A 54720-nucleotide genomic window follows, 5' to 3' on the forward strand; every position below is an offset into this window, starting at 1 on the left:
GACGCCACCGGACCCCTCCCCACCCCCGAGGACTTCCAGAACATCCCCGGACTCGGCGTCCAGGGCATCGTCGAGGGCCACGCCCTCCTCGTCGGACGGCCCCGCCTTCTCGCCGACGCGGCGATCCCCCTCCCGCCCGGGTTGTCGCAGGCCCTGGCGGATGCCGGGGAGCACGGCCGTACGGCGGTCGTCGTGGCCTGGGACGGGGAGGCGCGGGGCGTGTTCGGGGTGGCGGACGCGGTCAAGGACAGCAGTGCGGCCGCCGTGACCGAGCTGCGCGCCCTGGGGCTGAGGCCCGTCCTCCTCACCGGCGACAACCGGGCCGTGGCGGAGTCGGTCGCGGCCGAGGTGGGCATCGACGAGGTCCACGCCGAGGTGCTTCCCGAGGACAAGGTGAACGTCGTGAAGCGCCTTCAGGCCGAGGGCCGGGTCGTCGCCATGGTCGGCGACGGGGTCAACGACGCCGCCGCGCTGGCCACGGCAGACCTGGGGCTGGCGATGGGCACCGGGACGGATGCGGCGATCGAAGCGAGCGACCTCACACTGGTTCGTGGAGATCTCAAGGTGACAGCTGACGCAATCCGCCTCTCCAGGCGTACGCTGGCCACCATCAGGGGCAACCTCTTCTGGGCCTTCGGGTACAACGTCGCGGCCTTGCCCCTGGCTGCAAGTGGCCTGCTCAACCCAATGATCGCGGGAGCCGCCATGGCGTTTTCGTCCGTGTTCGTCGTCACGAACAGCCTACGGTTGCGTGCCTTCACGTAACTTCCACAAAGAGATTTAGATCACACCGATTTCAGGGTAACCATCCGGTGGGTTCGCGAGTCTTAGAGTGCGATGCCAAGGATGTCTCGGGGGACGTCCGACGGAGTGTCTTGGGGGACGCTCCCGTGGCAAGCGTTTGGCCGGGGCACGTGCACCGGGGAGCTTTGAGCGGCCCTCTCGTGCGTGCGTACCCCGGCGGATCGCAGCACAAGGGAACACAACAGAACACGGGAGCTCCGGCTCCCTGCAGACGCCCGGCCGGATCCCGTGGGGGGAATCCGCTCCGGGATATGGGAAGCGCCCTGACCGTCGACCCGTGGGGGGATCGGCGGCGGGGCGTTTCTCGCTTTCCAGCCCCCTGCCCCTCCCGCCCCCCGGAACGCCGAATCGCCCCGGACACCGCGCTCTGTGCGAAGCGCGGTACGCGGGGCGAAGGCAGTCGGCCGAAGAGGCCGGGCACTACGGGCGTTGCGGGATCCGGCGGTGCGGGACCCTGCGGTACGAGGTCCGGGTCAGCGGCCCTCGACCGGGACGAAGTCGCGCAGGACCTCGCCGGTGTAGATCTGGCGCGGGCGGCCGATGCGGGAACCCGGCTCCTTGATCATCTCGTGCCACTGGGCGATCCAGCCGGGAAGGCGGCCGAGCGCGAAGAGCACGGTGAACATCTCGGTCGGGAAGCCCATGGCCCGGTAGATCAGACCGGTGTAGAAGTCCACGTTGGGGTAGAGGTTGCGCGAGACGAAGTAGTCGTCGGAGAGCGCGTGCTCCTCCAGCTTGAGCGCGATATCGAGCAGCTCGTCGGACTTGCCGAGCGCGGACAGCACGTCGTGGGCGGCGGCCTTGATGATCTTGGCGCGAGGGTCGAAGGACTTGTACACCCGGTGGCCGAAGCCCATCAGGCGGACGCCGTCCTCCTTGTTCTTCACCTTGCGGATGAAGGAGTCGACGTCGCCGCCGTTGGCCTGGATGCCTTCCAGCATCTCCAGCACCGACTGGTTGGCGCCACCGTGCAGGGGGCCCCACAGCGCCGAGATGCCGGCGGAGATCGAGGCGAACATGTTCGCCTGCGAGGAGCCGACCAGACGCACGGTGGAGGTCGAGCAGTTCTGCTCGTGGTCCGCGTGCAGGATGAGCAGCTTGTCCAGCGCCGAGACGACGACCGGGTCCAGCTCGTACTCCTGGGCGGGGACCGAGAAGGTCATGCGCAGGAAGTTCTCGACGTACCCGAGGTCGTTGCGCGGGTAGACGAAGGGGTGACCGATCGACTTCTTGTAGGCGTACGCCGCGATCGTCGGCAGCTTCGCCAGCAGGCGGATCGTCGACAGGTGACGCTGCTGCTCGTCGAACGGGTTGTGGCTGTCCTGGTAGAACGTGGACAGCGCGCTGACGACCGAGGACAGCATGGCCATCGGGTGGGCGTCGCGGGGGAAGCCGTCGAAGAACCGCTTGACGTCCTCGTGCAGCAGCGTGTGTTGGGTGATCTCGTTCTTGAAGGTCGCCAGTTGGTCGACCTGCGGAAGGTCACCGTTGATCAGCGTGTACGCGACCTCGAGGAACGACGAGCGCTCGGCGAGCTGCTCGATCGGGTATCCGCGGTAGCGCAGAATGCCCTGCTCACCGTCGAGGTACGTGACGGCGGATTTATAGGCGGCTGTGTTGCCGTATCCGCTGTCCAGCGTCACCAGGCCGGTATTGGCCCGGAGCTTCCCGATGTCGAAGCCCTTGTCGCCGACGGTGCTGTCGATCACCGGGTAGGTGTACTCGTCATCGCCGTACCGCAGTACTACAGCGTTGTTGGTGTGCTCGCTCACGTCATCCCTCACCGACGTAGTGCCTCTTCTTCGAGGTGCCCTGACTGTCTTCCACCCTCCCCCATTCGGCTCAGGAGAGTGCACTCGGGGTCGTCCATTGGACCTACTGACGGCACTGAGTGCCGCCAACTTACTCATCCTGCCCCCTTGACTGCGGTTCCGGAAGACCTCCGTGATGTTTCCCACCGATTTGATCGATCATTTTTGTGCAGGGGTCACACGAAGTCTTCGCCCGAGCCGCCCCGGAGCCGGAAATCCAGTGCCGTACAGCGTCTGCCTGCGGAAACCGTGCGGACCGCCTGGCCGATCGCCTTACGGGACCCGACGAGGACGACGAGCTTCCTGGCCCTCGTCACGGCCGTGTAGAGCAGATTGCGCTGGAGCATCATCCAGGCGCTGGTGGTGACGGGGATGACGACGGCCGGATACTCGCTGCCCTGGGAACGGTGGATGGTCATGGCGTACGCGTGGGCCAGCTCGTCCAGCTCGTCGAAGTCGTAGCCGATCTCCTCGTCCTCGTCGGTGCGGACGGTGAGCTTCTGTTCGTCCACGTCCAGGCCGGTGACGACGCCGACCGTGCCGTTGAAGACGCCGTTCTCGCCCTTGTCGTAGTTGTTGCGGATCTGGGTGACCTTGTCGCCGACCCGGAAGACCCGGCCGCCGAACCGCTTCTCGGGGAGGTCGGGACGGCCCGGGGTGATGGCCTGCTGGAGCAGCCCGTTCAAATGTCCGGCTCCGGCAGGGCCCCGGTGCATCGGGGCGAGGACCTGTACGTCACGGCGCGGGTCGAGACCGAACTTGGCCGGAACGCGGCGGGCCGCGACATCGACGGCGAGCTTGCCCGCGTCCTCCGTCTCGTCCTCCACGAAGAGGAAGAAGTCGCTCAGCCCCTCGGTGAGCGGGGGCTGCCCGGCGTTGATCCGGTGCGCGTTGGTCACGACGCCGGACTGCTGGGCCTGGCGGAAGATCCGGGTGAGCCGGACGGCGGGAACCGGGCCGCCCTCGGCGAGCAGATCGCTCAGCACCTCCCCCGCGCCGACCGAGGGCAGTTGGTCGACGTCACCCACCAGGAGGAGGTGGGCACCGGGTGCCACCGCCTTCACGAGCTTGTTGGCGAGCAGCAGGTCGAGCATCGACGCCTCGTCCACGACGACCAGATCGGCGTCCAGCGGACGGTCCCGGTCGTAGGCCGCGTCCCCGCCCGGCCTCAGCTCCAGGAGCCGGTGCACGGTGGACGCCTCGGCCCCGGTCAGCTCGGCGAGCCGCTTGGCTGCCCGACCGGTGGGCGCGGCCAGCACGACCTTGGCCCGCTTGGCCCGGGCCAGCTCGACGATGGACCGGACGGTGAACGACTTCCCGCAGCCGGGCCCACCGGTCAGGACGGCCACCTTCCGGCTGAGCGCGAGCCGTACGGCCTCCTCCTGCTCGGGCGCGAGCGAGGCCCCCGTACGCGTGGCGAGCCAGGCCAGGGCCTTGTCCCAGTCCACGTCCTGGAAGGCCGGCATCCGGTCCTCCCCGGTCCGCAGCAGCCGCCGGACCTGCCCGGCGAGGGACAGCTCGGCCCGGTGGAAGGGGACCAGGTAGACAGCCGTGATCGGTTCGCCGCCCTCGGGCGACGGCACCTTCTCCCGTACGACGCCCTCCGGGTCGGCGGCCAGCTCGGCCAGGCACTCGATGACCAGCCCGGTGTCGACCTGGAGCAGCTTGACGCCGTCCGCGATGAGCCGCTCCTCGGGGAGGTAGCAGTGCCCCTGGTCGGAGGACTGGGACAGGGCGTGCTGAAGGCCGGCCTTGACCCGCTCGGGGCTGTCGTGCGGAATGCCCACGGCCTGGGCGATCCGGTCGGCGGTGAGGAAGCCGATGCCCCAGACGTCGGCGGCCAGCCGGTAGGGCTGGTTCTTCACGACGGAGATCGAGGCGTCCTCGTACTTCTTGTAGATGCGGACGGCGATGGAGGTGGAGACGCCGACGCCCTGGAGGAAGACCATGACCTCCTTGATCGCCTTCTGTTCCTCCCAGGCCGCCGCGATCATCTTCGTGCGCTTGGGGCCGAGGCCGGGGACCTCGACGAGCCGCTTCGGCTCCTGCTCGATGACGTCGAGGGTGTCGACGCCGAAGTGGGTGGTGATCCGGTCGGCCATCACCGGCCCGATGCCCTTGATCAGCCCGGATCCGAGATAGCGGCGGATGCCCTGGATGGTGGCGGGCAGGACGGTGGTGTAGTTCTCCACGGTGAACTGCTTGCCGTACTGGGAGTGCGAGCCCCAACGGCCCTCCATCCGCAGCGACTCGCCGACCTGCGCGCCGAGCAGCGCACCGACCACGGTGAGGAGGTCGCCCGCCCCGCGCCCGGTGTCGACGCGGGCGACCGTGTACCCGTTCTCCTCGTTGGCGTAGGTGATCCGCTCCAGGACCCCTTCGAGGACGGCCATGTTGGACATGACCCGACGCTACCGGGTGGCACTGACGGTCCGGTTCGCGGCCCGGGTCCCCGTCACGGGGTACGGGGGCGCGGCCCGCCGTCCCGGTAGTCGTTCGCCAGTAGCGCGTCCATGGTGGAGCGCAGTCTGCCGAGGAAGTCCTCGAACTGCTGGATCTCCTGCGGCGAGTACGCCGACATCGCCTCGGCCATCCGCTCGGTGTACGGACCGAAGAACGCCTCGGCGCGCGGCCGGATGCCGGGGCTGCTGCGCAGGGTCACGACCCGGCGGTCGGTGCTCTCGCAGGGGGACCTGCCGGAGGGCGGCGGGCTCGGCGGCGCCCTGGCGGCGGCCGGCTGCTTCCTTCTCGCGGCCGCCTTCTTCGCGATCTGGGTCTACGGACTGGTGGCGCTGCTCGGCTGAGACGGGCCGTCAGGGCCCGCCGGGCCCTGACGCGGTCGCCCCGGCGACGGGCTCCTCGCCGTGGGCGCGGCCGTACGGGGCGGGCGCGGATGCCACTTCGCTGGTCCTGGCGCACGGCCGGCCGGGCAGCGTCGCCGACTCACGGAAGGTCCTCGTCCGTACGCGGTTCTGGCCGGTCCGGCAGGAGCGCGTCGAGCCGTGAGCCGCGGCTCTCCGCGACGCGCACGATCTGTTGCAGCGACTCGGTCAGCCTGCCGGCGAGAAAGCGGACCTGTGGTCCGGTGGACCCGTCGTCGGCCAACAGGTCGGCGGCGTGGCCGAGCAGTTCGTCCGCCATGTCGAGTTGGATGCTCTCCACGTCGTCGGCCATCCGCGAGACGTAGCCGGTGCCGTCTCCGACGACGTAACAGGGCTTTCCACCTGTGCCCGTCCACGGCAGCAGCCGCATCGCGGAGGCTTCGGCGCGGTCGGTGTGTTCGCTGCTCATCCTCATGCCGCGCCCCCGCTCACCCGGCCGAGGTGAACGCCGTGGGCGGCGATCAGCAGCGCCCCGTACCGGATCCGCCTCCGCCTCGCTTCGGTCGCCCGTTCCTCGGCCACACGCCGCTCGTGCGCCACGACGTACGGGCGCACCAACGGGCTGTCCTCGTCACGCGGAGGGCGCTCCCCGGTGCGGTAGACGGTCGGCCCGCCGACGTAGGCGCAGGAGTACGGGTGGACGTAGGCGTACGGCTCCAAGGGATGCCGTTGACGCCGTACGGGGATCAGCAATCGCCGTACCGACTTCAGAAGTCGGGCGATAACGTGCTTCATGTCAGCCTGCTTTCCGGGGATGGCCATGCCCCCGGACCGGTTACGTCGGTCGCGGGGGTCTCTTCGCACAAGTGCGGCCGCTTCTTTCCGTAGCGAACCCATCACAGAGTGGGGTCGCCCGTCGCTACGCTGCCAGGGGGTCGGGGATGACAGCGCGTCCGTCAAGACGAGGAGTTGGAGTGCATGGGAACGAAGCAGGGGCCGCGCACGCCGAGGCAGAAGTACGGCGAGGAGCTGCGGCTGCGACGTATCGCGACGGGGCTGACGCAGGAGGCCCTGAGCGAGATGGTCGTCTGCTCGCCCACCCTCATCAGCCATTACGAAGCGGGACGGCGGCTGCCTAGCCCGGAGGACGCGCGGCGGATCGACCAGGCGCTGCGTACGGATGGGTTCTTCGAGCGGTGGCTGCAAGACTTGGAGACGAAGTACGACGAAAACTTCGCTGCCGTGGCGGAGTTGGAGCAACAAGCGGTGCTCATCCAGCAGTTCGCGCTGACGCTCGTGCCCGGTCTGTTGCAGACGGACGACTACGCACGGGCCCTGTTCGAGGCATACCGCCCCAACCACCGCAAGGAGGATATTGACAAGGAGGTCGTCATTCGAACGGAGCGTGCCCGCGTACTCGACAGCCCGCTGAATCCGGTGGTGTGGACGCTGCTGGACGAGGCCGTGCTGCGGCGGCGGGTCGGCGGCCCACAGGTGATGGCCAGACAGTTGCGGAAGGTCGCCGACATGGCCGAGGCAGGGCGGCTGCGGCTGCACGTGCTGCCGTTCGAGGCCGGGGCTCACTCACTCCAACAGAGCCTGCTGACGCTGATGAGCTTTGCGGACTCCGCGCCGGTGGCCTACGTCGAAGCCTTCCAGACGGGCAACCTGATGGATGATCCACGCTTGGTGGCCTTTAGCCGCACGGCATACGATCTCGCTCTGGGCGACGCGTTGTCGCACCAGGAGTCAGTGGCCCGCGTGCGGGCCGCAGCGGAGGAGCACGTACATGGTCACCGGTAGGCGAAGCCTTACGGACGCGTCCACCCTCACGGGCTGGTTCAAGTCCACCTACAGCGGCGGGAACCAGGGCGAGTGCCTTGAGGTCGCCCGCGGTTACGCCACCGTCCCCGTCCGCGACAGCAAGGCCGCCGACGGCCCGGCAGTCGTCTTCTCCGCAGACGGCTGGTCTTCCTTCGTCACCGCGCTCAAAAGTGGCGACTTCTCCGCCTGATCGACCCTCTCTTGGAGCGGCCCCGCCGGCACCACGCGGCTGGGCCGCCGGGCGGTGTCAGGCGCGGGACAGGAACGCCGCGCGCAGGGCCCGGTCCCGCAGCAGCGCCAGAGTCTCTTCCTCGCCGACGAACAGCAGGTCCGCGACGCGATGGTCGGCCTGGTGGAACATCGCCGCCAGTACGTCCGCGAGCGGACGGTTCCAAGCCACCCTGACGATCTTCGCCGCCTTGTCGTGCTGCCCCCGATCCGTGGCGATGCGCCACAGCTCCACCGACTCCTTGGCGGTCTCGTAAGCAGTTCTGCGCCCGTCGACGAGGACACCACGCGCATTGAGCCCGAACACGGCCAAGCACGCCTCTCCACGGGGCGTCAGTCCCTTGTACTCACCCACCGGCAGGACCAGCCGCAGGTGGTCCAACGGTTCCTGGAGCGTGGGATCGAGAAGGAGCGGGCTGCCGTCCTCCTCGGATCGGGGGAATAGGTTCCGCTTCTGGTTGCTGTTGCAGTACGCGCAGGCCAGCAAGTGGTTGAGCCACTCGAAGGTACGCGCCGGGGCAAGGCTCTTCGGCTCGAAGTGGTCGATGTCCGTGCCCTGGCTGTCCCCGCAGTACATGCAGCGCTGGTGACCGGGCGCCATGCCCGCGAGGGCCGCCAGCAGACCGTCGCGTACGCGTCGGCGGACGGTGGTGTGAGCCCACAGCTCGGCCGCCCTGGCCTTGCGGTCCGACTCGACGGTCCGCTCGATCTGCTCGGTGTACGTCCTGAGATGAGCCACCGTGTCCGGGGGCAGCGGAGCCCGCTCCAGGCGAATCACTCCGCCTCGCCACCCTCTCCGTCCCCGATCTCCTCGGCGATGCGGTGGAGTTGGGCGGACATCTCGTGGACCCGTGCCGCCGGCGAGCTGGTGAGCAGGTCCTTGAGGCTCTTGTAGCGCGCGACGGTGCCCGGCGAGGTGTCACCCTCGTACACCTGGGACTCCAGGGCGACGAACTCGGCGCGGACGTGCTCGGCCCGTTCCGAGTACGGGGTGTCGAGACCGAAGAGGTCGGAGAGGACCGCGTCGTCGCCGCTGCCGTAGACCACTCGCTCGTACAGGTCCTTTGACACGACCTCGGGCGCCGCGTCCTCCCTCACCCCCGGCAGACGGATCAGACCGCCGGGGTCAGCCGCCTGGCAGATGTACGGGCTGTGGGTCGTCACGATGAACTGGACGTTGGGGAAGTGCGTGGTCAGCCAGGGGCCGATGCGGCGCTGCCAGGAGACGTGGAGGTGGGCGTCGATCTCATCGATGATCACGATGCCCGGGATCTTGTTGACGACGGTCTCGTCATCGATGGTCTCCACGGTGAGGTCACCGAAGACGTCATCGTCGATGCCTCCCAGGGCCAGGGCGTCGAAGGCGTCGTAGATCTGCTTGAGGATGTCGACCACCAGGGCGGCTACCGTCCGGAACCCGTCGCTCATCTCACGGAGCGGGAACCGATGGCCGTCGCGTCGGACCCACAACCCCTCGGAGTCGACGTCGTCCACCTCGTAGCCGTCCGGAAGCAGGCCGTCCTTGAGAATGGCCAGCGCGGCGGCCTTGAGGGCGGCGGCTCCCGGCCGTCCCTCCAGGGCCCTCAGGTGCTGCTCGATCAACCAGGTGACTCCCTCGGCGAGCGAGGCGTCCTCGTGGAAGAGGCTCGCCTGCCGGGCGACGGGGCCGGAGGCAAGCATGAGGCGCTGCACGTCTCCTGAACCTCCCGCCATCCGACGGAACGGCCCGTAGCCGGCACAGAACCAGCCGACCGGGTTGTCGGCCCACGGGCCCCGCCGTGCGGCACTGCTCTGCGCATCCGTATAGCGGATCTCCTCCAGCGACGGCTGGCTTCCCCTCCTGCTGTGGTGGGAGAAGCGGGTGTCCGCGGCCCCGTCCTGCGGTGCCCGCCACCGCAGACCGGCCGTGAACCCGGCATTCGGTGGCCGCCCGTAGGTGAACCGGTCGACGTCCGGGTCCCTGGCGATCTCCACCTCGGCCCGTCCCGCCGAGGTGCCCCGCGTCACCCAGTTGTCGAAGTCCGGCACGAGGCTGCGCGCCGCGGCCGGACCGCTCAGGGCCAGAGCCACGGCCCGGAGCAGAGTGGTCTTTCCCGCGCCGTTCCGTCCCGCGAGGACCGTCCAGCCGGCGTGGGAGCCGTCCGGGCGGGTCAGGGTCAGATCGACGACGCGCGGTCCGTGGAACGACTTGATGTTCTCGACGCGCACGCGGGAGACGTACATGGGTGACGGTTCCGTCCGGTGTGGGAGGTGCGGGGCAGACTGTTCCGGTTCCGCGTCGGCAGCCACTCGTCCATGCTGTTCCCACCCCGTTGCTGCCGCCGCGCAGATCGCTCAGGCGGTTGAGTCTACGAGACGTGAACCAGACAGCGCTTTCGGAAAGGGCCGGCCCGTGAGATGAACGGGACCTGCCCTACGGCGAACCCGCCCGAGAAGGGCGCATGGGGCAGGGGCCGGCAAGGAGAGCCCTGCACCGGCCGGAGGGCGGAAGCGCCTGCACCCGGCCTGCCGCCCGTGAACGGCAGGCCCTTCGGGAGCACTTTCGGCGCGTGGCCGATGAAGTGGTCGTCCTGCTGCCGGCCACCGCGCTGTCGCAGATGCGGAGCGAACTCGCCGGGGGCGTGGGGGATCGGATGCGACGTGGTCCGTCGCTCAGCCCATGCTCGCCGCGACCTCGCTGCGCAGTTGCGGCAGCTTGTCGTGCAGCACTCCCGGGCAGAGGGTGTCGCCGAAGTCCTTGTGCCCGTAGATGCGGCTCGGCGCGATGCCGTACTGGCCGCAGGTGTACGCACACAGCGTCACCAGTACCTCCCACTGTGCCCGGGGCGGCTGCGCTCCGTCGTGGTAGGCGCCCTCGTTGGCGATGCCGATGCCCTCCCCGTTACGGCCGGCGGTGTGTGCTCCCAGCACGAAGTCGCTGCCGCTCCGCAGCGTACTGAGGCTGCGGTGGCGGCCCTCGGTGATCCAGCCGCCCCGGCTGACGAGGAAGTGGTAGCCGGTGTCGGTCCATCCGTTCTTGTCCATGTGCAGGTCCTGGACCCAGTGGGCGTGCCGGTGGGCCTGGGCGCGGGAGACGTCGGAGGTGTTGGCGCTGACCGTGTGGTGCACGACGATCATGGACGGCCGCTTCCCCACCAGGCTCACCGAGCCTTGCGGTGGACGGGCTTTCCACTGGGCGGTGCTGTCGATGTCCGGTTCGACGACGCCGGAGGCGTGGGCCGTGCCCGGTAAGGCGGCGGCGGCGAGTCCGCCGGCGCCGGCGAGGAGGACGTGGCGACGGGACGGCTGCGGAAGGTTCACGGCGAGCTCCTGGCGTGGGGGCGGCGTACGCGCGGCGGTGATGGCGGTGGCCGGTGGGGGCGGTCGCGGTGCGGCCGGGTGAGTCGCCGACGGATTCACCCGGCCGCCGCGAGGGGCGGAGTTGCTAGGCCGAGTTGTTGGCGAGGGCCTGGAGCCGGGCGAAGCTGCCGTTGAACTTGTTGCGGTCCACGTCGCCGGAGACTCCGCCGACCCGACCGGTCGCCGTGTACTGCCAGATCGTCCACGTGGGGAAGCCGCTGGGGATGTTCGGGCTGCTGGTGCCCCAGTGCGCCACCCAGAGAGGCGACTTGGTGGCCATTCCGGTCCAGTTCCCGGTGCAGGTGTTCCACCAGCCGGCCGTCGTGTAGATGACGACGTCGCGGGTCGTACGGGCCTTGTACGTGTTGTAGAAGTCGTTGATCCACGTGCGCATCTGGGTCGTGGAGAGGCCGTAGCACATGGCGCCGTACGGGTTGTGCTCGATGTCCAGCACACCAGGGAGGGTCTTGCCGTCCCTGGACCACCCTCCGCCGCTGCTCGCGAAGTAGTTGGCCTGGGTCGCCCCGTTGGAGACGTTGGGGCGGGCGAAGTGGTAAGCGCCCCGGATCAGACCGGCGTTGTAGGAGCCGGTGTAGTTCGCGCTGAAGCGGCTGTCCTTGAAGGTCGTGCCCTCGGTGGCCTTCATGTAGGCGAAGTCGATGCCCGCGGCCTTGACCGAACCCCAGTTGATCGCCCCCTGCCAGTGGGAGACGTCGATGCCCTGGACGCCGCTGGTGTCCATCGGCGTGATCCCGCCCGCCACCGAGGACGCGGGGCCCTGCTCGATGCGGGTGCCCGCCCCCATCCAGGCCTGTCCGGACCGTATCGGCTTGTCGGGGCCGGGCGGCGCGGCGACGGCCGTGCCCGTGCCGGTCAGGATCAGCGCCACGGCACTGCCGAGAGCTCCTGCCAGCAGCGCTCCTCTGGATCTCTTGAGTCGGCGGGACGGAGAACGGTACGCGGGCATAGCCACCTCCGGGCACGTTGACGGGAAGAGATCCATGGCATCCGATTACCGGACGCCATGGACATGTCACGAGTAACGCACGAGCGGGGAAAGGCGTAAAGAGGCTGTTCGGTCTAGACCTGTGTCGCCGGGCCTCACCTGCGGAAACACGCCAGAACGGCGAGAAATTTTCACTCCTGAAGGTCTCCGGCGCCCGATCCCGTCCATGGACGCACACCCATGGACGCACGAAGACACACAGGAGCGGCGGCCGGCCGGCCGAGCGCACCTTGTCCCGAGTATTCAAATTTGACTATGCTGGACCAAAGAAAGGGAAGCTGCCGCCGACACGCAGGCCGGGCTCGCGGACCTGCGGAGCTGATCAGCCGAAGGGGGCGCCGGCCGTCCACGCCCCCTGACCCCCGCCTCGGTTCACCCCGGCGGGTCCTCGCCCGTCAGTCCGTCGACCGACTCCCGGATGAGGTCGGCGTGGCCGACATGGCGGGCGTACTCCTCGATGAGGTCCAGGAGGATGCGGCGAAGGTTCGGGCGTTCGCCGCTACGGGTGACGTGAGCGCCGAGCTGGTCCAGGCCGCCGCCCGCGCGGAGCGCCGCGTCGACCGTGGCCCGGGAGCGGGCCGCCGATTCCTCCCAGAGGGTGCGCAGTTGCCCGGGGGTGTCCTGGGCGGCGGTGCGGTAGGCCCAGTCGGGGTCGCTGTCCCAGTCGACCGTGTTCCAGGGCGCGCCGACCGGAACGCCGAGCCACAGGCGGGCGAAGTGGCTGTCCTCGACGTGCGCCAGGTGCTTGAGCAGGCCGCCCAGTGTGACGGCGGACGCGCCGACGGTGGCTTGCAGTCCGGCGGTGTCCAGACCGGAGCACTTCCAGGCCAGCGTGGCCCGCTGGCGCTCCAGGGCGCCGAGGACGGCTGCCGCCTCGGAACCGGCGAGGGGAGGTTCGGGCCAGGCTTCCACTGCGCTCTCCGTCATGGCGCAGAGGGTAGCGGAGCCGGAACAGCGGAATGGGGCCCGGCCTCGCGGCCGGACCCCCCTCGCTTTCCCCTCCCGTCGGGCCTTCCCGTTCCCCCCGGACCCCTCCCCGGAAGTCCCGACGCCATGTGTGACACGGGAGGGTACGCAAAGGTTGCAGCCCTTTGCGATCTCTTTACCCTCGACGGAGTGCGGGGCTCTCAGCAGGCATGTTGCACATAGCGGTCCGCCACTTCCGCCAACGCCTCCGACCCGTCGCGGGCCCACAGCGACTCGTTGAAGATCTCCACCTCGATCGGGCCGTCGAACCCGGCGGCCTCCACCTGGCGGCGGAACGCGCGGAAGTCCACACTTCCGTCGCCCAGTTGCCCCCGGCCGAGCAGGACGCCCGCCGGGAGCGGCGTGATCCAGTCGGCCAGCTGGAAGGAGTGGATGCGCCCGCCCGCACCCGCGCGGGCGATCTGGGCGGGCGCCCGGTCGTCCCACCAGAGGTGGTAGGTGTCGACGACCACCCCGACCTGCTCGGCCGGGAAGCGCTCCGCGAGGTCCAGGGCCTGGCCGAGCGTGGAGACCACGCAGCGGTCGGACGCGTACATCGGGTGCAGTGGTTCGATCGCCAGGCGTACGCCGCGTCCGGCCGCGTACGGAGCCAGTTCCGCCAGCGCCTCACCCACCCGCTCACGGGCCCCGTGCAGGTCGCGGCTGCCGGGCGGGAGGCCGCCGGAGACCAGGACCAGGGTGTCGGTGGACAGGGCCGCCGCCTCGTCGATCGCCGCCCGGTTGTCGGCCAGCGCGCGGGCGCGCTCGGCGGGGTCCAGGGCCGTGAAGAAGCCGCCCCGGCAGAGGCTGGTGACGGTGAGGCCGGCGTCGGACATGAGCCGTGCCGTGCGCTCGAGGCCGTACGCCTGCACCGGGGCCCGCCACAGGCCCACCTTGCCGATGCCGGCCTTGACGCAGCCCTCGGCGAGCTCCGGCAGCGACCACTGCTTGATGGTCTCCTGGTTGATCGAAAGGCGGGCGAGTGAATCGTTCGTCATCGCGCGCCTCCGTGGACCGCCAGCAGCGATCGCATGCGGTGCTCGGCCAGCTCCGGGTCGGGGAACAGGCCCAGGCCGTCCGCCAGTTCGTACGCCTTCGCCAGGTGCGGCAGCGAGCGCGCCGACTGGAGGCCGCCCACCATCGTGAAGTGGTCCTGGTGGCCGGCCAGCCAGGCCAGGAACACCACGCCCGTCTTGTAGAAGCGGGTCGGCGGCCGGAAGAGGTGACGGGAGAGTCCGACCGTGGGGTCCAGGAGGGCCCGGAAGCCGTCCACGTCGCCCGTGTCCAGCACCCGTACCGCGTGCGCCGCCAGCGGGCCCAGCGGATCGAAGATGCCCAACAGGGCGTGGCTGAAACCGCGTTCGTCGCCCGCGATGAGTTCCGGGTAGTTGAAGTCGTCGCCGGTGTAGCAGCGCACCCCGGCCGGGAGGCGGCGGCGGACGTCGATCTCGCGGGCCGCGTCCAGGAGGGAGATCTTGATGCCGTCGACCCTGTCCGGGTGTTCGGCGATGACCTTGAGGAAGGTGTCCGTGGCCTCGTCGAGGTCGGCGCTCCCCCAGTAGCCCTCCAGGGCCGGGTCGAACATCGGGCCCAGCCAGTGCAGGATCACCGGTTCGGATGCCTGGCGCAGGAGGTGGGCGTAGGTGGCGAGGTAGTCCTCCGGGCCGTTCGCCGCGCGGGCCAGGGCTCGCGATGCCATGAGGATCGGCTGGGCGCCGTGCTCCTCGGCCAGGGCCAGTTGCTGCTCGTACGCCGCCCTGACCTCGGCCAGGGTGGGCGTGCCGCCGTCGGGCAGCTGGTCGGTGCCCACGCCGCAGGCGATCCGGCCGCCCACCGCCTTCGCCTCGGCGGCCGAGCGGCGGATCAGCTCGGCCGCACCCGTCCAGTCCAGGCCCATGCCGCGCTGCGCGGTGTCCATGGCCTCCGCGACGCCCAGGCCGTGCGCCCACAGGTGGCGGCGGAAGGCGAGCGTGGACTCCCAGTCGACGGCCGCCGGGTCGTCCGGGCTGATGTCCGCGTACGGGTCCGCGACCACGTGCGCCGCCGAGAAGACCGTACGGGAGGTGGGGGCCACCGCTCCCGGAGCGAGGTCGAGCGGTGTGGCGCGGGGCGTGTAGGGGCCCTGCGGGAGGTGGATCGTCATGTCAGCGGCCCCCGGTGGTGCCGCGAACCGGTCGCGCGGGTCACAGGGTCAGCTCCGGGATGTCGAAGCGGCGGCCCTCGGCGGACGACTTCAGGCCCAGTTCGGCCAGTTGGACGCCCCGGGCGCCGGCCAGCAGGTCCCAGGCGTAGGGCTCGTCCAGGGCCACGTGGCGCAGGAACAGCTCCCACTGAGCCTTGAAGCCGTTGTCGAACTCCTGGTTGTCCGGCATCTCCTGCCACTGGTCACGGAACGACTCGGTGACCGGGAGGTCCGGGTTCCACACCGGCTTGGGGGTCGCCGAGCGATGCTGGACACGGCAGTTGCGCAGGCCCGCGACGGCGGATCCGTGCGTGCCGTCGACCTGGAACTCCACCAGCTCGTCGCGGTTGACCCGTACCGTCCAGGAGGAGTTGATCTGCGCGACCGCCCCGCCCGCCAGCTGGAAGATCCCGTACGCCGCGTCGTCGGCGGTCGCCTCGTACGGCTTGCCGTGCTCGTCCCAGCGCTGCGGAACGTGCGTCCGGACGTGGGCCGTCACGGAGGTGACCTGGCCGAACAGCTCGTGGAGCACGTACTCCCAGTGCGGGAACATGTCGACGACGATGCCGCCGCCGTCCTCCGCGCGGTAGTTCCAGGAGGGGCGCTGGGCCTCCTGCCAGTCCCCCTCGAAGACCCAGTAGCCGAACTCCCCGCGTACGGAGAGGATCTCGCCGAAGAAGCCGCCGTCGATCAGGCGCTTCAGCTTCAGCAGGCCCGGCAGGAAGATCTTGTCCTGGACGACGCCGTGCTTGATGCCCGCGTCCCGGGCGAGCCGGGCCAGGTCGAGGGCCCCCTCGACGTCCGTGGCGGTCGGCTTCTCGGTGTAGACGTGCTTGCCCGCCGCGATCGCCTTCTTGATCGCCTCCACCCGGGCCGAGGTGACCTGGGCGTCGAAGTAGATCTCGACCGTGTCGTCCGCGAGGACCGCGTCCAGGTCGGTCGACCACTCGGTGAGGCCGTGGCGCTCGGCGAGCTCCTCCAGGGCGTGGGCGCGGCGGCCGACGAGCACGGGCTCGGGCCACAGCACGTCGCCGTCGCCGAGATCCAGGCCTCCCTGCTCGCGGATCGCGAGGATCGAGCGCACCAGGTGCTGCCGGTATCCCATGCGTCCCGTGACGCCGTTCATGGCGATGCGCACTGTCCTGCGTGTCACGAAGGTCCCTCCATACAGCGGTAGCAAGCGCTTTCTATCGGGGATGACGCTAGCCTGCCGACAGCGGCCGGACAAGAGGGGGCCGCACGTGACCTCACGGAGGACAGCGATGACAGTCACCCTGGCGGATGTGGCGGCCCGCGCCCGGGTGTCCCCGGCCACCGTCTCGCGCGTGCTCAACGGCAACTACCCGGTGGCGGCGTCGACCCGCGAGCGGGTCCTGCGCGCGGTGGACGACCTGGACTACGTGCTCAACGGGCCGGCGAGCTCCCTCGCGGCGGCCACCTCGGACCTGGTCGGCATCCTGGTCAACGACATCGCCGACCCGTTCTTCGGGATCATGGCGGGGGCCGCCCAGACGCAGATCGGCGGGCCCGGGGACGGTTCCGGACGGGCGGGCGGCGAGAAGCTGGCCGTCATCTGCAACACCGGCGGCTCCCCGGAGCGCGAACTCACCTACCTCACCCTCCTCCAGCGCCAGCGCGCCGCCGCCGTCGTCCTCACCGGCGGCGCGGTCGAGGACCCGGCGCACCAGGCCGCGATGTCCGCGAAGCTGTCGAAGCTCGCGGACGCGGGCACCCGGATCGTCTTCTGCGGGCGGCCCCCGCTGCCCGAGGGGGACGCGCTCGTCGCCGCGCTCGCGTTCGACAACCGGGGCGGCGGACGCCGGCTCGCCGAGCACCTGATCTCGCTCGGCCACCGCAGGATCGGTTACGTCGCCGGACCCCCGGAGCGCACCACCACCCGGCACCGGCTGGAGGGCCACCGGGAGGCGCTGCGCGCCGCCGGGCTGGACGCCGCCCCGGCGGCCGGGGGCGATCAGGCCGGCTCCGGTGACCGGGCGTCCGCCGACCAGGACCGGCTCACCGTGCACGGGCCCTACGACCGGCGCTCCGGCTACGAGGCCACCCTCGAACTCCTGCGCAGGGCACCGGACGTGACCGCGGTCGTGGCCGCCAACGACACCGTGGCGCTGGGCGCGTGCGCGGCCGTACGGGACCAGGGGATGCGCATCCCCCAGGACATCTCGGTCGCGGGCTTCGACGACCTGCCGTTCTCGGTGGACGCGGTGCCGGCCCTCACGACGGTCCGGCTGCCGCTCTTCGAGGCGGGCGTCCGGGCGGGGCGGCTCGCGATGGGCAAGGAGAACCCGCCGCCCGGCGGCATCGCGACCATCGCGGCGGAGCTGATGATCCGGGGGTCCACGGCAGCTCCGCGGGGGTGAGCCGTCCTCGGACATCCGATTCCATCGCCCCCGGGAGGAGTTGACGCGCTGCGGTCGGCAGCGCCACTCCACGGGATTCGCTCAGCGCTCCGCCTCACCGCCCCTGCGCAGGTGATGGAGGCCCTGACTCCGGTCACCGAGGTGCCACAAGGGATACGCCTCCGGGCGCCCCCGTGGTCGGGGTCTGCGGGCCGGGGAGCGAAAAATGGGGGCCACTCCCCCATGCGCCCGCCCCGCCCCCCGAGCACGATGGACGCGGGCGGCCCGACCGGGGCCGGCCCGGGACCGGGGAGGTGCGGAGCGGTGTCGGAGAAGGATCTGATCGACAGAGGTACGAGCCGTTGCCTCGCTCCAACTGCTCCCGTCGCGTCCGGCGGTGCCCCGGCCCCCCTCTCGTCCACCTCCCACTCTCCCTCCGCCTCCCCCGCCCCCTCCCCCTCCGGGGGTGCGGACGGAGAGCCCTGGTGGCTTCCCGGTGTCGTCGGGAGCAGGCCCTCCGGCGAACCCCGCTGGGCCGCCTTCGCCCGGGAGGCCGTCGCATCGGCCCCGTGTGACGTGGCGGTCGCCGAGCAGGCGTACCCGGGGCTCAGCGGCTTCGGGCCGGTCGTCGCGCCCTTCGTCGAGGCGGCGGTGGGGCGGCTCCGGGACGCACTGACGCGGAACGCGCTCGCGGAGGAGGACGGCCCGGAGGAGGACGGCCCGGAGGTGGACGGTCCGGCCGTATGCGGTTCCGCCCCCGTCCTCGCGGATTTCCGGCGTCAGCTGACCCGCCGGCTGTCGCGGCTCGCGGCGCGCACCCTCGTCACCGAACTGCACGAGGCCCGGCTGCTCGGCCGGTTGAGCGGCGAAAGCCCCGAGGAGCGCTTCCGGGACTTCGTCACGCTGACCGCCCGCCGCGACGGCCTCGCCCACGTCATCACCGGCTACCCCGTGCTGGCCCGCCTCCTCGCGACGGCCTGCCTCAACGCGGGGGACGCGTTCGCGGAGATGGCCGCGCGGCTCGCCGCCGACCGGCGGCTGCTGGCCCCGGCGGGGGTGCTCGGCGACCGGGCGGGCTCCCCGGACGGCGTGCCCGGCGCGAGCCTGGGGCCCGGGGCGCTCACCGGCGTCGAAGCCGGTGCGGGCGACAGTCACCGCGGGGGCCGGTCGGTGATGCTGCTGCGGTTCGCCGACGGCACCCGGCTCGTCTACAAGCCGCGCCCGCTCGCTGCGCACCGGCACTTCAACACCCTTGCCGACTGGTTCGGTTCGCTGCCCGGCGCCCCGGAACTGCGGGTGCTGCGGGTCCTGGACCGGGGGGACTACGGCTGGGTCGAGTTCGTCGAGGAGCGGCCCTGCGCCACGGTGGCGGAGACCCGGGAGTTCTACCGGCGGCAGGGCGCGCTGCTGGCCCTGCTGCACACCCTGGACGGGACGGATCTGCACCACGAGAACCTGATCGCCTGCGGCCCGCACCCGGTTCTGGTCGATGTGGAGACACTGTTCCACCCGCCGCTGGGGCCCGCGCGGTCCGCCGATCCGGCCGCCCGTGCCCTGCACGACTCGGTCCACCGGGTCGGCCTGCTGCCCCAGTTGCTCGTCGGGGAGACGACCGCGCTCGACATGTCCGCCATCGGCGGGGGCCGGGCCGCCTCCTCCCCGATCGAGACCGCCGACTGGGCGGACGCCGGAACCGACCGCATGCGGCTGGTGCGGCGGGCGGGCCGGTTCACCGAGTCCGCCAACCGGCCCCGGCTGGGCGGCGTGGCCGCCGACCCCTCCGCGTACACCGAAGCCCTCTGCGGCGGATTCCGCGCCGGGTACACCGCGATCCACGAGAACCGGAGCGAACTCCTCGGCGGGGACGGGCTGTTGCGGCTCTTCGCCCAGGACGAGGTACGCGTCGTGCCCCGGCCGACCTGGACGTACACGACGCTGCTGGACGAGTCGACCCACCCCGACCTGATGCGGGACGCGACCGAACGTAACCGGGTGCTGTCGCTCCTGCGCACCCCGCTCCTGGGCGTGCCCGCGCTGCCCGGTCTGGAGGACGAGGAGATCGCGGAGCTGTGGTGCGGTGATGTGCCGGTGTTCTGCACCCGGCCGGGCGGCACGGAGCTGTGGAGCGGCACCGGCCGTACCGTTCCGGCGCCGGACGCCGCCGAGCCCGGGGACGACACGTCGGGGCACCCGCACGACGCCGTCGTTCCCACCGGGCTCGCCCGCGTCGAGGCGAAGGTGCGGGCGATGGACAGCGTCGACCGGCAGGACCAGGAACGGATCATCCGGGCCGCCATGGTGAGCACCTCGCCCGAGCCGCCGCACCGGGCGGGTCCGGGCGGCCGGGCGCGGAGCGCGGCGACCGCTCCGGAGCCCGAGCAACTGCTGTCCGCCGCACGGTCGGTGGGCGACCAGCTCGTCTCCCTCGCCTTCCGGCACGAGGGCCGCACCAACTGGATCGGCCTGGAGTTGCTCGGCGAGCGCTACTGGCGGCTCACGCCGATGGCGGCGGACCTCTCGGGCGGCTACACCGGCCCCGCGCTCTTCCTGGCCCAGCTGGCCGCGCTCACCGGCGCCGCCCGGTACGCGGAGGCGGCCCGCGAGGCGCTCACCCCGGTGCCGGGGCTGCTGGACGCGCTGCACGGGCAGGCCGATGACCTCGGGTCCCTGGGTTCCGGCGCCTTCGCGGGCCTCGGCGGCATCGCGTACGCGCTGACCGAGGTGGGCACACTGCTGGGCGACCGGGAGGTGCTGGACCTGGCGGGTCCGGCCGTCCGGCTGAGCTGCGCGGCGAGCGCGGCCGAGGACGGGTACGGGGTGCGCGGCGGTGCGGCGGGCGGGCTGGTCTCGCTGCTCGCGGTGTACCGCGCCACCGGCCGCCCGGAGGCCTGGCGTGGCGCCACGCACTGTGCAGAGCGGATCGCCGCCGCACCGCTCCCCCGCTCCGGGGGCTTCGCCGACGGGGCGGCGGGGATCGGCTGGGCGCTGCTGCGCTTCGTCGGGGCGGGCGGCGACGCCCGCCACCGGAGCGCCGGGCTGCGGGCCCTGCGCCGGGCGACGGCCGGGGCTGCCGGCGGGATGCCGGCCGGGGCGGCGCACGAGACGGCCTTTGAAGCGACGGCCCGTACGGCGGTCGCGGCGGCCACCGGGCCGGCCTGGTGCGGCGGCATCGCCGGCATCGCGCTGGCGATCGCGGACAGTCACGACGCGCTCGCGGACCCGGAGCTGGCAGGCTGGCTGGCGGCGCGCTCCGGAGAGCTGGCGGGCATCGGTCCGCTCGCCGACGACAGCCTGTGCCACGGGGAGTCGGGGCTGCTCGAACTCCTCGGCCACAGCGCGCTGCCCGCCGCACGGCCCGCGTGGGTGCGTCGGGCCGGGACGCTGCTGGCCGCCGCGGACCGGGCGGGACCGCAGTGCGGGACGCCCGGCCGCGTACCGCACCCGGGGCTGCTCACCGGCCTCTCGGGGATCGGGCACGGGCTCCTGCGGGCGGGGTTCCCCGACCGGATCGGCTCCGCCCTGCTCCTGCGCCCCTCCCGGGCGCCCTGACCGACCCACGGCTCCTTCCGACGACCACCGACCACCGACCACCGACCACCGACCACCGACCACCGACCACCGACCAGAGGATGAGGCAGAGATGAAGCAGTTCGGCGAATCGGCCCTGCAGGCGTCCGGCGACATCGCGCACGAGGGCACGCCCGAGCACCCGGCCGGGCAGATCTCCCTGGGCTCCACCGGAGGACTCGGTGCGCGCAGCAGACTTCTCAGCGCCTCGGAGGGCGAGAGCGGCTACAGCCACGACCTGCCCTGGACCACCATGACGTCCCCCTTCTGACCAGATCCGGCCAACTCAGCTGCAAATCAGCCGGATTGGCCCGCTGCCGTGGGAGTTGCGACTCCAGTAATCTGCGGCCATGCGAGCCACTTCGCCGGTCATCGTCGGGCGGGACGAGGAGATCGGACTGCTGAGCAGCGCCCTGGACGCCGTACGACGGCGTTCGGGGCGCGCGCTGTTCCTCCTCGGGGAAGCCGGTATCGGCAAGTCCCGGCTGGTGGGCGAATGCGCCTACCGGGCCTACGGGTTCGGCATGCCGGTGCTGCGTGGCCGGGCCACCTCGACCGGGCTCGTCGTCCCCTTCCGCCCGCTGGCGGAGGCGCTGGCCTCCCGGTTCCGGGCCGCGGGCACCCCGACCGATCCGGAGCTCGCGCCCTACCACCCGGCGCTGGCACGACTGGTCCCGGAGTGGCGCAGGGGCGGGTCGCCCGGCTATCCGGAGACGGTCGTGGAACTGGCCGAGGCGCTGCTGCGGCTGCTGTCCGTGCTGGGCAGGGAGGCGGGCTGCACGATCCTGCTGGAGGATCTGCACGACTGCGACACGGAGACCGTCGCGGTCGTCGAGTACGTCATCGACAACCTGGCGGACCTGCCCATCCTGTTCCTGGGCACCCTGCGCCCGGAGCCGGGCGCCGCCCTGGACCTCGTACGCTCCGCCGAGCGCCGCCACACCGCGACGGTGCGGGAGATGGGGCCGCTCCGCGACGCCCAGGTGCGGGCGTTGACGGGCGCGTGCCTGGAGGCGCGGCCGGAGGAGATACCCGAGGCGGTGCACCGCCGGCTGGCCGAACGCGCCGCGGGCAACCCGTACTTGCTGGAAGTGCTGCTGGCCGACCTGCTCGACACCGGGCGGCTCCGGCGGACGGACGACGGGTGGGAGGCGGCGGAGCAGCCGGACGGCTCGGTGCCCTCGGACATCGTCCGGAGCTGGGCCCGCAGGCTGGACCGGCTGGACGAGCCGGTGCGGGACCTCTTACTGGCGTCGGCCACCCTGGGCAGCCAGTTCTCGGTGACCGTGCTCCAGACCGTCACCGGTTTCGAGGACCGGGCCCTGTTCACGCATCTGCGGTCCGCGGTGGAGGCCGGCGTCATCGCCCCGGACGGCGCGGCCCCCGACCGCTACACCTTCCGGCACTCGCTCACCGCCGAGGCCCTGATCTCCTCACTGGCGCCGGCCGAGCGCGCCTCCCTGGCCCGCCGCGCCGCCGGGGCCATCGAGCACTCCGGGCAGCCGCTGGACGAGGACGGGCGGCAGCTCGTCGCCTCCCTGCAACTGGCCGCGGGCAACCGGGCGGGGGCGGCCCGCCAGTTCGCGGAGGCGGGAAGACGGATGCTCGCTTCGGGGGCGCACGGCTCCGCCGTGGTGCTGCTGGAGCGGGCGCACCCGCTGGCCGCCGAGAGCGACCGGGCCGCCGTCGCCGAGTCGTTGGCGGTCGCCCGTGCCGAGGGCGGCGATCTGGACGGCGCACTGGCGCTGGCGAACGCGCTGCCGCCGGTTCCGGCGCGTTCCGAGGCCGCCGCCCGGCGCGGCCGGATCCATGTCGAGCTCGCCTGGGCGGCGGTCATGGCGGAGCGCACCGCCGAAGCGGCCCTCCAGGTCGAAGCGGCCCGCCTCCTGCTCGGCGCGTCGCCGCCGCCGGGCCGCCGGGCCGCGCTGGTGGTGGTCGACAGATATCTGGCGCTGCTTCCCGGACACCGACCTGGACCCGGGCCCGGGCGGAGACCCCGGGATCCGGCGGAGGCGGAGCAGGCGGTGCGGGAGGCCGCGGAGACCGCCGAGGCAGAGGGGCTGCCCGTGGTGGCGTGCCAGGCCTGGCAGTTGCTGGCGCTGCTGCGGCGCGAGGAGGGCTTCGACGCCGCGGACGCCGCACTGGAGCGGATGCTGTCGATCTCCACCGAACACGCCCTGCCGGTCTGGCGGGTGGAGGCGCTGGTGCGGCTCGGGGCGAACGCCTTCATGCGGACCGGGGACGCCTCCCGGCTGCTCTCCGCGCGGGCGGCGGCCACCGAGCTGGGCGCGCTGCTGCTGACCCGTACGGTCGACGGGCTGCTCGCGATGAACGCGGTGATGTGCGCCCGGTGGGAGGAGGCACAGGAGATCATCGACCGCTCGGCGGAGGCCAGCGCCCGGGTGGGCGATCTGTCCGCCCATCGCTATCTGCTGCTGACCGGTGCGACGATGGCCGCGCACCGGGGGCGGCGGCGGGACATGGACCGGGCGCTGGCCGCGTTCCGGCGGGCCGGCGGCGAGCAGTCGCTGCTGGTGCCGCTCCGGTCGGGGCTGTGCCGGGCGTTCGGGGCGCTGTTGGAGGAGGACCGGGAGCGGGCGGCGGCGGGTCTGGACGAGGCGCTGGCCTGGGAGTCGGACCACCCGAGCTACTACTACCTGAGCGGCCGGTACGGGCTGCGCCCGCTGCTGCGGGTCCTGGCGGGCGAGGCGGACCGGGCGGAGCTGGAGGAGGCACGGGCGGCTCCCGGGGGCTGCCTCGCCTGGAACCGGCAGTTCCTGGAGCTGGCCGACGCGGTGCTGCTGGGCCGGGAGAAGGACCCGGACGGGGCCGCCCGGCTGATGGCGTCCTTCGACGCGCTCTCCGCTCCTTTCCCGGTCGCCCGCCACCTGGGCCTGCGACTGGTCGCGGACGCGGCTCTCGCGGACGGGTGGGGCGAGCCGGTGGCGTGGCTGCGGACCGCCGAGGAGTACTTCTACGGGGCCGGTGTGCAGCCGGTCGCCTCCGCGTGCCGGGCGGCGCTGCGGCAGGCCGGGGCGAGCGTGGGCCAGCACCGGGGCGGCTGGGACCGGATCCCGTCGCCGCTGCGGACCAGCGGGGTGACCCCGCGCGAGTACGAGGTGTTCGTCCTGCTGCCCGAGCGGCCCGGGAACCAGCAGATCGCCCGGCGGCTGTCCATCTCGCCGCGCACGGTGGAGAAGCACATGGCCAGTCTGCTGAGCAAGACCGGGCGCGCGGACCGGGCGGCCCTGTGCGAGTTCGCCTCCGAGTGCGCCGTCGAGTCGGCCTGAGGACACGGGGCCGGGCAGCTCGGGGCCGGGGAACCGGGGCGGTCGGGTGCGGGCCGGGGAGCCGGGGCGGGGCAGCCGGGTCGGGTGCCGGGGAGCCGGGGCCGGGCAGCTCGGGGCCGCGGAACCGGGGCGGTCGGGTGCGGGCCGGGCAGCCGGGGCGGGTGCCGGGCAGCCGGGGCGGGTGCCGGGCAGCCGGGGCCGGGCAGCCGGATGTCTGGGTGCCGGGGCGGGGCAGCCGGGTGCCCGGGAGCCTGGGTGCCGGGGCGGGCAACATGGGGGTGCCGGGCGGTTTCGGTCGGGTGCCGGGGCGGAAAATGCGGGCGGGGCCCCGATGTGCGGGGGCCGGCGCGGAAGCAGGATCGGGGCGTGCGTACGGCCCAGTCCGCCGCCCGTCCCCGCTCCCGGAGGCCCGCTGATGACCCGACCTCCCGCCCGTACCGGTTCCGCAGGTGCGGTGTACTTCTCCCTGCTCGGCCCGCTCACGGCCCGGCTGGACGGCCGTGAGCTGCCGCTCGGCCCGCGAAAGCAGCGCCTGGTCCTCGCCACCCTGCTGGCCCGCCCCAACACCCCCGTACCGGTCGACGTGTTGACCGACGCGGTGTGGCCGGACGATCCGCCCCGCACCGCCCGCAAGAACCTTCAGGTCTACGTCAGTGCCGCCCGGGCTCTCCTGGGGCCCGCCGGGGACGACGGGCGGGACCGGCTGGTGCACGGCTGCGGGGGCTATCTCCTGCGGATCGCCGAGGGCGAGCTGGACACCCTGCGCTTCGGGTCGCTGGCCCGTGCGGGGCGGGCGGAGGCCGGGAGGGGCGATCTGCGGTCCGCCGCCCGGCTGTTGCGCGAGGCGCTGGACCTGTGGGAGGGGCCGCCGCTGAACGACCTGCGGGACTCCGCCGGGGTCGCCGAGGAGGCGGACCGGCTGGAGGCCCGCTGTCTGACGGTGTACGAGGACTGGGCGGAGACCGAGATCGAGCTCGGCCGGGCGGCGGTCGCGGTGGACGGGCTGCGGGACCTGGTGGAGCGCCATCCGCTGCGGGAGCGGCTCCGGGCCGCGTGGATGAACTCCCTGCACCAGTCGGGCCGGCAGGCCGAGGCGCTGGCGGTGTACGACGACTACCGGCAGCTGATGGCCCGGGAGCTGGGGCTGGAGCCGAGTCCGGCGATGGCCGCGTTGTACCGCTCGATGCTCGGCCGGGGGCGCGGGGCCCGGCGGCCCGCCGCCGCCCGGGAGGCGGTGAGCGCGGTGGCGCTGCCCGCCCCCACCGGGGCCTTCACCGGGCGCCGCGACGAACTACGGGGCCTGCTCGACGTGCTGGGCGGCGGCGAGGAGCGCGTGGTGGTCGTCTCGGGCCCGGCCGGGGCGGGGAAGTCGGCGCTGGCGGTCCGGGCGGCGCATCTGCTCGCCGACCGCTTCCCCGACGGCCGCGTCCAGGTCCGGGTGCGCCGGGAGGACGGTACGGCACGTGGCCGGGCGGAGGTCCTGGCGGAGCTGGGGCGGCTGTGCGGGGTGACGGCGGGGGCCGCCGCCGCCCCTTCGGAGGGCGGGCGGACGGACGGCGGGCACGGGGGCACGGGCGCGGCGTCGGGCGCCCTCGCGGACGCCTGGCAGGAGTGGCTGGACCGGCACCGGGCGCTGGTCGTCCTGGACGACGTGCCGGACGAGGCGTCCGTACGGGGGCTGCTGCCCCGGTCCGGGAAGTGTTCCGTACTGGTCACCGCCCGGTGCCAGTTGGCCGGCCTCGCCCCGGTGCACCGGATCGCGCTGCCCGCGCTGGCGGACGGCGAGGCCCTGGAGCTGCTGGGGAAGCTGATCGGTGCCGGGCGGCTGCGGACGGACCCGGGGGCGGCGTTGCGGATCGTCCGGGCCTGCGGGTCGCTGCCGCTCGCGGTGGAGGTGAGCGGGATGCGGCTGGCGGTGCTGCGGCATCTGCCGCTGGCGGAGTACGCGGCCCGGCTGGAGGACCCGTCGGCCGCGCTGGACGAACTGGTCGCCGGGGACATCTCCGTACGGCACCGGATCGCGTCCGGCTGGCAGGACCTGGTGGACGGCGACCGGTGGGTGCTGGGGCGGCTGGCCGGGCTCGCCGAGGACGGGGGCTTCACCCTGGACCGGGCCACGGAGGCGCTGGGCTGCGGGGAGCGGGCGGCGATCCGGGCCGTCGAGTCGCTGATCGGCGCCGGTGCGGTGACCTCGCCGGCCGGGGAGGTCACCGCACACGCCGCGCTGTACGAGGTGCCGCGGCTGTTCGGCCTGTACGCCCGCGAGCGGGAGGCGCCCGCGCGGACCGGTGTACCGACCGGTCCGGCGCACACCGGCGCACCGGGCGCACCCGCGGGCACGTCCCTCGCACCGGTCGCACCCGACCGTGCCGGCGGACCGGCCGGCACCGGCGTACCGGTCGCGCCCGCGCACGCCGGCGTACCCGTCCACACCGCGTCGACGCACACCGGCACGTCGGCTCGCACGGCCGTGACGGCCGGTCCGCTCATCCCAGGGTGAGCAGCTTCAGCAGATCGTGCGGCCGGTGGCCGTCGTCCCCGGGGACGACGGCCGCATCGGCGTCCGCCCCGGCCAGGAAGTGCAGGGCGAGCAGCAGCCCGGCCGCCCCCGTGGCCAGGTCGGCGGAGCAGCGCCGCAGTCTGGCCCCGGGGACCAGCAGCCGGCCCCCGTCGGCGACCAGGTGCCAGGACAGGTTGCGTACGGAGGCGAGGACCTCGGGCCCGGCCGGGCCCCGCTCCAACTGGCGTGCGGTGGCGACGAGTCCGGCCCGTCCGGTGAACAGCCCCGGCTCGCGGACGAATTCGGCTGTGCAGCCCTTGTGCACCCCGGGCAGCAGGGCGGCGAGCGCGGGCGCTTCCTCCCGGGCCAGGTAGGCGCCGGCGACCAGGGCGAACCCGCCGCTGCCCTGGTCGAGGTAGAGCAGATGGCGGCGGCCGTCCTTGACCTGGACCGTGCCGTCGGGCATCGCCACGCAGTGACCGGAGTCCCGGTACAGGGCGGTGCGGGCGGCGCGCAGCAGCCACTCCTCGCCGGTGAGCGCGTGCAGTTCGAGGTGGAGCAGGGCGACGCCGCTCAGCCCGCGCAGCAGCCCGGCGGAGGGCGGGGCGGACAGTCCGCCGCCCGGCACCGCTTCGCCCCGCACCAGGCAGTCGAGGTCCCAGGCGGTGCGCAGGGCGGTGTCCACCAGCTCCGGGTCCGGGGCGGACGTGCCCGCCGTCGCCAGCCGGAGGGCGGCCAGGGCCGTGCCCGCGCGGCCGGTCAGCAGGTCGGCGGAGGGCGACGGGTGGGCGGCGGCGACGGCCCGCTCGAACAGCTCGCGCCCCTCGTCCCGGCGGCCGAGCAGGGCCAGCGCCACGGCGGTGCCCGGCAGCCCGTCGAACAGCCCGCCGGGCGAGGCGGGGTCGCGGCGGCGTGCGGCGGCGGCCAGCCAGTCGGTCCAGGCGTCCGGCACGGGGGCCCCGACGCGGTCGAGGGCGTACAGGACGCCGGCGGCCCCGTGCGCCAGGTCCGTGCCGCCGGTGGCGAAGGACCGGGGGTCGCCGGGGAAGAGCCGGTCGCGGCGCTCGGGCGTCGCGCCCGCGTGGATGCCCGCGAGCAGCCGGGCCCGCAGCCCGGCCCAGTCGGGCGCGGGGCCGTCGAGGAGCGCCGCGATCTCCCTCTCGCTCTCGCGGCCGGCGGCGCTCTCCGCCGCCCGCAGCAGGGCCGGCCGGGGCGGGCCGGCGTCGGGCGCGAGGCCGTAGCGCTCCCGGGCCCAGGACTCCAGCGAGAGCGCCTTCGCCCGGTCGTGGGCGGCCATCTCCGTCAGCGGCATCAGCATGGTGAGCCAGGTCGCCCACAGCGCGCAGGCGTCGGCCTCCGCGCCGGGTGTGCCGGGCGGGGCCTGGAGGCCGGGCGCTCCGGCCAGCGGGGTGCGGTCGTCGTCGAGCGCGGTGGCGTACTCGAAGTCGACGAGGGCGAGGCGCCCGTCGGGCCGCAGGATGATGTTGGAGGGGTGCAGGTCGCCGAAGCGCAGACCGCGGCCGTGAACTTCCGCGAGTGCGGCGGTCAGTTGGCCGGTCACCCGGTCCACCCACGCGGTGTACGGGGCGAGTTCGTCCGGGGTGCGGGCTCCGCGCACCAGTGCGAAGCGGGCGACGATCTCGTCGAGCAGGGTGGGGCCCTCCACGTACTCCGTCACCAGGAACCGGTGCTCCCACACGGTCCGTACGCCGTACACCTCCGGTACGCAGTCGAGCCCGGCGAGCGCCGTCAGGGCCCGGTGTTCGCGGTCCAGCCGGGTCACGGCGTCGTCGCCCACGGCGTCGAGTCCGCAGTGCGGGCGGGCTTCGCGCAGCACCACCCGGTGGCCGGTCTCCCGGTGCCGGGCGAGGTAGATGCCGCCCGCGTTGGAGAACTGGAGGGCATCGGTGACGGTGTACGGGAAGGAGTCGTCGCGGGCGGCCGCGCGGGCGGCGAGATGCGGCCGCAGCAGCTCGGGCACCCGCACCCACGCGGGCACCCGGAACACCACCCCGCGCTCGTCGGGCACGAGTTCACCGGAAGGGTGGCGCAGGGCGGGCACGCGCTCGCCCCGGGCGTCGCGGCACCAGCGGTCGACGAAGGCTCCGTACCGTACGTAGACGGGGGCGTCGCCGATGCGCAGGTCGCTCAGGATGTACGGGCCCCGGCGGCCGGCCAGGGCCTCGGTCAGCTCGTCGAGCACCCGGGTCAGAGCCGTCCCGTCCGGCGGGTAGAGGGTGAGGAACTTCCCCGCGCTGCCCCGGGACATGTACTTCCCCGACATCAGCAGGAGCGCCTGCTCGCTGCGGAGGAACTTGAACGGCACCTTGTGCCGGAGGCAGATCCGGGCGGTGTCGCGCAGGGTTCGCGCCGCCTCGCCGGGGACGGTGGAAACATGGACCTTCCAGCCCTGCTCGGCCGGTTCGCCGTCCTCGGGCAGCAGTGAGGTCCACAGGCCGCCCGCCACGCGCCGCCAGCCGGGGGGCGGCTCGGCCGCGTCGAGCGGGTAGCGGGTCTCCTGGTCGGGGAGCCGGGCCGGGGTGTCGTAGTACCTGCGGTCGGCGAGGCAGTACAGCTGGGTCTCGTGGATGCCGGGCACGGCGTTCCTCCTCAGGGTGTGCCGGGGCGGCCGGCGGTGTCGTGGGCGGGCCGGGCTTCCTCCGCGGGGCGGCCGGGCGGCGGGAGGGCCCCGGCCCGTACGGAGGGGGCCAGCGTCACCACCGCCGCCGAAACGGCCAGCACGCACCCGATCAGCCCGAAGGCGGTACTGGCGCCCAGGGCGGTCAGCAGGGCACCGCCCGCGAGCGGCCCGAACGGCTGGACGACCGAGGACAGGAAGGAGGCCGCGCTCTGCACCCGGCCGACCCGGTCCTCAGGGGTGACGATCAGCAGGGTCGAGAGGAAGCCGATGCTGGCGACCGTCGACAGGCCCATGCAGAGCGCGCACAGGAGCCCGGCCAGCAGCGGGCTGCTGACCCAGGCCAGCGCGGCGGCCGTCGAGACGCAGCTCCAGCAGGTGATGACGATGAGCGACCGGACATGGCGGTCGGGTGCCAGCCGGGGCGCGAGGAGCGCGCCGGCGAGGGCGCCCGCCGAGACGCAGGTGATGACGAAGCCGCCGCCGAGCCCGGAGCGTCCGCCCTCGGAGAAGACGGCGAGCGCCGTGAAGGTGAGAGCCCCGAACGCGAAGTTCATACCGAGGCCGAAGACCAGCAACACCGTTCGGAGATAGGGCAGTCGCCACAGGAAGGAGAGCCCGGCGGTGAGTTCCCGGCGGCTGAACACCGACCCGGCCTTGGTCCTGGCCTCCGAGCGGGTCCGCACGAGGGCCACGCAGACGGTCGAGAGGAGGAGCCCGAGGAACTGGGCGGTGAACGGCAGGGCTTCGTGCACGCCGAACAGCGCACCGCCGACGAGCGGGCCGACCAGCCGGACCGTGGAGGTGCGCGCCTGGAGGCGTGCGGTCGCCGTGCCCATCTGGTCCGGCGGCACGACCGCGCGCAGCAGGCCGAAGGCGGCGGGGGCGTAGACGCTGTTGAGGACGGCACCGGCGGTGGCGACCAGCAGGACGAGCGCCATGGGGGCACTGCCGTTCCACACGGCGACGGTCAGGGCGGTGACCGCGAGCAGGCTCCCCCCGTCGCACAGCCGCATCAGACGGCGGCGTTCGACCCGGTCGGCGACGACCCCGCCCGGCAGCATCGTGATCAGCACGGCGCAGACGGACACCGTCCCCACGGCGCCGGCCTGCACGGCGGAACCGGTCTCCTTGAGGATCAGCAGGGGCAGCGCGAGGGCGCTCATCTGGCTGCCCAGGACGGCGAAGAGGCCGCTCATCCAGAGCAGCCGGAAATCCCGGTTGGAGCGGAGCGACGTGGCCATCGGGGGGCTCCCGGAGATCGTCGGTCAGGGGATGTACGAAGCGCGGCGGGGCGGCTCCCGTGTTCGCGGAGCCGCCCCCGTACCGCCTGTCAGCCGGCCGGGCGCCGCGGAGGCGAGGCGTCGGCCTCGTCCCGCCGCGGCGCACGGCCCGGTGCGAGCAGCGCTGGACCTGTGCTGCGGTCAGCGCTGCGATTCGACGACGCTCAGCACGCTGATGCAGTTGCCGTCGGTCTGGTCGCCGCCCTGGACGGACGTGTCCTGGAGGTCCAGGACGGAGTGTGCCTCGACCTCGGGGGTCTCGTCGGCGTCGCCGGCGGCGGGCTTGGTGTTCTCGGACATGGTGATCTCCATCCACTCGTCACTGCGGGATCGATCGAGGCCCCGTGGGGTGTGCCGCCGGGTGCCCGGTACGTCAGGTCAGTTCTCGACGACGCTCAGCACGCTGATGCAGTTGCCGGGGGGCGCGATGATGTCGCGGTCGTTGTGGACGGACGTCTCCTGGAGGTCCAGCACGGAGTGCGCCTCGACCTCGGGGGTCTCGTCGGCGTCGCCGGCGGCGGGCTTGGTGTTCTCGGACATGGTGATCTCCATCCACTCGTCACTGCGGATCCGGGAGCCGGGTTCCGTGGGGCACACACCCCTCGGAGTCCGGTGCGGCGGCGGGCCGGTGCCCGCCGTTGCCGAGAAAGTTAGGAAGCCGGGCCTGGCGATCGCTTCGGCGGCGGTATGGCGCCGGTATCGGGCCAGTTCGGAGCGAGGGGAGCCGGTATCCCAGGTCCCGGTGGCGGCGCGGGGAGCCGCCCCGACCTGGGCCCATACCACCGCCGAAGCGCCGTCGGACCGTCCGTGAACCGGTACGGCACAGCCTGGGTACGCGCCCGACGCGCCCCGGCCCCGAAGGAGGCGGCCCGCATGGAACTCGCCGAACTCGTCGCACGACGGCCCTTCCCGGCCGCCGGCCTGCTCCTCGGCCTCACCCGGCGCTGCCCGCTGCGCTGCGCGCACTGCTCGACCGGGTCGGACCTGTTCACCCGGGAGGAACCGGACAGCGGCCGGCTGGAGCGGTTCGTCGGCTCGTTCACCGCGGAGAACCGGCCTGACGTCGTCATGCTCACCGGCGGGGAACCGCTGCTGCTGCCCGAGCTCGCCGAGCGGCTGAGCACGCTGGCGCGGCGCGCCGGGTCCCGTACCGCGCTGCTCAGCGGCATGTTCTTCGCCCGGAACAGGGGTCGGCGTGGCGGTCGGCGTGGCGCGGTGATTCCTCCCGCGATCCTGCGCGCGATCCGCTCGGTCGACCACTTCTCCGCCTCCCTCGACGTCCACCACGAACGCGAGGTCCCGCGCGCCGACGTCTTCCGCGCCCTGCACCGGATCCGGGACGAGGGCGTGGCGGTGAGCCTCCACCTCACCGGTACCGGCGCGTCCGACCCGTATCTCGCCGACCTCACCCGGGCGGTGGAGCAGGAGTTCGGTGGCCGGGTCCCGTGCCTGGTCAACGAGGTGCGGCCGTTCGGCCGGGCCGCCGCCTGGGCCCGGCCCGCCCGCACCGGCCCGGACCCGGCGGCGGCGGCGCCGTGCTCGATGGCCGCCTGGCCGGTGGTCGCCTTCGACGGCCGGGTGCTGGCCTGCTGCAACCAGGACACCGTCGACCGGCGCCCCGTACCGGCCCATCTGGACCTCGGCCACATCGCCGACGACGACTGGGGGACGGTGCGCCGCCGGGCGCTGGAGTCCCCGGTGCTGCGCATGCTCCGCACGGTCGGGCCCACGCATCTGGCCGCCCGGTACGGGTCCGGCCTCCGGGCGGGCTCCTACTGCGACGGCTGCCGCGCGCTGGGGGGCGACGAGGCGGTGGCGGCCGGGGCCCGTGCGGTGGCGGGCGGGGCCGCCGGGGCGCTGCTGGACCTGACGGCCGCGATGCGCGGCTCCCGGGAGGGTGCGCAGGGCGTCGTGCGCCGGCACGGCTGCGCGGCGTACGCGCCACTGGTCGTCGCGGGCGGTCCGCCCCTGCCGGAGTCCGACGCGGGGGACGTCCGATGAGCACGCGGACGGCCGGCGGCACACGGACGGCCGGCAGCAGGCGCGCGGTCGGCGGTACGCGCGCGGCCGACGTTGCGCGGCCCGGGTGTGCGGGGGCCTCCGCGCGTCTGCGGGTCAAACTGCTGCTGCTGGAGCCGGAGTTCCGGGGCGCGACACACCATATGTGGCGCGCCGAGGGGCTGTTGCCGCGCTACCGGACGTATCTGTGCACCATGCACGCCGTCATCCGCGCCTCCGTCCCGCTGATGCGTCTGGCCCTCGACCGCGCCCGCGCCCTGGCCGCCTCGGGCGACCCGCTCGCGGCGCCTCTCGCCGCGTACCTGGAGGAGCACATCCGGGAGGAGGAGGGCCACGACGCCTGGCTGCTGGAGGACCTCCGGGCGGCCGGCGGCTCCCCCGAGGACGCGCTCGGCCCGCTGCCCTCCCCCCTGGTCGCCTCGCTCGTCGGTGCCCAGTACTACTGGATCGAGCACCACCACCCGGTCGCCCTGCTCGGCTACATCGCCGTACTGGAGGGCTACGCGCCCGCCCCCGGCCTCACCGGCCGCATCGCCCGGCTGACCGGGCTGCCCGCCGCCGCGCTCCGGACCGTACGGGAGCACTCGGTGCTCGACACGGAGCACCTGGACGAGCTGTACGCGCTGCTGGACCGGCTGCCGCTCGGCCGGGACCAGGAAGCGGCCGTGGCGGTCGGTGCACTGCACTCCCTCGACGCGCTCACCCGGCTGTTCGTCCGGCTCGGGCGCTCCGCACCGGCGCCGTCGCTGCGGGGAGCCGGACCTGTCCCACCGATGGGAGTCACACCATGACCGGACCACCCGAGAACGGCGAACGGCCGCCGCTGCCCGCCGCGTTGTACGAGGCGGGCTTCCCCGTCGACCTGCTCAGCGAGGAACAGCGCGAGGTGCTGAACGAGCTGACACCGGCGGAACTGGCGGTGCTGCTCGACGTGAAGAGCAGGCTCGACGCCGTCGGTCCCGAGGTCCAGGCGCACGGCGAGATCGCCGGCGGCGCGCTGTTCTGACCGGCGACCGATCAGCGGTACGGGCCCGGCGCCGGCCACAAGCGCCGGAAGCGGGCCCGTACCCGCCCGACATCCCGGAGAGAAGGACCCGTCATGAACTGCCTCTCGTGCCAGCAGGACCTGCCGCCCACGGCCCGGTTCTGCTCGTCCTGCGGGACACCGTGCGCGACCGCCGCGACCTCCGGGTCCATCGGGACCGGACACGCCCCCGTCGCCCCGCCCGGTGACGAACGCAAGCCGGTGACCGTGCTGTTCTGCGATCTCGTCGGGTCCACCGCACTGTCCGGCGTGCTGGATCCGGAGACGCTGCGCACGGTGACCCTGCGGTACTTCGAGGCGATGAGCGCGGAGATCGTGGCGCGTGGCGGCACTCCGGAGAAGTTCATCGGGGACGCGGTGATGGCGGTGTTCGGCGTGCCGGTGGTCCGTGATGACGACGCCCGCCGGGCGCTGGCCGCGGCGCTCGGGATGCGCCGGGCGCTGGCCCGGCTGAACGAGGAGCTGGACGCCACCCTCGGCATCGAGCTGGCCACCCGGATCGGCGTCAACACCGGTCAGGTGGTAGCGGGTTCGGACACGACCACCCGGCAGGCCCTGGTCTCCGGGGAGACCGTCAACATCGCCGCCCGGCTGGAGCAGAACGCCGGCCGGGGCGAGATCCTCATCGGCCCGGGGACCCTGCTCGCCGCCGGTCCGACGGTGCGCGCCGAGCCCACCGGACCGCTGCGGCTGAAGGGCAAGCGGGACAGTGTGGCCGCCTACCGACTGCTCGCGCTGGGCGCGGACGACCCCGAGCTGCTGCGCCGCTTCGATCTCCCCTTCGTCGGCCGCGACGCCGAGCGGCAGGCGCTGGACACCGCCCTGGAGCAGGCCGTGCGCGGCGTCGGAGCCGGGCTGCTGCGGGTCACCGGGGAGGCGGGCATCGGCAAGACCCGGCTGATACGGGAGTGGCTGGCGGGGCCGTCGGCGTCCGGCGCGCTCGCGTACGGCGCGGGGCGGTGCCGCAGTTACGGGGACCACGGCACCCTCGCCCCGCTGGCCGACGCGGTGCGTTCGCTGGTGGCGGCCGGGACCGTGCCCACGCCTGGCCCCGGGCCCGGTCCCGTGTCCGGTCCGGCGGACGACGCGAAGGGCGCGGCCGGCGGGCTGGCGGTCGACGACGCGATGGCCCTGCTGTCCGGGGGTCTGCTGCGCGACGGCACACCGAACGCGCCCTTCGAGGACATGTGCGCGGCCCTGGCCGCGGTCCTGGAACGGGCGGCCCGGGCCCGGCCGGTCGTCCTGGTGCTGGACGACTGGCACGCGGCGGCCCCGCTGCTGGTCCGCACGGTGCACCGGCTGACGGACGGCTCGGGGTGCGCGGGAGTGCTGGTGCTCTGCGCCGGGCGACCGGACGGGCCGGACCGACCCGACGGGTCGGACGGGTCCGACGGGTCCGACGGGTCCGACGAAGGCTGCGCATCTCCCGCCGGGGCCGGGCATCTCCAGCTCACCGGCCTGCCGTACGAGGAGGCGGTGCGGCTCGCCGCCGGTCTCGCCGGCCCGGACGGCGCTGCGGGCCCGGTGGACGACCGGCTCCTGGCGCGGGCCGGGGGCAATCCGCTCTACCTGGAACAGCTCCTGGTCGGCGACCGGGCGGACCCGGCGGCCGCTCCCCGTCCCGGGGGCCCGGCCTCCGACGAGGATCTGCCGCCCACGCTCCAGGCCCTGCTGGGCGCGCGCATCGGGGCGCTGGCCAGGGCCGAGCGCGCGGTGGTGGACCTGGCCGCGGTCATCGGCCGGGAGTTCACCGCACCGGAACTGGCCCGGCTGGAGCTGTTGGTGGCGGCCGCGGAGGGCCACGCCACCGGGCACCGCACCGATTCGGCCGGGCCGCCCGGGCCGGACCCTGAGCACCGGCGGCGCGTCGAGGAGGCGTTGGCGGTGCTGGGCCGCCGCCGGCTGGTGGAGTCGGGGCCGTCGGGCAGCCGGGAGGAGGCGGCGTACCGGTTCAGCAGCGGGCTGGTGCACGAGGTCGCGTACGCCTCGCTTTCCAAGCGGGCCAAGGCCGAACGCCACGTCTGGGCGGCCGAGTTGCCCAGTGTGCTGCGCAGCGGCGACGGTGCGGTCGGCGGCCATCTGGAGCGCGCCTACCGCTACCGCGCCGAGCTGGGGCTGCTGGACGACCGGGCCCGGCGGCTGTGTGACCGGGCCGCCGCCGCGCTGGGCCGGGCCGGGGCGCAGGCCGCCGCCCGGTCCGACCTGCACTGGGCGCACGGTCTGCTGGAACGGGCGGTGGACCTGCGCCCCGGCGACCCGGCGGCGACGCGGCGGCTCGGCGAGGTACGGGTGGCGCTGGGCCGCACCGACGAGGGTGCCGAACTGCTGCGTCACGTACGGGACACGGGGCCCGATCCGGTGGAGGCCGCGCATGCCCGCCTCGCGCTCGCCGTGCTGGATCCGGGCGGCCCGGGCCCTGGCCCCGCCGCCGTGGCCCGTACCGTCCTCCCGGTGTTCGAGGCGGCCGGGGACTCGACCGGCCGGGCGCGGGCACATCTGCGGATCGCCCAGCAGTTCCAGCGGTCCGGCCGGCACGCGGAGGCGGAGCGGGACCAGGCGCGGGCCCTGGAGCACGCCGTGCTGGCCGGCGCGGAGCCGGAACGTGCCGGGGCGCTCGGCGCGATCGGCGTCTCCCTGTGGCGCGGGCCGGTTCCGGTGCCCGCCGCGGCGATCCGCTGCCGGACGCTGCTGGCGGCGCACGGTGCGGGCCGGCCCACGGTCCGGGTCACCCTCAACTGCCCGCTGGCGGTGCTGTACGCGCTCCAGGGCCGGCCCGAGGAGGCGCACCGCTGCCTGGCCGAGGCGGAGCGGCTGGCCGGGAAGCTGGGGTTCGCCGAGGCGGAGGTCTTCCTGCCGGTGTTCCGGGCGACGGTGGAGGCGCTGCTCGGCCGGAGTGCCGCCGCGCTGGAGCTGCTCGGCCGGGCGGACGCGGCGGCCCGGCGCACCGGGGCGGCCGGGATGCGGACGGCGGTGGCGCTGGACGCGGCCCGCCTGGAGCTGGACGAGGGCCACGAGGACCGGGCGGCCGCCCGGCTGGCGGGCGTCGGCGACGCCTCGGGGCTGAGCCGGGCGGACGCGGTGGACCTGGCGGGGCTGCGGGCCCGGCTGGCGGCGCGGGAGCACCCCGACGAGGCGGCCGGGCACGCGGACCGGGCGGTCCGGGCCTCGCTGCTCACCGATTCCCCGCTGGTGCGGGCGACGGCCGAGCTGGACCGGGCGCACACGCTCGCCGCCCTGGGCCGGTGGCCGGAGGCCGGGGCCTCGGCCCGGTCGGCCGGGGCGCACTTCACGGGCAAGGGGCATCTGCCGGGGGTGCGCCGGGTCTCCGGGTTCCTGGCGCACCCGCCCCGGTCCATGGCCACGACGAGGGAGAGGGGCTGAGCCGATGACGACCACCGATTCGGGACGGACACGGACGGGGCCGGGAGGGACGCGTACGGGGCCGGGAGGGACGCGTACGGGGCCGGGGCAGGGGCTGACCTGGAGTCTGCGCGGACGCGGCCCGCAGGACGTGCCGGTGCTGGCGGACGCCGGACCACCGCTCGGCCGCCCCGCCGGGCCCGCCACGGGGCGCGGCGTACGCGTGTGCGTGGTGGATTCGGGTGTGGAACGGGACCATCCGCTGGTCGGCCCGCTGGCCGGTTCCTGGGTGGTCGTCAAGGACGGGGAGAGCGGGGAGATCACGGTCGAGCCGACGACCACCGGGGACACCTGCGGGCACGGTACCGCGTGCGCGGGCATCGTCCGCCGGACCGCCCCGGACTGCGAGATCCACAGCGTACGGGTGCTCGGGGAGCGGTTCTCCGGCACCGGCGACGTCCTGATGGCCGGGCTGCGCTGGGCGGTGGAGCAGGGCTTCGACGTGGTCAACCTCAGCCTGTCGACGACCCGCACCCGGTTCGCGCAGGAGCTGCACAGCCTGGCCGACAGTGCCTACTTCGCGCGTACGGTGATCGTCGCCTCGGCCCACAACACCCCGGTGGAGAGCTTCCCCTGGCGGTTCGCGTCGGTGATCTCGGTGGGCAGCCACCAGGAGGACGACCCCGAACTGCATCTGTACAACCCGGATCCCCCGGTGGAGTTCTTCGGGCCGGGCCAGAACGTCACCGTGCCGTGGCTGGGCGGCCGGACGATCCGCACCACGGGGAACAGCTTCGCCACGCCGTACGTCGCCGGGCTCTGCGCCCGCGTCCTGTCCGCGCATCCGCGGATGACGGCCTTCCAGCTCAAGAACGCCCTCTATCTGTCCGCGGCCAACGTGCGTCACGCGCCGCGTCCTTCCACTGCGGCAGGAGATACCCGTGATGACTCCGAGAACTGATTCCGCGCCTTCCCTCTCCTCCACCACCCCCGCCCTCTCCGCCGCGGACGCGCCGCGCGGCGAGCTGCTCCAGTCGGTCGTCGACGTGGCCCGCGCCATCTTCGGGGCCGAGGCCAGTTCGGTCTTCCTGCTCGACGAGGAGGCGGACGAGCTGGTCTTCCAGGCCGTGTCCGGGCAGGGCGAGGAGTTCCTCGTTGGCCGCCGGTTCCCGGCCGGGCGCGGGATCGCCGGGTGGGTGGCGACCTCCGGCGAGCCGATGGTGGTGGACGACCTGAGCGCCGATCCGTCCTTCGACCGTTCGCTGGCGGAGTCGACCGCGTATGTGCCGAACGCCCTGATGGCGGCCCCGCTCATCAGCGATGCCCGGATCCTCGGCGTACTGGAGGTGCTGGACCCCTCCCCGCAGGCCCGGTCGGGCGTCCGGGAGCTGGATCTGCTCGCGATGTTCGCCCGGCAGGCCGCCGCCGCCCTGCGGGTGATCACCCCGGAGCGGGTGCGGGAGGCCGAGCACGGCGACGTGTTCGGCGGCGGCGGGCTGGGGGGTGCGCGGCGCGAGGACGCGCTGAAGCTGCTGGGTAGCCTGGAGCGGCTGCTGCGGGGCGCCGGCTGAGGAGGCCGGCGCCCGCACCCGTCGCCCGTCGCCCCGCACCCGTCGCCCGTGAGGGAGTAGCCACCGGCCCGGCGGGCAGGAGCGGGGCGTCGGCACAGGTCGTCGGCACAAGGGAAGGAAACGCACGATGAAGCTCGCTTTCTCCACCCTCGGGGTTCCGGGGACGCCGGTCGCCGAGGTCGTCCGGCTCGCCGCCGACAACGGCTACCGGGGGGTGGAGCTGCGCGTCCACCCCGAGGAGCCGGTGCACCTGGGGCTCTCGTCGTTGGAACGGGCCGATGTGGTCGAGGCGTTCAAGGACGGCGGGGTGGAGATCCTGGCTCTCGCCGGGTATGTGAAGGCGGCCGCCGAGGGCGACGACGAACCGGTCCTGGCGGAACTGGCCGAGCTGGTGAAGCTCGCCCGCGATCTGGGCGCGCCCTACGTCCGGGTGTTCCCCGGCGGCGGCGACCAGGAGCAGGCGGAGGCCGACGCGACGGCCGCCCGGCGGCTCGGGTCCGCCGCCCCGGCCGCCGCCGACATGGGCGTGAGCATCCTGCTGGAGACCCATGACTCGCACCGCGCGGGCCTCGACGCGGCCCGGGTCGTCGCCACGGTCGGGCACCCCCGGATCGGCGCGATCTGGGACGTGCTGCACACCTGGCTCGCCGGTGAGGAGCCGGCCGCCAGCCATGCGGTGCTGGCCCCGCATCTGGGATACGTCCAGGTGAAGGACGTGGCGTCGGCGGACGACCTGACCCCGCTGACGCCGGGCTCCGGGGTGCTTCCGCTGGCGGAGTGCCTGGACGGTCTGGATCCGGACACGTGGGTGTGCTGGGAGTACGAGAAGCGCTGGCACCCGGAGGCGGCGGAGCTGCCGGGCCTCCTGGGCGCGGGCCGCGAGCACCTGCTGCGGCTCGGAGCGCCGAAGCAGTAGCGCGGGGCGACGCGAGGGAGGGCTCCACGCGTCCGGGTCCACGCGTCCGGGTCCACGCGTCCGGGTCCACGCGTCCGGGTCCACGTGTCGGGGTCCGTTCGCGTGCGGGCCCGTTCGCGTGCGGTTCGCGCCGGGGGCGGCCCGGACCCTTGACCGGAAGTTACTTTCCCTATAAGCGTACTTCCTTGGAAGTTTCTTTCACCCCGGGAAGGAGCTCACGTGCCCCACCGCACCTCAAGACGCACCCTCCTCGCCGCCACCGCCGCCGCCACGGCAGCGGCGGCCACCGGCGCCCTCGCCACCCCCTCCGCAGCGTCCACGCACTCCTCGGACGCCTACACCGACCACCGGCTGCGCCGGATCATCGCCGGGATGAGCCTGGAGGAGAAGGTCGGCCAGCTCTTCGTGATGCGGGTCTACGGGCACTCGGCCACCGAACCCGACCAGGCCGACATCGACGCCAACCTCGCCGAGATCGGGGTCCGTACGGCCGCCGAGCTGATCTCCACGTACCACGTCGGCGGCATCATCTACTTCACCTGGGCGCACAACACCCGGGACCCGCACCAGATCGCCGACCTCTCCAACGGCCTCCAGCGCGCCGCGCTCGCCGGGCGCTCCCGGGTGCCGCTCCTCGTCTCCACCGACCAGGAACACGGCATCGTCTGCCGGGTCGGCGAACCCGCCACGCTGCTGCCGGGCGCGATGGCCCTGGGCGCGGGCGGCTCGCGCTCCGACACCCGGCGGGCCGCCCGGATCGCGGGCGCCGAACTGGCCGCCCTCGGCATCAACCAGAACTACGCGCCGGACGCCGACGTCAACGTCAACCCGGCCAACCCGGTCATCGGCGTACGGTCCTTCGGCTCCGACCCCGACGCGGTGGCCGGCCTGGTCGCCGAGCAGGTGAAGGGCTATCAGGGCGCGGGCATCGCCTCGACCGCCAAGCACTTCCCCGGTCACGGCGACACGAATACCGACAGCCACACCGGGCTGCCCGTCATCAACCACACCCGCGCGCAGTGGGAGGAGCTGGACGCCCCGCCCTTCCGCGCCGCGATCCGGACCCGTATCGACTCGATCATGACCGCGCACATCGTGGTCCCCGCACTCGACCCGTCCGAGGACCCGGCCACGCTCTCCCGGCCCATCCTCACCGGCATCCTCCGCGAGGAACTGGGCTACGACGGGGTGGTGGTCACCGACTCGCTCGGCATGGAGGGGGTGCGCACGAAGTACGGCGACGACCGCGTGCCGGTCCTCGCGCTGCTGGCGGGCGTGGACCAACTGCTGAACCCGCCGAACCTCTCCGTTGCCTGGAACGCCGTGCTGAAGGCGGTGCGCGGCGGTGAGATCAGCGAGGCGCGGATCGAGCAGTCGATCCTGAGGATCCTGCGGCTGAAGCGCCGACTGGGCCTGTTCCAGGACCCGTTCGTCAGCCACCGGGGCGTCGAGCGCACCGTCGGCAGCCGTGCCCACCGGGCCGCCGCCGACAGGATCGCCGAGCGCACGACGACCCTGCTCGCCGACCCCGGCACGCTGCTGCCGCTCTCCCGCCGCACCCACCGCAACCTGCTGGTGGTGGGCGCCGATCCGGCGTCCCCCTCCGGGACGACGGGCCCGCCGACCAGCACCCTGGCGCACGCCTTCGGTGAACTGGGCTTCACCGCAAGGGCGTTGTCGACCGGTACGGCTCCGGGCCAGGCGAAGATCGACGAAGCGGTCGCCGCCGCCGAGGGCAGGGACGTGGTGGTCGTGGCGACGTACAACGTCACGGCGAGCAGTTCGCAGCGCACGCTCGTCACGGCCCTCGTGGCGACCGGCGTCCCGGTGGTCACCGTCGCGATCCGCAACCCGTACGACATCGCCCACCTCACCGGCACCGGAGTCGCGGCGAGCCTCGCCGCGTACTCCTGGACGGACGTCGAACTGCGCGCCGCCGCCCGGGTGATCGCGGGCCGCGCCGACCCGGAGGGCACCCTCCCGGTTCCGGTGCAGCGCGCGGACGACCCGAAGCAGGTGCTGTACCCGGTGGGTCACGGGCTGTCGTACTAGCCCTACGGCGGCCGGATGAACCCGGCATCCGGCCGCAGACGCAAAGCACCCCGCGCACCCGGCGTGGCCCCGCTCCCGCGGGCCGCGCCGGGTGTACGTCTTTACGGACGCATCGGGGGTTTTCATGGACGAGCACGCTTCCCCGGGGGCCCGGCGTCGACGGCCGGCCCCACTGCCGGTCCAGGTCGCGGACCGGATCGCGCCACCGGTCCGGATCGCGGCACTGGCCGTGACCGTAGCGACGGCCGCGCTTCTGCTGACGGCCTGCCAGGTTTCGGACGGGACGGTCACCGACGACCGGGGGCCCGCCCCCGGATCGCCCGGCCCGTCCCCGTACGGGGTGGTGTTCCTCGGGCCCGGCGACTGCAGTTCGCGGGGCCCGGAGATCCGGGAGGTGTTCTGCCGCAGCGAGAAGGCCGCGGCCACCGTCCTCGCCCGGCACCTCGGCACCCCGTCGTCGGGCCCGCCCTGTCCTGACCCCACCGACTTCGTCCTGCATGTCTCCGAGACGGGCACCGGGGCCCGTTCCCGGCTCACCACCGGCTACGCCTGCATGCGGAATCTGGAGCCACCGCATCCGGGCGACCCGGGGCGGGGCGGCGGCCCGCTGACCGTGGTCGGGGACTGTGTCACGGGCTCCCGTGCGGGCGAGGTCACGGAGACCGCCTGCGAGGACGTGGGCGGACGCGCGCCTCGCTACCGGGTGGAATCGGCGGTGCAGCGGCGGGCGCAGTGCCCCGGCGCCACGGACCTGTTCGTCGCCCTGGGCGGGGACAGGCCGGTGGGCTGCGCCCGCCGGACACCGGGAAGGTGACCCGCGGGCGCAGCCCACGTACGTGCGGCCGGGGCGGCGGCGTGAGGGCTACCGGCGCAGCGTGGCCTCGTCGCGCTCGATCTCGCCGTTGCGCTTGTCCAGCCTGGTGTCGAACTTCGCCAGCGGCCTCGCCTTCGACGGGTCCGCCTCGACGGCCGCCGGAGCGACGCCCGCCCAGCGCAGGATCGCGGCGGTGGCCTTCGCCTTCTCGTCCTCGACGAGTCCGGATACCTTCGCGCCGTGGTTGCCGCCGGGGACGGTGTAGACGGCGCTGTCCTTCGCGCCGCGCCCGAGGCGGAACGGCTCCGCGCTCCAGGGGTCGTTCTCGCCGTTGACGTACATCATCCGCCGGGCGTTGTTCCTGACCCAGCGGTCGATGTCCCGCATCGCGCCCCGGTCGAACGTCATCGGGATGGAACGGGGCACGAAGTTGCGCGGGGGCTGGTAGCCGTAGCGGCTCAGGTTGCCGAGCCAGGGCTGCCTGATGTCCGGCGAACCGAGCTGGGTGCCCGCCTGGTAGTAGTACGGGGTGTACGGCTCCAGGCCCTGGTCCACGTAGAAGGAGAAGCCGGAGATGGAGTCGACGGAGTTCCAGATGTCGTCGTCGGTGGCCTTCTTGGCGTCGGCCGGGAGGTCCGCGCAGTCGGCGACCAGGCTGTACTGCCAGAACGCCCACGCGTAGTCCATGACCGTGGCCTCGTAGGCGCGGTCGAGGGAGCCGACGGTGTTGAAGGTCCAGCCGTTGGCGGCGGCCTGCTCCTTGTACTTCTTCTGGAGCGGGGCCCGGCGGATCAGCGCCTCGCGCTGCACGCCGGCCAGCTTGTCGCGGCACTCCTTCGTGCCGACGTCGCGGAAGAACCGGTCGTACGCCGAGTCCTCGTTGTTCACGACGTCGTTGGGCGCGACGTAGGCGACGACGCCGTCCATGTCCTTCGGGTAGAAGCGCTCGAAGTACGTGGCGGTCATGCCGCCCTTGGACCCGCCGGTGGCCAGCCACTTCTTGTCGTAGATCTTCTTCAGTGCCGTGAACACCCGGTGCTGGTCGCTGGCGGCCTGCCAGATGTCCAGCTTGGACCAGTCGGCCGGGGCCGGACGGGACGGGGTGAAGTAGCGGTACTCCAGCGAGACCTGGTTGCCGTCGATGATCTGCGTCGGCTCGCTGCGGCTGGGGTTGGTGGAGACGTTGTAGCCGCTGGTGAAGAAGACCGTCGGGCGGCTCACGTCCTTGTGCAGCAGGGTCAGGCGCTGCTGGAACGTGCCCTTGGACGGGCGCCGGTGGTCGACCGGCTGGGTGTAGCTGAGGACGAAGTAGCGGTAGCCCGCGTAAGGCTTCTCCTCGATCAGACTCATCCCCGGGATGGCCAGGATGCGGTCCTTGATGTCCTCGTTGCTCGCTTCGCCGCCTCCGGCAACGCCGCTGCTCCGCTTCGCGGCCGGCTCCGCGGCGGTGGCCGCACCGGCCGAGGCCCCCGTGGCTCCGACCGTGCCTATGAGCACGGCGAGCGAGAGAACCCCTGTGAGCGCCTTGCGCATGCACCCTCCCCTTGATTCACAACAGTCGCCGTGAACTTATCGGGGCAACACACGCCGCGCCAGACCCGGTTGTCCGTGTCAGCAGGGAAGGTCAGGGAAACGCCCGGGGAACGCCTGGGGAATCAGGGGAGTATCCGGGCGACATCAGCAGAGGATCCATCCGGTGGAGACGGACTTCCTGCCGATCGCACCGGTGGCCCGGACGCAGCGGTTCAGCGCGTTGACCGTGACCGGCCCGGCCATCTTCGTGTACGAGCCCTTGTCGGAGACGGTGCGTCCGCCGCGCGGCTGGAGCGTGACGCTCATCGTCCGCCGTTTGCCGGGCTTCTTCGCGACGGTGACGGCACAGACGTGGGCGCGGCTCTTGTAGACGCGCAGCTCCCCCGTGGAGAACCCGACCGTCTTCGCCGGGCGGCCGGTGCAGGCGGAGGCGGCCTGCGCGGTGCCGGGGGCGCCGAGCAGGGGGACGAGTCCGGCCAGCAGGGGCAGGACGAGGAGGCGGACCAGCAGCTGCCGCTTCCTCGCGACCGTCGGTCCCGTCGGCCTCACCGTTCCGTCGAACACATTCGCCCCCACCTGACGTCTGTACGCACCTACGCGTCCTTGGGTACGACGCAGCAGACCCGCGGGAGGTTGCACGGCCGGCTCAGAGCCTGTCGGGTGACCTCTGACCGGGCGGCCACGCCCCGGCATCCGGCGTTGCCGGAACGCCCTGGCAGCTCCGCCACGAGGACGTCTCGGCGCTTTGGAACCGCACGCACCGGGCCGCGTCCGCTTTCCGGTCGAAGGCCACCCGACGGGCTCTCAGACGCCCGCGGGCTCGTCCTCCCCTATGCCCTCGCCGATGAAGGTGCGCCACAGCCGGGCGTACCGCCCGCCCCGGGCGAGCAGCTCGTCGTGCGTGCCGTCCTCGACGACGCGCCCGTGGTCCATGACCACGACACGGTCGGCGCGGGCGGCGGTGGTCAGCCGGTGGGCCACCACCAGCGTGGTGCGGCGGCCGGTGAGCCGGTCGGTGGCCTGGTTGACCAGTGCCTCGGTGGCGAGGTCCAGGGCGGCGGTGGCCTCGTCCAGGAGCAGGACGTCCGGGTCGACGAGTTCGGCGCGGGCCAGTGCGATGAGCTGGCGCTGTCCGGCGGAGAGGTTGCGGCCGCGCTCGGCGACCTCGTGGAGGTAGCCGTCCTCCAGCGTGGCGATCATCTCGTGCGCGCCGACCGCGCGGGCCGCGGCCTCCACCCGGGCGTCGGTGGCGTCGGGCAGCCCGTAGGCGATGGCGTCGCGGACCGTGCCGGCGAAGAGGTACGCCTCCTGCGGGACGACGCCGAGGCGGTGCCGGTAGGCGGCCATGTCGAGACGGCGCAGATCGGTGCCGTCGGCGGTGACCCGGCCGCTCGTGGGGTCGTAGTACCGGGCGACGAGCTTGACCAGGGTCGACTTCCCGGCCCCCGTCTCCCCGACGAACGCCACCGTCTGGCCGGCCGGGATGCGCAGGTCGACGCCGGTGAGGGCCTCCTCGTCGGTGCCGTACGCGAAGGAGACGTCCTCGAACGCGATCTCGCCGCGCAGCGAGAGCACGTCGAGCGGCTCGTCCGGGTCGACGGTCGAGGTGGGCTCGCGCAGCAGCTCCTGGATGCGGCCCAGGGAGACGGTGGCCTGCTGGTAGCCGTCGAAGACCTGGGAGAGCTGCTGGACGGGGGCGAAGAACAGCTCGATGTAGAGGAGGTAGGCGACCAGGGCTCCGGTGGTCAGCGTGCCGTTGTCGATCCGGCCCGCGCCGACGATCATGACGGCGGCCGCGGCGACGGAGGCCAGCAGCTGGACGAACGGGAAGTAGACGGAGATCAGCCACTGGCCGCGCACCCGGGCCTGGCGGTAGTGGTCGCTGCGCTCCGCGAAGCGGGCGGCCCCGTCCTGCTCGCGGCCGAAGGCCTGGACGATACGGAGACCGGAGACGGACTCCTGGAGGTCGGCGTTGACGACGCTGATGCGGTTCCGGGCCAGTTCGTACGCCTTGACGCTGCTGCGCCGGAAGAAGACGGTGCCGATGATCAGCACGGGCAGGGTGGCGAAGACGACCAGGGCGAGCTGGACGTCCAGGACGAGCAGCGCGACCATGATGCCGAAGAAGGTGACCACGGAGACGAACGCGGTGACGAGACCGGTCTGGAGGAACGTGGAGAGCGCGTCCACGTCCGTCGTCATCCGGGTCATGATCCGGCCGGTCAGCTCGCGCTCGTAGTAGTCGAGGCCGAGGCGCTGGAGCTGGGCGAAGATCTTCAGGCGGAGCGAGTAGAGCACCCGCTCGCCGGTCCGGCCGGTCATCCGGATCTCGCCGGTCTGGGCCACCCACTGGACGAGCACGACGACGAGCGCGATCGCCGAGGCCGCCCACACCGCGCCGGTCGAGAGCTGGGTGACGCCCTCGTCGATGCCGTGCCGGATCAGGACCGGCAGCAGCAGGCCCATGCCCGCGTCCACGGCGACGAGCCCGAGGCTGATCAGGAGGACCGCGCCGAAGCCGCGCAGCAGCCGGCGCAGCCCGTAGGACTCCTCCGCCCGCACGGCGGCGGCCTCGTCGACCTGCGGGGTGTCCGTGGCGGGCGGCAGCGCCTCGACCTGCGCGAGCAGTTCGGGTGTCGCGGGCATGCCGGCGACGGTGGTGTCACGCTCCTCCTCCTCGCGGACCCACAGTGCGGGGGTGATGCCGCGCTCCGCGTCGAACTCGGCGTCCAGCTCCTCCTGGAGGGCGCGGTCGTCGTCCTCCGGGTCCGTGCCGGTGCGCGACGGCCGGTGGCCGGGCGAGGTGCCGCCGAGCTCGTCGGGGTCGGTGAGCAGGCGGCGGTAGAGCGCGGAGGTGCGCTCCAGCTCCTCGTGGGTGCCGATCGCGGCGAGCTTCCCGCCGTCCAGGACGGCGATGCGGTCGGCGAGCTGGAGGGTGGAGCGGCGGTGGGCGATGAGCAGCGTCGTGCGGCCCGCCATCACCTGCTTGAGGGCCTCGTGGATCTCGTGCTCGACGCGGGCGTCGACGGCGGAGGTCGCGTCGTCGAGGAGGAGGAGCCGGGGGTCGGTGAGGATGGCGCGGGCGAGGGCGACGCGCTGGCGCTGGCCGCCGGAGAGGGTGAGCCCGTGCTCGCCGACGGTGGTGTCGTACCCCTTCGGCAGGTCGGCGATGAACCGGTCGGCCTGGGCGGCGCGGGCGGCCTGTTCGATCTGCTCCTGGGTGGCGTCGGGGAAGCCGTAGGCGATGTTGGCGCGGACGGTGTCGGAGAACAGGAAGCTGTCCTCGGGGACGAGCCCGATGGCGGAGCGCAGGGACGCCTGGGTGAGCTCGCGGACGTCGTGGCCGCCGATGAGGACGGCCCCGTGGGACACGTCGTAGAAGCGGGGCAGCAGGAGCGAGACGGTGGACTTGCCGCTGCCGGACGCGCCGACGACGGCGACGGTCTCGCCGGGTTCGACGGTGAGCGAGAAGCCGTCCAGGACCGGCCGCTCGTCGTCGTAGCCGAAGCGGACGTCGTCGAACTCGATGCCCGCCGGGGCGTCGGCGGGCAGTTCCTTGGTGCCGTCCCGCATGGAGGGCTCGGTGTCGATGAGCTCCAGGACGCGTTCCACACCGGCGCGGGCCTGCTGGCCGACGGTGAGGACCATGGCGAGCATCCGGACCGGGCCGACGAGCTGGGCGAGGTAGGTGGAGAAGGCGACGAACGTGCCGAGGGTGATCTCGCCCCGGGTGGCCAGCCAGCCGCCGAGGGCGAGCATGGCGACCTGGCCGAGGGCGGGCACGGCCTGGAGGGCGGGGGTGTAGCGGGAGTTCAGCCGGATGGTGCGCAGCCGCCCGGCGAACAGCCGGCGCCCGACCTCGCGGAGCTTGCCGGTCTCCTGGTCCTCCTGGCCGAACCCCTTGACGACCCGGACACCGGAGACGGCCCCGTCGACGACTCCGGCGACGGCGGCGGCCTGACTCTGGGCGTACCAGGTGGCGGGGAAGAGGCGGGTGCGGGAGCGGCGGGCGATGAACCAGAGGGCGGGGGCGACGGCGAGGGCGACGAGGGTCAGGGGCAGCGAGAGCCACGCCATGATCACCAGCGAGATGAGGAAGAGCAGTACGTTCCCGATGGTCATCGGGAGCATGAACAGCAGCCCCTGGATCAGCTGGAGGTCGCTGGTGGCCCGGCCGACGACCTGCCCGGTGGACAGCTCGTCCTGACGCTTCCCGTCGAGCCGGGTGATGGTCGCGTACATGTCCGTACGCAGGTCGTGCTGGACGTCCAGGGCGAGCCGGCCGCCGTAGTAGCGGCGGATGTAGGTCGCTATGTAGACGAGGACGGCCGCGCCGATGAACAGCCCGGTCCAGACCGCGAGGGAGCGGGTGTGGTCGGTGACCACGTCGTCGATGATCACCTTGGTGATGAGCGGTACGAGGGCCATGACGGCCATCCCGGCGAGCGACGAGCCGAGAGCGAGCACGACGTTGCGCCGGTACCGCCACGCGTACCCGGTCAGCCGCCGGCCCCATCCCTGTTGCTCTGCGCCCGTCACGCTTTGCCTCCCGTTCCGGCCCGTCCGCCGGTCTGTCCGCTGCTCCGGATGTTCCGCCCGTGATCCAGCTGATCCAGCTGTTCCACCTGGTCTACCGGAAGGCACCAACGCCCGGGGCTGCGGATTTCATCCCGCCGCAGCGAGCCGCAACGAAGGGGGCGGCAAACGGTGCCGATGGTCCGAGGGGTGCGGTACCGGGGTCCCCGGGCCGGTTCGGGGCCCCGGCCGGGCGGGTAGTAATCCGCGGCGGAACCTCCGGCCCAGGGCCGGAGGGCATCTCGAAGGGGCAGGAACCATGGCGAACGACCGGCTCACCGAGGCCTACCGCTGCGGACAGCTCTACGCGGCGCTCGCCGCTCTGGAGCGCCTCAGCGTGGGCACGCACCACTCCTTGGGGAAGCCCGGGACGCGGCGGCAGCTGTCCACCGAGCCGCGCAAGCACCTCACCGTGCACCTGTGGCAGGCGGGCCGGTATCTGGCCGGGGCGACCAACCGGGACCAGGGGCCCGCCGCCGCGGTGATCTTCCGGCAGCTGCCGGACCTTCTGCCGCGCCGCCGGGAGCTGCCCGGGGAGATCCGGGACCCGGCGGAGCGGGCCCGGTTCCAGGAGGGCGTCCAGGCACAGGAGGCCGCGATCCAGAAGGCGCTCGCGGAGCTGTGAGCGGGCCCGGCCGGGCCGGGGCCCTCCGGCCCGGCCCGCCGCCACGGCCCTGTCGCCATGACCCGCCGCCACGGACCGTCACCACGGCCCCGTAGCGACGGCCGCGCGGCTCACAGGTGCGTCGGCTCGAACATCCGCAGCAGGGCCGGGAGCACCACGACGGACGGCCCGGGGGCAGCCAGTGCCTTGCTCAGATCCCCGGCGAGGGACTCCGGTGTCGTACGGACCGCGGGGACGCCGAAGGACTCGGCGAGGGCGACGAAGTCCGGGCGGGACAGCTCGGTGGCGGTGGCCTCGCCGAAGGCTCCCGTCATGTACTCGCGCAGGATGCCGTAGCCGCCGTCGTCGACGATCAGCCAGGTCAGCGGCAGGTCGTACTGGCGGGCGGTGGCCAGCTCCGCGATGGAGTACATCGCGCCGCCGTCGCCGGAGACCGCGAGCACGGGCTTCGTCGGGTCGGCGGCGGCGGCGCCGATGGCCGCCGGGAAGCCGTAGCCGAGGCCGCCCGCGCCCTGGGCGGAGTGCATGGTGTTGGGGCGGCGGGCGTCGAAGGCGGACCAGGCCCAGTACGCCAGGATCGTCATGTCCCAGAAGCTGGGCGCGGTGTCGGGCAGCGCCTCGCGGACGGCGGCGAGGACCTGCTGCTCCAGGGTGAGGTCCTGGGCGTCGATCCGGGCCCGTACCTTCTCCAGCACCGTCACCACGCGCTCGGCGGCTCCCGCGTCCTCGCGCCGTTCGACGGCCTCCAGGAGGTCGGACAGGGCCTCGCGGGCGTCGGAGTGGATGCCGAGGGCGGGGTGGTTGGACTCCAGCTTCCCGGCGTCCGCCTCGATCTGGATCACCCGGCCGCGCGGGCGGAAGGTGTGGTAGTTCGAGGAGAGTTCGCCGAGGCCCGAACCGACGACGAGGAGGACGTCGGCGTCCTCCAGGAAGTCGGTGGTGTGCCGGTCCTCCAGCCAGGAGCGCAGCGACAGCGGGTGCTCCCAGGGGAAGGCGCCCTTGCCGCCGAAGGTGGTGACGACCGGCGCGTCGATCCTCTCGGCCAGCGCGAGGAGCTTGCCGGAGGCGTCGGAGCGGACGACGCCACCGCCCGCGATGATCACGGGCCGCTCGGCGTTCGACAGCAGGTGGGCGGCGGCGATCGTCAGCTCGGGACGCGGGTGGAGCTCGCGCGGGGTGGCGTCCATGGCGCTGACGACCGGCAGCGTGGTCTCTGCCAGCAGCACGTCCTGCGGGATCTCCACCCAGACCGGCCCGTGCGGCGCGGTCAGCGCGGACTCCCAGGCGGCGGCGATCGCGGAGGGGATCTGCGAGGCGGACCGCACGGTGTGGACGGACTTCACGATGTCGCGGACGGAGGCCTGCTGGTCGCGCAGCTCGTGGAGATATCCGTGCCGCCCGCCGCCGAGTCCGGCCGTGGGGATCTGGCTGGAGATCGCGAGGACGGGCGCGGAGGCGGCCGCGGCCTCCTGGAGCGCGGCGAGCGAGGTGAGCGCGCCGGGCCCGGTCGAGAGCAGGAGCGGGGCTGCCTCACCGGTGATCCGGCCGTACGCGTCGGCGGCGAAGCCCGCGTTGTTCTCGACGCGGAGTCCGACGTAACGGAGGGAGGAGCGGCGCAGCGCGTCGAACATGCCGAGCGCGTGCTGGCCGGGCAGCCCGAAGACGGTGGTCGCGCCGAGCCCTTGGAGGGACTCGACGACGAGGTCGCCGCCGTTGCGGCCGGCCGGCGGATCCAGCACGGCGGCGGCCTGGGCGGCGGTGAGCCGCGGCCGGTCGTCGTGGTCGTGGCTCACTTGGCTGCGGCCTTCTTCGTCTCCTTCTCCGCCGCGATCTGGCGGGACATGATCGTCGTCAGCTCGTACGCGGCGTGCGAGGCGGCCACCGAGGTGATCTCGGCGTGGTCGTACGCGGGGGCGACCTCGACCAGGTCGGCGGAGACCAGGTGGCAGGAGGCGAGCCCGCGCAGGATCTCCAGCAGCTCGCGGGAGGTGAGGCCGCCTGCCTCGGGGGTGCCGGTGCCAGGGGCGTGCGCGGGGTCGAGCACGTCGATGTCGATGGAGATGTAGAGCGGCCGGTCGCCGATGCGCCGGCGCAGCTGGTCGGCGATCTCGTCGACGCCGCGCCGCATGACGTCGGCGGAGGTGACGATGCCGAAGCCCATCTTCTCGTCGTCGGTCAGGTCCTGCTTGCCGTACAGCGGGCCGCGCGTGCCGACGTGGGAGAGGGCGGAGGTGTCGAGGATGCCCTCCTCGACGGCCCGGCGGAACGGGGTGCCGTGGGTGTACTCGGCGCCGAAGTAGGTGTCCCAGGTGTCCAGGTGCGCGTCGAAGTGGAGCAGGGCGACGGGCCCGTGCTTCTTGGCGACGGAGCGCAGGAGGGGCAGGGCGATGGTGTGGTCGCCGCCGAGGGTCATCAGGCGTGCGCCGGTGCCCAGCAGGTCGTCGGCCGCGCCCTCGATGGTCTCGACGGCCTCGTTGATGTTGAACGGGTTCGCCGCGATGTCGCCGGCGTCGGCGACCTGGGCGAGGGCGAAGGGGGAGGCGTCCTGGGCGGGGTTGTACGGGCGCAGCAGCCGGGAGGCCTCACGGATGGCGTTGCCGCCGAAGCGGGCGCCGGGGCGGTAGGAGACACCGGAGTCGAAGGGCACGCCGACCACGGCGACGTCGGCACGGCCGACCTCGTCGAGCCGGGGCAGCCGGGCGAACGTCGCGGGCCCGGCGTACCGCGGGACGCGGGAGGAGTCGACGGGGCCGCGCGGCGCATCGGTGCTGCTCATGGGGGTGTGCCTTTCGTTTCAGGATTCGTACGGGTTTCGTACGGTGTCAAGTGTGCGGGAACCTCCAGCCGGGTCGGCCGAGCAGAGCCGGGTCGGCCAACCCGAGCCCGCCCGGCCACATCAAGCCCGCCCGGCGATCGAGGGCGCCCTTGGGCTCTCCCCGCACCAGCGGCAGGGTTCCGTCCTCGGACGCCGGACCGGCTGAGCTGCACGGACGGGCTGGGCTCGGCGGCCTCGGCCTCGGCCTCCGCGTCCGGACCACCCCGCCCCGCCGACCGCTCGCGCCAGGCGGCAAGCACCGCCGACGATCACGGCGTGGTCGACAGACATGGGCTCCCCTCCGTCTCGCGCAAGCAGATGTACGTACGAGGGAGACGGTAGGTGGCCGAACGCCGACGCTGAAGTGTACGTTTCCTCCACCTTCGACGCATTGAATGGATGAACCGTCCATGCCCACCCCTCCCTCAGACACCACGCAGGCGACTCCGCCGACCGGCCGCCCGCCCGGCCCGCCGACCCCGCCCATCCCGCTGGCGGAGCTCCTGGCGAGGGAGGAGCTGGGCCTGCGCCGGATCGCGGGTCCGGCCGACGCCGACCTGCTCTGGGTGCACACCTCGGAGATGGCCGACCCGTATCCGTACCTGCTCGGCGGCGAGCTGCTGCTGAGCGCCGGCGTGCTGCTGACGGACCCGGACCACTACGTCGGCCGGCTGGTGGAGGCGGGGGCGGCGGCGCTGGGGTTCGGGGTGCGCCCGGTGCACGAGACGGTGCCCCGGGCGCTGGTCGAGGCGTGCGACCGGTACGGCCTGCCCCTGCTGGAGGTGCCCCCCGAGACCCCGTTCACCACGATCGCGCGGGCGGTGTGGCGGCTGATGGCCGAGGCGCGCCACCGCGAGCTGCGCCGGGTGACCCGGGCCCAGCAGGCCCTGGCGACGGCGGCGGCCCGCCCCGACCCCGTACCGGCGGTCCTCCGTCAGCTCGCGACGCGGCTCGGCGGCCGGGCGGTGCTGCTGACGGCGCGGGGCGAGGAGGTCCACGCGGCGGGCCGCCGACCGCCCCCGGAAGCGGCGGGAGCCCTGACCCGCCTGGCCCGGGTGGTGGCCCGCGAACGCCCCGCCTCCCCCACCTCGGCCACCGACACCCACGGCGGCACGCACCTGGCCGCGTACGCGCTGGGCGGAGGCGAGGGCCTCGTCCTGGCGCTCGCGACCCGGCGCCGGGAGTCCGGCGACCACACGGTGGCGGGCATCGCGGTGGTCCTCCTCTCCCTCCTGGCCGCCCCCCACCAGGGCGCGGACGCGGCGGGCCGTTCGGCGGCCCTGGTCCGCATGTTCCTGGGCGCCTCCCCCGCCGAGGTGGCCCCGCTGCTCGGCTCCACCGGCCCCTGGACGGTGGTCCACGCCCGCCGCACGGACGGTGCCCCGGCGGACGCCCTGACCGCCGGCGCCCTGGGCGCGTCGCTGGGCACGGCCCTGGTCGACGCGGGACGCGGGGGCGACGAGCCGGTAAGGGTGCTGCTGCCGGGCGGCCCCGGAACGGAACCGGAACGGGCACCCGGCGAGGCAGGTTCACGGCCGGAGTCGGCACCCGGCGAGGCAGGTTCACGGCCCGAGCCGGCACCCGGCGCGTCAGGTCCACGGCCGGAACCCGGCACGCCGGGCGCGCGGCCGGGAGAACGGGGACCGGAACCGGCCCGGGTCACCCCGCAGCCCGGCTGGACGCTCGGCGCGTCCGCCCCCACGCCCGTCACCGCTCTCGACGCCGCCGACCAGCTGGCCGCCCGGGCCCTGGCCCACGCGCGGGCGACCCGCGCCCCGCTGACGGTGGCCGCCCCCGCGAGCGGCCTCGCCGCCCTGGTCCCGCCCGAACAGGCGGCCGCCCACGCCCGCGCCCTCCTCGCCCCCCTCACCGCGCCGCTGGCCGACACCCTGCGCTGCTGGCTGTCCCTCCACGGCAGCTGGGACCGTACGGCGGTGGCCCTGGCCGTCCACCGCAACACCGTGCGCCAACGCATCGGGCGGTGCGGACAGTTGCTGGGCATGGACCTGGACGACATGGACGTACGGGCGGAGTTGTGGTTCGCGCTGCGGCAGGGGTGAGCCGGGGAGGGACCGCCCGGCCCGGCCCGGTCGGCAACTGGTCTACGACGAAGGGGTCCCCGGCGGGTCACCTGGCCGTGGAGACGCTCGTCCGCGCCCCTCACGTAACGGCCCCCTGGCGTGCACGCCGTGACCGCCCCTCGGTATGTTGCAGTGGCAAAGGGGGATCGCGTGGCACGGGATTACGACAGTCAACTGCTGGAATCGGTGGGAGTACGCCGCCGCAGGATGCGAGATGCCCTGCTCTTCGGCGTGGGGCGCGCACGGCGCACCGCCGACGAGCGGCTCGGGAAGGTATTCGCGGGCATCGCCATCACCGCCGTGCTCTGCGCAGGGTGCGTCGGCTGGTCCTTCCTCCAGCACACGTTGGAGAAACAGAGGGCCGAGCAGGAGAAGCTGCAACAGCAGCGGCAGGCGCTGAGGTACGAAGCGCCGGCGCATTCTTCCGGTCCGGAGAAGGGCCCCTGATCAACTCCGGCCGAGGAACGACCAGATGGCTGGAAATTCACCGGGCACGCGTTGCGGGCGATATTCCGCCGAACTCGGAAATGCGCCGACCGTACGCTGCGCTTTGCCCAATTGGCCCGAAATATCGGAACATCACGATGATAGGTTTCCGTAAGAGCTCGTAACACGATCATGATCGGGACTTCTTGAGGCGTCTCCAGCAGATGAGGCTGCAGGCGAGGGAGACGAAGGCGTCGTGGAGTTCGGTGCG

Annotated in this window: 43 protein-coding genes; 21 read left to right on the forward strand and 22 right to left on the reverse strand. The window is 73.4% G+C overall.

Annotation, left to right across the window (positions count from 1 at the left end; genetic code table 11):
* Positions 1-765: heavy metal translocating P-type ATPase (locus tag IG90_RS0133490; protein ID WP_030593298.1), on the forward strand; the 765-nt coding region annotated here is incomplete at its 5' end.
* A gap of 512 nt (positions 766-1277) precedes the next feature.
* Here IG90_RS0133490 and IG90_RS0133495 read toward each other — a convergent pair.
* The 3 genes from IG90_RS0133495 to IG90_RS0133505 form a co-directional block, all read right to left on the reverse strand.
* Positions 1278-2576 carry a citrate synthase gene (locus IG90_RS0133495; protein ID WP_030593301.1) on the reverse strand — a complete coding sequence of 433 codons (1299 nt, stop codon included), beginning with the start codon at positions 2574-2576 and terminating at the stop codon, positions 1278-1280.
* 215 nt (positions 2577-2791) lie between these two features.
* Positions 2792-5017 (reverse strand): SF1B family DNA helicase RecD2, encoded by a 2226-nt coding sequence (recD2, locus tag IG90_RS0133500; protein WP_030593304.1) that lies wholly within the window; start codon positions 5015-5017, stop codon positions 2792-2794.
* A 53-nt stretch (positions 5018-5070) separates the two neighbouring features.
* The gene (locus IG90_RS0133505) at positions 5071-5277 is read right to left on the reverse strand and encodes a hypothetical protein (protein WP_411572660.1); all 207 of its coding nucleotides are present in this window, start codon (positions 5275-5277) and stop codon (positions 5071-5073) included.
* A 13-nt stretch (positions 5278-5290) separates the two neighbouring features.
* Between IG90_RS0133505 and IG90_RS46760 the strand changes: the two genes are divergently transcribed.
* Positions 5291-5419 carry a hypothetical protein gene (locus IG90_RS46760; protein WP_267958708.1) on the forward strand — a complete coding sequence of 43 codons (129 nt, stop codon included), beginning with the start codon at positions 5291-5293 and terminating at the stop codon, positions 5417-5419.
* Between the two features lie 139 nt (positions 5420-5558).
* On the opposite strand, the gene IG90_RS0133515 is transcribed toward IG90_RS46760, so the two are convergent.
* Together IG90_RS0133515 and IG90_RS0133520 are read right to left on the reverse strand one after the other, a co-directional pair.
* Entirely contained in the window at positions 5559-5906 is a 348-nt protein-coding gene (locus tag IG90_RS0133515) for a hypothetical protein (RefSeq protein WP_051860368.1), read from the reverse strand.
* A gap of 2 nt (positions 5907-5908) precedes the next feature.
* Complete coding sequence (locus IG90_RS0133520; protein ID WP_106973013.1) at positions 5909-6232, reverse strand: hypothetical protein; 324 nt, start codon at positions 6230-6232, stop codon at positions 5909-5911.
* 183 nt (positions 6233-6415) lie between these two features.
* Here IG90_RS0133520 and IG90_RS0133525 point away from each other — a divergent pair, with 183 nt between their 5' ends.
* Together IG90_RS0133525 and IG90_RS0133530 are read left to right on the forward strand one after the other, a co-directional pair.
* A complete protein-coding gene (locus IG90_RS0133525; protein WP_030593316.1) occupies positions 6416-7240 on the forward strand; it encodes a helix-turn-helix domain-containing protein in 825 nt (274 codons plus the stop codon).
* Positions 7227-7451, forward strand: a complete 225-nt coding sequence (locus IG90_RS0133530) for a DUF397 domain-containing protein (RefSeq protein WP_030593318.1) — start codon at positions 7227-7229, stop codon at positions 7449-7451. The genes IG90_RS0133525 and IG90_RS0133530 overlap by 14 nt, the downstream gene beginning before the upstream one ends.
* Before the next feature lie 57 nt (positions 7452-7508).
* Here the strand turns inward: IG90_RS0133530 and IG90_RS0133535 are convergent, their stop codons facing one another.
* From IG90_RS0133535 to IG90_RS0133570, 8 genes are all read right to left on the reverse strand, one after another.
* Positions 7509-8267: an HNH endonuclease gene (locus IG90_RS0133535; protein ID WP_245170741.1), complete on the reverse strand. Its 759-nt coding sequence runs from the start codon at positions 8265-8267 to the stop codon at positions 7509-7511.
* On the reverse strand, positions 8264-9712 hold the full coding sequence (locus IG90_RS0133540) for an AAA family ATPase (RefSeq protein ID WP_030593324.1): 1449 nt from the start codon (positions 9710-9712) through the stop codon (positions 8264-8266). Before IG90_RS0133540 ends, IG90_RS0133535 begins: the two co-directional genes overlap by 4 nt.
* 429 nt (positions 9713-10141) lie before the next feature.
* Complete coding sequence (locus IG90_RS0133545; protein WP_030593327.1) at positions 10142-10789, reverse strand: peptidoglycan recognition protein family protein; 648 nt, start codon at positions 10787-10789, stop codon at positions 10142-10144.
* A 124-nt stretch (positions 10790-10913) separates the two neighbouring features.
* Positions 10914-11795 (reverse strand): lysozyme, encoded by an 882-nt coding sequence (locus IG90_RS0133550; RefSeq protein ID WP_030593330.1) that lies wholly within the window; start codon positions 11793-11795, stop codon positions 10914-10916.
* A 411-nt stretch (positions 11796-12206) separates the two neighbouring features.
* Positions 12207-12761, reverse strand: coding sequence for a DinB family protein (locus tag IG90_RS0133555; RefSeq protein ID WP_030593333.1), 555 nt, complete (start codon positions 12759-12761; stop codon positions 12207-12209).
* Between the two features lie 200 nt (positions 12762-12961).
* Positions 12962-13798, reverse strand: a complete 837-nt coding sequence (locus tag IG90_RS0133560; RefSeq protein ID WP_030593336.1) for a sugar phosphate isomerase/epimerase family protein — start codon at positions 13796-13798, stop codon at positions 12962-12964.
* Entirely contained in the window at positions 13795-14943 is a 1149-nt protein-coding gene (locus tag IG90_RS0133565; RefSeq protein WP_030593339.1) for a dihydrodipicolinate synthase family protein, read from the reverse strand. The genes IG90_RS0133560 and IG90_RS0133565 overlap by 4 nt, the downstream gene beginning before the upstream one ends.
* A gap of 40 nt (positions 14944-14983) precedes the next feature.
* A complete protein-coding gene (locus IG90_RS0133570; RefSeq protein WP_030593342.1) occupies positions 14984-16135 on the reverse strand; it encodes a Gfo/Idh/MocA family protein in 1152 nt (383 codons plus the stop codon).
* Between the two features lie 109 nt (positions 16136-16244).
* Between IG90_RS0133570 and IG90_RS0133575 the strand changes: the two genes are divergently transcribed.
* From IG90_RS0133575 to IG90_RS0133595, 5 genes are all read left to right on the forward strand, one after another.
* Entirely contained in the window at positions 16245-17360 is a 1116-nt protein-coding gene (locus IG90_RS0133575; protein ID WP_030593344.1) for a LacI family DNA-binding transcriptional regulator, read from the forward strand.
* Positions 17361-17663: 303 nt separating this feature from the next.
* Positions 17664-20888: a type 2 lanthipeptide synthetase LanM family protein gene (locus tag IG90_RS0133580; protein ID WP_030593346.1), complete on the forward strand. Its 3225-nt coding sequence runs from the start codon at positions 17664-17666 to the stop codon at positions 20886-20888.
* A gap of 91 nt (positions 20889-20979) precedes the next feature.
* A complete protein-coding gene (locus IG90_RS0133585; protein ID WP_030593348.1) occupies positions 20980-21177 on the forward strand; it encodes a hypothetical protein in 198 nt (65 codons plus the stop codon).
* 79 nt (positions 21178-21256) lie between these two features.
* Complete coding sequence (locus IG90_RS0133590) at positions 21257-24196, forward strand: helix-turn-helix transcriptional regulator (RefSeq protein ID WP_030593350.1); 2940 nt, start codon at positions 21257-21259, stop codon at positions 24194-24196.
* Positions 24197-24611: 415 nt separating this feature from the next.
* Positions 24612-26696 carry an AfsR/SARP family transcriptional regulator gene (locus IG90_RS0133595; RefSeq protein WP_233436155.1) on the forward strand — a complete coding sequence of 695 codons (2085 nt, stop codon included), beginning with the start codon at positions 24612-24614 and terminating at the stop codon, positions 26694-26696.
* On the opposite strand, the gene lanKC is transcribed toward IG90_RS0133595, so the two are convergent.
* The 4 genes from lanKC to IG90_RS45040 all read right to left on the reverse strand — a co-directional run bounded on the left by lanKC (position 26683) and on the right by IG90_RS45040 (position 31157).
* Positions 26683-29295: a class III lanthionine synthetase LanKC gene (gene lanKC, locus IG90_RS0133600; protein ID WP_030593354.1), complete on the reverse strand. Its 2613-nt coding sequence runs from the start codon at positions 29293-29295 to the stop codon at positions 26683-26685. The genes IG90_RS0133595 and lanKC overlap by 14 nt on opposite strands.
* Positions 29296-29306: 11 nt before the next feature.
* On the reverse strand, positions 29307-30578 hold the full coding sequence (locus tag IG90_RS0133605; RefSeq protein ID WP_030593355.1) for an MFS transporter: 1272 nt from the start codon (positions 30576-30578) through the stop codon (positions 29307-29309).
* Between the two features lie 180 nt (positions 30579-30758).
* A complete protein-coding gene (locus IG90_RS45035) occupies positions 30759-30917 on the reverse strand; it encodes a hypothetical protein (RefSeq protein ID WP_167345022.1) in 159 nt (52 codons plus the stop codon).
* 78 nt (positions 30918-30995) lie between these two features.
* Positions 30996-31157 carry a hypothetical protein gene (locus tag IG90_RS45040; protein ID WP_167345023.1) on the reverse strand — a complete coding sequence of 54 codons (162 nt, stop codon included), beginning with the start codon at positions 31155-31157 and terminating at the stop codon, positions 30996-30998.
* 333 nt (positions 31158-31490) lie between these two features.
* Here IG90_RS45040 and IG90_RS0133620 point away from each other — a divergent pair, with 333 nt between their 5' ends.
* The 9 genes from IG90_RS0133620 (at position 31491) to IG90_RS0133660 (ending at position 42394) form a co-directional block, all read left to right on the forward strand.
* Positions 31491-32618, forward strand: coding sequence for a radical SAM protein (locus tag IG90_RS0133620; RefSeq protein ID WP_030593357.1), 1128 nt, complete (start codon positions 31491-31493; stop codon positions 32616-32618).
* A gap of 125 nt (positions 32619-32743) precedes the next feature.
* Positions 32744-33427, forward strand: a complete 684-nt coding sequence (locus IG90_RS0133625; RefSeq protein ID WP_233436157.1) for an iron-containing redox enzyme family protein — start codon at positions 32744-32746, stop codon at positions 33425-33427.
* Positions 33424-33642 (forward strand): aroma-sacti cluster domain-containing protein, encoded by a 219-nt coding sequence (locus tag IG90_RS0133630; protein ID WP_030593362.1) that lies wholly within the window; start codon positions 33424-33426, stop codon positions 33640-33642. Before IG90_RS0133625 ends, IG90_RS0133630 begins: the two co-directional genes overlap by 4 nt.
* A 93-nt stretch (positions 33643-33735) precedes the next feature.
* Positions 33736-37062 carry an adenylate/guanylate cyclase domain-containing protein gene (locus IG90_RS0133635; RefSeq protein WP_030593365.1) on the forward strand — a complete coding sequence of 1109 codons (3327 nt, stop codon included), beginning with the start codon at positions 33736-33738 and terminating at the stop codon, positions 37060-37062.
* 4 nt (positions 37063-37066) lie between these two features.
* Entirely contained in the window at positions 37067-38002 is a 936-nt protein-coding gene (locus IG90_RS0133640; RefSeq protein WP_030593367.1) for a S8 family peptidase, read from the forward strand.
* On the forward strand, positions 37986-38612 hold the full coding sequence (locus IG90_RS0133645; protein ID WP_030593369.1) for a GAF domain-containing protein: 627 nt from the start codon (positions 37986-37988) through the stop codon (positions 38610-38612). The genes IG90_RS0133640 and IG90_RS0133645 overlap by 17 nt, the downstream gene beginning before the upstream one ends.
* Positions 38613-38739: 127 nt before the next feature.
* On the forward strand, positions 38740-39528 hold the full coding sequence (locus IG90_RS0133650; protein WP_030593372.1) for a sugar phosphate isomerase/epimerase family protein: 789 nt from the start codon (positions 38740-38742) through the stop codon (positions 39526-39528).
* Between the two features lie 219 nt (positions 39529-39747).
* Positions 39748-41580, forward strand: coding sequence for a glycoside hydrolase family 3 protein (locus IG90_RS0133655; protein WP_030593375.1), 1833 nt, complete (start codon positions 39748-39750; stop codon positions 41578-41580).
* Positions 41581-41704: 124 nt separating this feature from the next.
* Entirely contained in the window at positions 41705-42394 is a 690-nt protein-coding gene (locus IG90_RS0133660) for a hypothetical protein (RefSeq protein WP_033894891.1), read from the forward strand.
* A 48-nt stretch (positions 42395-42442) separates the two neighbouring features.
* On the opposite strand, the gene IG90_RS0133665 is transcribed toward IG90_RS0133660, so the two are convergent.
* The 3 genes from IG90_RS0133665 to IG90_RS0133675 form a co-directional block, all read right to left on the reverse strand.
* Positions 42443-43927, reverse strand: a complete 1485-nt coding sequence (locus tag IG90_RS0133665; protein WP_030593380.1) for a S28 family serine protease — start codon at positions 43925-43927, stop codon at positions 42443-42445.
* Between the two features lie 144 nt (positions 43928-44071).
* On the reverse strand, positions 44072-44437 hold the full coding sequence (locus tag IG90_RS0133670; RefSeq protein WP_030593382.1) for a hypothetical protein: 366 nt from the start codon (positions 44435-44437) through the stop codon (positions 44072-44074).
* 294 nt (positions 44438-44731) lie between these two features.
* Complete coding sequence (locus tag IG90_RS0133675) at positions 44732-48466, reverse strand: ABC transporter ATP-binding protein (protein ID WP_030593385.1); 3735 nt, start codon at positions 48464-48466, stop codon at positions 44732-44734.
* Between the two features lie 295 nt (positions 48467-48761).
* Here IG90_RS0133675 and IG90_RS0133680 point away from each other — a divergent pair, with 295 nt between their 5' ends.
* A complete protein-coding gene (locus tag IG90_RS0133680) occupies positions 48762-49127 on the forward strand; it encodes a hypothetical protein (RefSeq protein ID WP_030593388.1) in 366 nt (121 codons plus the stop codon).
* 110 nt (positions 49128-49237) lie between these two features.
* On the opposite strand, the gene IG90_RS0133685 is transcribed toward IG90_RS0133680, so the two are convergent.
* Together IG90_RS0133685 and speB are read right to left on the reverse strand one after the other, a co-directional pair.
* A complete protein-coding gene (locus IG90_RS0133685) occupies positions 49238-50920 on the reverse strand; it encodes a thiamine pyrophosphate-binding protein (protein WP_030593390.1) in 1683 nt (560 codons plus the stop codon).
* Positions 50917-51903, reverse strand: a complete 987-nt coding sequence (speB, locus tag IG90_RS0133690; RefSeq protein WP_030593393.1) for an agmatinase — start codon at positions 51901-51903, stop codon at positions 50917-50919. Before speB ends, IG90_RS0133685 begins: the two co-directional genes overlap by 4 nt.
* A gap of 449 nt (positions 51904-52352) precedes the next feature.
* Here speB and IG90_RS0133695 point away from each other — a divergent pair, with 449 nt between their 5' ends.
* Both IG90_RS0133695 and IG90_RS0133700 read left to right on the forward strand, forming a co-directional pair.
* Positions 52353-54002 carry a PucR family transcriptional regulator ligand-binding domain-containing protein gene (locus tag IG90_RS0133695; protein WP_051860369.1) on the forward strand — a complete coding sequence of 550 codons (1650 nt, stop codon included), beginning with the start codon at positions 52353-52355 and terminating at the stop codon, positions 54000-54002.
* A 171-nt stretch (positions 54003-54173) separates the two neighbouring features.
* Positions 54174-54470, forward strand: a complete 297-nt coding sequence (locus IG90_RS0133700) for a hypothetical protein (protein ID WP_030593399.1) — start codon at positions 54174-54176, stop codon at positions 54468-54470.
* Positions 54471-54720 lie beyond the last annotated feature (250 nt).

The sequence above is a fragment of the Streptomyces anulatus genome, assembly GCF_000721175.1.
Lineage (GTDB): Bacteria > Actinomycetota > Actinomycetes > Streptomycetales > Streptomycetaceae > Streptomyces > Streptomyces anulatus_C.

Bases quoted from the DNA above. Each gene is read 5' to 3' on its own strand.
- recD2 (WP_030593304.1), bottom strand. From the start codon at position 5,017: ATGTCCAACATGGCCGTCCTCGAAGGGGTCCTGGAGCGGATCACCTAC.
- IG90_RS0133515 (WP_051860368.1), bottom strand. From the start codon at position 5,906: ATGAGCAGCGAACACACCGACCGCGCCGAAGCCTCCGCGATGCGGCTG.
- IG90_RS0133520 (WP_106973013.1), bottom strand. From the start codon at position 6,232: ATGAAGCACGTTATCGCCCGACTTCTGAAGTCGGTACGGCGATTGCTG.
- IG90_RS0133525 (WP_030593316.1), top strand. From the start codon at position 6,416: ATGGGAACGAAGCAGGGGCCGCGCACGCCGAGGCAGAAGTACGGCGAG.
- IG90_RS0133530 (WP_030593318.1), top strand. From the start codon at position 7,227: ATGGTCACCGGTAGGCGAAGCCTTACGGACGCGTCCACCCTCACGGGC.
- IG90_RS0133540 (WP_030593324.1), bottom strand. From the start codon at position 9,712: ATGTACGTCTCCCGCGTGCGCGTCGAGAACATCAAGTCGTTCCACGGA.
- IG90_RS0133550 (WP_030593330.1), bottom strand. From the start codon at position 11,795: ATGCCCGCGTACCGTTCTCCGTCCCGCCGACTCAAGAGATCCAGAGGA.
- IG90_RS0133555 (WP_030593333.1), bottom strand. From the start codon at position 12,761: ATGACGGAGAGCGCAGTGGAAGCCTGGCCCGAACCTCCCCTCGCCGGT.
- IG90_RS0133560 (WP_030593336.1), bottom strand. From the start codon at position 13,798: ATGACGAACGATTCACTCGCCCGCCTTTCGATCAACCAGGAGACCATC.
- IG90_RS0133565 (WP_030593339.1), bottom strand. From the start codon at position 14,943: ATGACGATCCACCTCCCGCAGGGCCCCTACACGCCCCGCGCCACACCG.
- IG90_RS0133575 (WP_030593344.1), top strand. From the start codon at position 16,245: ATGACAGTCACCCTGGCGGATGTGGCGGCCCGCGCCCGGGTGTCCCCG.
- IG90_RS0133585 (WP_030593348.1), top strand. From the start codon at position 20,980: ATGAAGCAGTTCGGCGAATCGGCCCTGCAGGCGTCCGGCGACATCGCG.
- IG90_RS0133590 (WP_030593350.1), top strand. From the start codon at position 21,257: ATGCGAGCCACTTCGCCGGTCATCGTCGGGCGGGACGAGGAGATCGGA.
- IG90_RS0133595 (WP_233436155.1), top strand. From the start codon at position 24,612: ATGACCCGACCTCCCGCCCGTACCGGTTCCGCAGGTGCGGTGTACTTC.
- IG90_RS0133605 (WP_030593355.1), bottom strand. From the start codon at position 30,578: ATGGCCACGTCGCTCCGCTCCAACCGGGATTTCCGGCTGCTCTGGATG.
- IG90_RS45035 (WP_167345022.1), bottom strand. From the start codon at position 30,917: ATGTCCGAGAACACCAAGCCCGCCGCCGGCGACGCCGACGAGACCCCC.
- IG90_RS45040 (WP_167345023.1), bottom strand. From the start codon at position 31,157: ATGTCCGAGAACACCAAGCCCGCCGCCGGCGACGCCGACGAGACCCCC.
- IG90_RS0133620 (WP_030593357.1), top strand. From the start codon at position 31,491: ATGGAACTCGCCGAACTCGTCGCACGACGGCCCTTCCCGGCCGCCGGC.
- IG90_RS0133630 (WP_030593362.1), top strand. From the start codon at position 33,424: ATGACCGGACCACCCGAGAACGGCGAACGGCCGCCGCTGCCCGCCGCG.
- IG90_RS0133635 (WP_030593365.1), top strand. From the start codon at position 33,736: ATGAACTGCCTCTCGTGCCAGCAGGACCTGCCGCCCACGGCCCGGTTC.
- IG90_RS0133640 (WP_030593367.1), top strand. From the start codon at position 37,067: ATGACGACCACCGATTCGGGACGGACACGGACGGGGCCGGGAGGGACG.
- IG90_RS0133645 (WP_030593369.1), top strand. From the start codon at position 37,986: ATGACTCCGAGAACTGATTCCGCGCCTTCCCTCTCCTCCACCACCCCC.
- IG90_RS0133650 (WP_030593372.1), top strand. From the start codon at position 38,740: ATGAAGCTCGCTTTCTCCACCCTCGGGGTTCCGGGGACGCCGGTCGCC.
- IG90_RS0133660 (WP_033894891.1), top strand. From the start codon at position 41,705: ATGGACGAGCACGCTTCCCCGGGGGCCCGGCGTCGACGGCCGGCCCCA.
- IG90_RS0133665 (WP_030593380.1), bottom strand. From the start codon at position 43,927: ATGCGCAAGGCGCTCACAGGGGTTCTCTCGCTCGCCGTGCTCATAGGC.
- IG90_RS0133680 (WP_030593388.1), top strand. From the start codon at position 48,762: ATGGCGAACGACCGGCTCACCGAGGCCTACCGCTGCGGACAGCTCTAC.
- speB (WP_030593393.1), bottom strand. From the start codon at position 51,903: ATGAGCAGCACCGATGCGCCGCGCGGCCCCGTCGACTCCTCCCGCGTC.
- IG90_RS0133695 (WP_051860369.1), top strand. From the start codon at position 52,353: ATGCCCACCCCTCCCTCAGACACCACGCAGGCGACTCCGCCGACCGGC.